At 47.5% G+C, this 57,671-nt stretch carries 52 protein-coding genes, 1 tRNA gene and 1 rRNA gene; 15 read left to right on the top strand and 39 right to left on the bottom strand.

From position 1 onward, the window contains the following. The first annotated feature begins 191 nt into the window (after nucleotides 1-191). Nucleotides 192-398: a hypothetical protein gene (locus D328_RS0104225; protein ID WP_018883712.1), complete on the top strand. Its 207-nt coding sequence runs from the start codon at nucleotides 192-194 to the stop codon at nucleotides 396-398. Here D328_RS0104225 and D328_RS0104220 read toward each other — a convergent pair. The 5 genes from D328_RS0104220 to yycF all read right to left on the bottom strand — a co-directional run bounded on the left by D328_RS0104220 (nucleotide 367) and on the right by yycF (nucleotide 5,889). After that, nucleotides 367-1,173, bottom strand: a complete 807-nt coding sequence (locus tag D328_RS0104220; RefSeq protein WP_018883711.1) for an MBL fold metallo-hydrolase — start codon at nucleotides 1,171-1,173, stop codon at nucleotides 367-369. The two genes, D328_RS0104225 and D328_RS0104220, sit on opposite strands and share 32 nt — an antisense overlap. A 4-nt stretch (nucleotides 1,174-1,177) precedes the next feature. Then, nucleotides 1,178-1,930, bottom strand: a complete 753-nt coding sequence (gene yycI / locus D328_RS0104215) for a two-component system regulatory protein YycI (RefSeq protein WP_018883710.1) — start codon at nucleotides 1,928-1,930, stop codon at nucleotides 1,178-1,180. A gap of 70 nt (nucleotides 1,931-2,000) precedes the next feature. Continuing rightward, nucleotides 2,001-3,338, bottom strand: coding sequence for a YycH family regulatory protein (locus tag D328_RS0104210; protein WP_018883709.1), 1,338 nt, complete (start codon nucleotides 3,336-3,338; stop codon nucleotides 2,001-2,003). After that, nucleotides 3,335-5,161, bottom strand: a complete 1,827-nt coding sequence (gene walK / locus D328_RS0104205) for a cell wall metabolism sensor histidine kinase WalK (RefSeq protein WP_018883708.1) — start codon at nucleotides 5,159-5,161, stop codon at nucleotides 3,335-3,337. The genes D328_RS0104210 and walK overlap by 4 nt, the downstream gene beginning before the upstream one ends. Next, nucleotides 5,158-5,889: a response regulator YycF gene (gene yycF / locus D328_RS0104200; protein ID WP_018883707.1), complete on the bottom strand. Its 732-nt coding sequence runs from the start codon at nucleotides 5,887-5,889 to the stop codon at nucleotides 5,158-5,160. The genes walK and yycF overlap by 4 nt, the downstream gene beginning before the upstream one ends. Before the next feature lie 435 nt (nucleotides 5,890-6,324). Between yycF and D328_RS0104195 the strand changes: the two genes are divergently transcribed. Further along, entirely contained in the window at nucleotides 6,325-6,753 is a 429-nt protein-coding gene (locus tag D328_RS0104195) for an organic hydroperoxide resistance protein (RefSeq protein ID WP_018883706.1), read from the top strand. Between the two features lie 303 nt (nucleotides 6,754-7,056). On the opposite strand, the gene D328_RS0104190 is transcribed toward D328_RS0104195, so the two are convergent. From D328_RS0104190 to rpsF, 19 genes are all read right to left on the bottom strand, one after another. Continuing rightward, nucleotides 7,057-8,607, bottom strand: a complete 1,551-nt coding sequence (locus D328_RS0104190) for a M23 family metallopeptidase (protein ID WP_018883705.1) — start codon at nucleotides 8,605-8,607, stop codon at nucleotides 7,057-7,059. 544 nt (nucleotides 8,608-9,151) lie between these two features. Next, a complete protein-coding gene (locus D328_RS0104180) occupies nucleotides 9,152-9,934 on the bottom strand; it encodes a hypothetical protein (RefSeq protein WP_018883703.1) in 783 nt (260 codons plus the stop codon). A 494-nt stretch (nucleotides 9,935-10,428) separates the two neighbouring features. Continuing rightward, the gene (locus D328_RS0104175) at nucleotides 10,429-11,715 is read right to left on the bottom strand and encodes an adenylosuccinate synthase (protein WP_018883702.1); all 1,287 of its coding nucleotides are present in this window, start codon (nucleotides 11,713-11,715) and stop codon (nucleotides 10,429-10,431) included. 598 nt (nucleotides 11,716-12,313) lie between these two features. Further along, a complete protein-coding gene (gene dnaB / locus D328_RS0104170; RefSeq protein ID WP_018883701.1) occupies nucleotides 12,314-13,672 on the bottom strand; it encodes a replicative DNA helicase in 1,359 nt (452 codons plus the stop codon). After that, the gene (gene rplI, locus D328_RS0104165; RefSeq protein WP_018883700.1) at nucleotides 13,673-14,116 is read right to left on the bottom strand and encodes a 50S ribosomal protein L9; all 444 of its coding nucleotides are present in this window, start codon (nucleotides 14,114-14,116) and stop codon (nucleotides 13,673-13,675) included. Further along, nucleotides 14,113-16,104, bottom strand: a complete 1,992-nt coding sequence (locus D328_RS0104160) for a DHH family phosphoesterase (RefSeq protein WP_018883699.1) — start codon at nucleotides 16,102-16,104, stop codon at nucleotides 14,113-14,115. The genes rplI and D328_RS0104160 overlap by 4 nt, the downstream gene beginning before the upstream one ends. A gap of 11 nt (nucleotides 16,105-16,115) precedes the next feature. Next, nucleotides 16,116-17,030: a DUF2232 domain-containing protein gene (locus D328_RS0104155; RefSeq protein WP_018883698.1), complete on the bottom strand. Its 915-nt coding sequence runs from the start codon at nucleotides 17,028-17,030 to the stop codon at nucleotides 16,116-16,118. A 6-nt stretch (nucleotides 17,031-17,036) separates the two neighbouring features. Continuing rightward, nucleotides 17,037-17,339 carry a MazG-like family protein gene (locus D328_RS0104150; protein ID WP_018883697.1) on the bottom strand — a complete coding sequence of 101 codons (303 nt, stop codon included), beginning with the start codon at nucleotides 17,337-17,339 and terminating at the stop codon, nucleotides 17,037-17,039. A 225-nt stretch (nucleotides 17,340-17,564) separates the two neighbouring features. Continuing rightward, nucleotides 17,565-17,990, bottom strand: coding sequence for a CBS domain-containing protein (locus D328_RS0104145; RefSeq protein ID WP_018883696.1), 426 nt, complete (start codon nucleotides 17,988-17,990; stop codon nucleotides 17,565-17,567). A 118-nt stretch (nucleotides 17,991-18,108) separates the two neighbouring features. Beyond that, the gene (locus D328_RS0104140) at nucleotides 18,109-19,191 is read right to left on the bottom strand and encodes an LCP family protein (RefSeq protein WP_018883695.1); all 1,083 of its coding nucleotides are present in this window, start codon (nucleotides 19,189-19,191) and stop codon (nucleotides 18,109-18,111) included. A 320-nt stretch (nucleotides 19,192-19,511) separates the two neighbouring features. Next, nucleotides 19,512-20,474, bottom strand: a complete 963-nt coding sequence (locus D328_RS0104135; RefSeq protein ID WP_018883694.1) for a D-alanyl-D-alanine carboxypeptidase family protein — start codon at nucleotides 20,472-20,474, stop codon at nucleotides 19,512-19,514. A gap of 259 nt (nucleotides 20,475-20,733) precedes the next feature. Beyond that, complete coding sequence (locus D328_RS0104130; protein ID WP_018883693.1) at nucleotides 20,734-21,702, bottom strand: ABC transporter ATP-binding protein; 969 nt, start codon at nucleotides 21,700-21,702, stop codon at nucleotides 20,734-20,736. Beyond that, nucleotides 21,699-22,682 (bottom strand): ABC transporter ATP-binding protein, encoded by a 984-nt coding sequence (locus D328_RS0104125; RefSeq protein ID WP_018883692.1) that lies wholly within the window; start codon nucleotides 22,680-22,682, stop codon nucleotides 21,699-21,701. Before D328_RS0104125 ends, D328_RS0104130 begins: the two co-directional genes overlap by 4 nt. A 14-nt stretch (nucleotides 22,683-22,696) precedes the next feature. Then, nucleotides 22,697-23,623, bottom strand: a complete 927-nt coding sequence (gene opp4C, locus D328_RS0104120; RefSeq protein WP_018883691.1) for an oligopeptide ABC transporter permease — start codon at nucleotides 23,621-23,623, stop codon at nucleotides 22,697-22,699. A gap of 44 nt (nucleotides 23,624-23,667) precedes the next feature. Next, on the bottom strand, nucleotides 23,668-24,630 hold the full coding sequence (locus D328_RS0104115; protein WP_018883690.1) for an ABC transporter permease: 963 nt from the start codon (nucleotides 24,628-24,630) through the stop codon (nucleotides 23,668-23,670). Between the two features lie 68 nt (nucleotides 24,631-24,698). After that, nucleotides 24,699-26,438, bottom strand: a complete 1,740-nt coding sequence (locus tag D328_RS0104110) for an ABC transporter substrate-binding protein (RefSeq protein WP_018883689.1) — start codon at nucleotides 26,436-26,438, stop codon at nucleotides 24,699-24,701. Between the two features lie 640 nt (nucleotides 26,439-27,078). Continuing rightward, on the bottom strand, nucleotides 27,079-27,348 hold the full coding sequence (gene rpsR, locus D328_RS0104105; RefSeq protein ID WP_018883688.1) for a 30S ribosomal protein S18: 270 nt from the start codon (nucleotides 27,346-27,348) through the stop codon (nucleotides 27,079-27,081). 21 nt (nucleotides 27,349-27,369) lie between these two features. Next, the gene (gene ssb / locus D328_RS0104100; protein WP_018883687.1) at nucleotides 27,370-27,849 is read right to left on the bottom strand and encodes a single-stranded DNA-binding protein; all 480 of its coding nucleotides are present in this window, start codon (nucleotides 27,847-27,849) and stop codon (nucleotides 27,370-27,372) included. Nucleotides 27,850-27,899: 50 nt separating this feature from the next. Beyond that, nucleotides 27,900-28,187 carry a 30S ribosomal protein S6 gene (rpsF, locus tag D328_RS0104095; RefSeq protein ID WP_018883686.1) on the bottom strand — a complete coding sequence of 96 codons (288 nt, stop codon included), beginning with the start codon at nucleotides 28,185-28,187 and terminating at the stop codon, nucleotides 27,900-27,902. A gap of 381 nt (nucleotides 28,188-28,568) precedes the next feature. Here rpsF and D328_RS0104090 point away from each other — a divergent pair, with 381 nt between their 5' ends. Together D328_RS0104090 and D328_RS0104085 are read left to right on the top strand one after the other, a co-directional pair. Next, nucleotides 28,569-28,763 (top strand): YjzC family protein, encoded by a 195-nt coding sequence (locus D328_RS0104090; protein WP_018883685.1) that lies wholly within the window; start codon nucleotides 28,569-28,571, stop codon nucleotides 28,761-28,763. Between the two features lie 381 nt (nucleotides 28,764-29,144). After that, a complete protein-coding gene (locus D328_RS0104085; protein WP_018883684.1) occupies nucleotides 29,145-29,462 on the top strand; it encodes a hypothetical protein in 318 nt (105 codons plus the stop codon). Nucleotides 29,463-29,768: 306 nt separating this feature from the next. Here the strand turns inward: D328_RS0104085 and D328_RS0104080 are convergent. The 3 genes from D328_RS0104080 to D328_RS0104070 form a co-directional block, all read right to left on the bottom strand. Then, nucleotides 29,769-29,859: transfer RNA gene (locus tag D328_RS0104080), tRNA-Ser, on the bottom strand. A 73-nt stretch (nucleotides 29,860-29,932) separates the two neighbouring features. Beyond that, nucleotides 29,933-30,151: a DUF951 domain-containing protein gene (locus D328_RS0104075; RefSeq protein WP_025681302.1), complete on the bottom strand. Its 219-nt coding sequence runs from the start codon at nucleotides 30,149-30,151 to the stop codon at nucleotides 29,933-29,935. Between the two features lie 132 nt (nucleotides 30,152-30,283). Continuing rightward, nucleotides 30,284-31,144 (bottom strand): mechanosensitive ion channel family protein, encoded by an 861-nt coding sequence (locus tag D328_RS0104070; RefSeq protein WP_051091100.1) that lies wholly within the window; start codon nucleotides 31,142-31,144, stop codon nucleotides 30,284-30,286. A gap of 315 nt (nucleotides 31,145-31,459) precedes the next feature. Here D328_RS0104070 and yyaC point away from each other — a divergent pair, with 315 nt between their 5' ends. Next, complete coding sequence (gene yyaC / locus D328_RS0104065; protein WP_018883681.1) at nucleotides 31,460-32,065, top strand: spore protease YyaC; 606 nt, start codon at nucleotides 31,460-31,462, stop codon at nucleotides 32,063-32,065. Here yyaC and D328_RS0104060 read toward each other — a convergent pair. The 11 genes from D328_RS0104060 to rpmH all read right to left on the bottom strand — a co-directional run bounded on the left by D328_RS0104060 (nucleotide 32,016) and on the right by rpmH (nucleotide 43,037). After that, nucleotides 32,016-32,537 (bottom strand): DUF4446 family protein, encoded by a 522-nt coding sequence (locus tag D328_RS0104060; protein ID WP_018883680.1) that lies wholly within the window; start codon nucleotides 32,535-32,537, stop codon nucleotides 32,016-32,018. The genes yyaC and D328_RS0104060 overlap by 50 nt on opposite strands. Before the next feature lie 361 nt (nucleotides 32,538-32,898). After that, nucleotides 32,899-33,741, bottom strand: coding sequence for a ParB/RepB/Spo0J family partition protein (locus tag D328_RS0104055; RefSeq protein WP_018883679.1), 843 nt, complete (start codon nucleotides 33,739-33,741; stop codon nucleotides 32,899-32,901). Next, complete coding sequence (locus D328_RS0104050; RefSeq protein ID WP_018883678.1) at nucleotides 33,734-34,495, bottom strand: ParA family protein; 762 nt, start codon at nucleotides 34,493-34,495, stop codon at nucleotides 33,734-33,736. The genes D328_RS0104055 and D328_RS0104050 overlap by 8 nt, the downstream gene beginning before the upstream one ends. Before the next feature lie 236 nt (nucleotides 34,496-34,731). Next, nucleotides 34,732-35,550 (bottom strand): nucleoid occlusion protein, encoded by an 819-nt coding sequence (noc, locus tag D328_RS0104045; protein WP_018883677.1) that lies wholly within the window; start codon nucleotides 35,548-35,550, stop codon nucleotides 34,732-34,734. 775 nt (nucleotides 35,551-36,325) lie between these two features. Continuing rightward, nucleotides 36,326-37,057, bottom strand: a complete 732-nt coding sequence (gene rsmG / locus D328_RS0104040; RefSeq protein ID WP_018883676.1) for a 16S rRNA (guanine(527)-N(7))-methyltransferase RsmG — start codon at nucleotides 37,055-37,057, stop codon at nucleotides 36,326-36,328. Beyond that, complete coding sequence (mnmG, locus tag D328_RS0104035) at nucleotides 37,057-38,943, bottom strand: tRNA uridine-5-carboxymethylaminomethyl(34) synthesis enzyme MnmG (RefSeq protein ID WP_018883675.1); 1,887 nt, start codon at nucleotides 38,941-38,943, stop codon at nucleotides 37,057-37,059. Before mnmG ends, rsmG begins: the two co-directional genes overlap by 1 nt. A gap of 101 nt (nucleotides 38,944-39,044) precedes the next feature. After that, nucleotides 39,045-40,421 (bottom strand): tRNA uridine-5-carboxymethylaminomethyl(34) synthesis GTPase MnmE, encoded by a 1,377-nt coding sequence (mnmE, locus tag D328_RS0104030; protein ID WP_018883674.1) that lies wholly within the window; start codon nucleotides 40,419-40,421, stop codon nucleotides 39,045-39,047. 102 nt (nucleotides 40,422-40,523) lie between these two features. Further along, entirely contained in the window at nucleotides 40,524-41,264 is a 741-nt protein-coding gene (gene jag / locus D328_RS0104025) for an RNA-binding cell elongation regulator Jag/EloR (RefSeq protein WP_018883673.1), read from the bottom strand. Beyond that, a complete protein-coding gene (locus D328_RS0104020) occupies nucleotides 41,261-42,133 on the bottom strand; it encodes a YidC/Oxa1 family membrane protein insertase (RefSeq protein ID WP_018883672.1) in 873 nt (290 codons plus the stop codon). The genes jag and D328_RS0104020 overlap by 4 nt, the downstream gene beginning before the upstream one ends. A 71-nt stretch (nucleotides 42,134-42,204) precedes the next feature. After that, the gene (gene rnpA, locus D328_RS0104015) at nucleotides 42,205-42,555 is read right to left on the bottom strand and encodes a ribonuclease P protein component (protein WP_018883671.1); all 351 of its coding nucleotides are present in this window, start codon (nucleotides 42,553-42,555) and stop codon (nucleotides 42,205-42,207) included. A 347-nt stretch (nucleotides 42,556-42,902) separates the two neighbouring features. Next, a complete protein-coding gene (rpmH, locus tag D328_RS30570; RefSeq protein WP_081625218.1) occupies nucleotides 42,903-43,037 on the bottom strand; it encodes a 50S ribosomal protein L34 in 135 nt (44 codons plus the stop codon). A 914-nt stretch (nucleotides 43,038-43,951) separates the two neighbouring features. On the opposite strand from rpmH, the gene dnaA reads away from it, so the two are divergent. The 6 genes from dnaA to gyrB all read left to right on the top strand — a co-directional run bounded on the left by dnaA (nucleotide 43,952) and on the right by gyrB (nucleotide 50,524). After that, entirely contained in the window at nucleotides 43,952-45,298 is a 1,347-nt protein-coding gene (gene dnaA, locus D328_RS0104010) for a chromosomal replication initiator protein DnaA (protein ID WP_018883670.1), read from the top strand. A gap of 219 nt (nucleotides 45,299-45,517) precedes the next feature. Then, nucleotides 45,518-46,660: a DNA polymerase III subunit beta gene (gene dnaN / locus D328_RS0104005; RefSeq protein ID WP_018883669.1), complete on the top strand. Its 1,143-nt coding sequence runs from the start codon at nucleotides 45,518-45,520 to the stop codon at nucleotides 46,658-46,660. An 88-nt stretch (nucleotides 46,661-46,748) separates the two neighbouring features. Beyond that, entirely contained in the window at nucleotides 46,749-46,967 is a 219-nt protein-coding gene (gene yaaA / locus D328_RS0104000) for a S4 domain-containing protein YaaA (protein ID WP_018883668.1), read from the top strand. Between the two features lie 59 nt (nucleotides 46,968-47,026). After that, nucleotides 47,027-48,142, top strand: a complete 1,116-nt coding sequence (gene recF / locus D328_RS0103995; RefSeq protein WP_018883667.1) for a DNA replication/repair protein RecF — start codon at nucleotides 47,027-47,029, stop codon at nucleotides 48,140-48,142. A gap of 120 nt (nucleotides 48,143-48,262) precedes the next feature. Then, a complete protein-coding gene (gene remB, locus D328_RS0103990; RefSeq protein ID WP_026281001.1) occupies nucleotides 48,263-48,514 on the top strand; it encodes an extracellular matrix regulator RemB in 252 nt (83 codons plus the stop codon). Between the two features lie 99 nt (nucleotides 48,515-48,613). Continuing rightward, a complete protein-coding gene (gene gyrB, locus D328_RS0103985; RefSeq protein ID WP_033412258.1) occupies nucleotides 48,614-50,524 on the top strand; it encodes a DNA topoisomerase (ATP-hydrolyzing) subunit B in 1,911 nt (636 codons plus the stop codon). 288 nt (nucleotides 50,525-50,812) lie between these two features. Here the strand turns inward: gyrB and D328_RS0103980 are convergent, their stop codons facing one another. Continuing rightward, complete coding sequence (locus D328_RS0103980) at nucleotides 50,813-51,688, bottom strand: YheC/YheD family protein (protein WP_018883664.1); 876 nt, start codon at nucleotides 51,686-51,688, stop codon at nucleotides 50,813-50,815. Between the two features lie 454 nt (nucleotides 51,689-52,142). On the opposite strand from D328_RS0103980, the gene gyrA reads away from it, so the two are divergent. The 4 genes from gyrA to D328_RS0103955 all read left to right on the top strand — a co-directional run. After that, nucleotides 52,143-54,674: a DNA gyrase subunit A gene (gene gyrA / locus D328_RS0103975; protein WP_018883663.1), complete on the top strand. Its 2,532-nt coding sequence runs from the start codon at nucleotides 52,143-52,145 to the stop codon at nucleotides 54,672-54,674. A 288-nt stretch (nucleotides 54,675-54,962) separates the two neighbouring features. Beyond that, nucleotides 54,963-56,087 carry an HD-GYP domain-containing protein gene (locus D328_RS0103970; protein ID WP_018883662.1) on the top strand — a complete coding sequence of 375 codons (1,125 nt, stop codon included), beginning with the start codon at nucleotides 54,963-54,965 and terminating at the stop codon, nucleotides 56,085-56,087. A 225-nt stretch (nucleotides 56,088-56,312) separates the two neighbouring features. Then, entirely contained in the window at nucleotides 56,313-57,062 is a 750-nt protein-coding gene (locus D328_RS0103965; protein ID WP_018883661.1) for an SDR family NAD(P)-dependent oxidoreductase, read from the top strand. Nucleotides 57,063-57,522: 460 nt separating this feature from the next. Then, nucleotides 57,523-57,671, top strand: a 16S ribosomal RNA gene (locus D328_RS0103955); the annotation flags it as partial.

Raw genomic sequence — 57,671 nt, 5'->3', positions numbered from 1 at the left:
CCTTGTATCCATGAATCTCGAACTGTTGAATACTCCGTAGCTCGCGTATCATTTCGTGTATCTATGTGAAGTACCTGTATTGTAACATACGATAGGTCAAAAGAGCAGAGCTCTTCGAGCAGGACAGACCTTGTTTTTTTCCTGGACAAGCCCTGCCGTTGGAAGAGGATTTTTCAAAAAGGAGGAAGCTGATGAAATCCCATTATTCAGCCATACAAGAGGTGGACATGATCGCCAAGCTAGCCGATCTAAAGGACGATCATTACCGCAATACCCTTGCGCTCAGCACCTTGATCGAGCTGCTTGCCGACAAGGGATTGATTACCCGCGAGGAGCTAGAGCAAAAAGCTGCCGAGCTCGACAGCTTCATGACTCACTCACCTTATCCCACGGTGTAGGTCGGTCATAATACGTATCACGTAGCTGGAATTCCGTGTCCTTATAAAAGCATCCACGGTCCTCCATGGCACTACGGACCGACATTTTTGCCAGATCCATCATATTGTGATCCAGGCTCAAGTGAGCCAGGTATGTGCGCTTGGTAACTCCGGTTAACAGCTCACTCAGGATTGCTCCGGCCATCTCATTGGACAAATGCCCGATATCACTAAGAATTCGACGCTTGATATTCCATGGATAGCGGCCCATCCGCAGCATATTCACATCATGATTCGCTTCCAGCACCATCACATCTGCGTCTGAGATGGCCTCCTTCACCTTATCGCTCACATAGCCGAGATCGGTCGCCACGCTCAGCTTTGACTCCCCGTCATAGAAGTTATATCCGACGGGTTCGGCCGCATCATGCGAGATCGCGAAGGATTCGACACGCAAGGAGCCGAACTCACGCGTAGCTCCAGTCTCCAGCATGACACGCTGAATATCCTCAAGTGTGCCTACATGCTTGCTCATCGCCGCCCAAGTCTTCTCATTAGCATAGATGGGAAGCTTGTACTTGCGGGCAATCGCCCCCAAACCCTTAATATGATCTGAATGCTCATGGGTCACCAGAATGCCGTTCAGATCTTCACCGGTTAGCTCCCGCTCCTTCAGCAGCTCCTCAATACGCTTCGCACTGAGTCCTGCATCAATCATTAGCGCAGTATCCTCATTCTTAATGACGGTGGCATTGCCTGTCGATCCACTCGACAGGACCGTAAATGACATGCCCATGTAACTATAACCCCTCCGTTTGTTCTGTCTTCGGACTAATGACATCCCCGTTCATCTGAACGTAATAGACCTTGCCGTCTTCCAGCGTGAAGCGCCATACGGGTGCCGCCACCTGGTTGTCCGAATTAAATACACTACCATAATAGCCAAGCTTAATATCCTTGACTGTTGCACCAGCTGGCAGAAAATTATCAATTAACCTTCCCAAGGCCTTTGAGGCCGGAAGCACCTTCTCTGCTTCTCCCGAGGACTGCATCTCTACGGGAGTCTGACGATAGGCTCGTATCTTCTGATTGCTATAATACAGCTCCAGATTCACATTGAACAGAGGATAGCGGTTCTCCACGAGTGGATGAAGCACGAATACGCCGTACTGCACATCCAATTCCAGCTCTGCCAATGGATCATATTCGTAATCGCGAATATCCTGAATCTCATCCTCTAGCTCCTGAATCAGCTCTGGGCGGTTGAACATGAGTCGGCTATCGACAGGCGTTGCCAGCTCTGTACGTTTGCCCGCCTCTCCATTCAGATACGTATAGGACAGCTTGGACAGCTCGGGGGTATCACCAGGAATGGGCGCCAGTACCTGGATGCTCTTCTGCTCCATCAGCTGCTGTGTGCCTATATCCAGTGAAGTGAAATCCAGATTCGGACCGACCGTCTCCCGCGCATCATTCCATAGCTGATTGGCTAATACCAGATTCAGCAGGAAAAAGGTGAAGATCAATACATTCTTGGCGCGGCTCCAATCCATTCCCGTTACCTCCCTTTCCAGTCCTTCGTGTGTACTTCATTTACGAGCCTTCACTACACCAATCTCTCGCTTAAGGGATCGTACCACTCACCGGCGGCTGTGGTGCAGGCATAGCCTGGATCGTCTGTATTCCACCGTTCAGCAGCTGAATACGCCATACAGGAACCAGCTTCAGACTGCCGTCCTCTGTCAGCTCAGGTGAATACGAAGGTGTGACATCCAGAATAGTCTTGTTGCCAGCGAGCTGCTTCAGCTTGACACGTAGCTCCTCTCCACCCGGCAGCAGCATGGATGCACTCGATTGTTCTCCGCCCTTCAGATAGAGCAGAGACCTCTCATAGACTGATGCTGTCTCTTGCTGCACCTCTAGCCGGATCGTACCGAACCTGAATGAAGGCCTGTCCAACACAGGATAGGACCCGTAATACTGCTGAAAAGAGACATTCGTTCGATACTCTTCACCCGAGACATCACTTGCGTTATTCATGATGAGCCGATAGGCGCCATCCCAGCCCCCATGCTGATTGACGAAGTCTACAGCAGCCAGAATATCCCTCACCGGGTTACCAGGTTCTGAAGAAGGTGCCGCCGGATCGGTATAGCCCATCCACCGCTGGCTCTGCTTCACCTGTAGACTACGCTTGCTGTCCGTATAGATCTCGGAGCCGTCTTTTTCCTGAATATTACGAGTAATTCCCGGATCGAAGAAGAGATTCCGCTGCATTTGCTCTGTCGTGAACAACCCCGAATTCACGATCGGCTCCTGCATCTCTATATTGTCCATTGGAATATAATATTGTCCCGATATCAGCTCATACGGAGTCGCATTCTGTCCGAAGCTCACATGCTGCTGTACATCCTGTACGGTCAGATCAACCTCATTAGCCTCGTACACTACGTCTCCCCTCGCACTGAAGAAAAGCGCATGCGTCCTTGTGGCCTTCTCATCGGTGTACACCCAGATTCGGTTAATCGTCTCGGCCTGGAATACGGGGTCTGCCGTCAGACGCATCATTCGCTCCAACAGGGTGACGGGTACGCCTCCGCTGAACACCATCTCAATCCCTTCATATTTGCGACGAACCTCACTCCAGTTAGCCGACTGAATACTTCGGCGCTCGAAGCTTTGGAAGCTCCGGCTTTCTAGACGGGTGAAGATTAGCTTGTAGAAGGTCGTCTCAGGATAGAAGACCGTGTGCTTATCCTCGCCCATATGAACGATAATTTTGTTGGGGAAGATCAACTGCTCAATACGCTGCTCCTGCCCCATACTGTCTGTCTTGACATAATTGGTCTCTGAGCTGATGATCGAATCTCCGCCAGGGAGGCGATAGATCAAGAAGTAGCTCTGAATCAGACTGCTGAGGACCAGCAGGAACAGAACCATAGACTTAAGCTGCTCCTTCATGAGGACTCCCTCCCTTCGCCAGGCATCGGCAGAGTAAAGGTCGCACGGGTACCTTGATCGAGTTCAGACTCCAGGTAGATATCGCCACCATGGGCTTTTACAATTTCCCGGGCAATGGATAGGCCTAGTCCAGTCCCTCCCATATTACGTGATCTGGCCTTGTCTACACGATAGAACCGCTCAAAAATACGATCCAAATCTTTCTTCGGAATCCCCATGCCCGTATCTTGTACCGAGATCGAGAGCAGCCCCTCTCTCTTGACGCCCTCCATACGGATGCTTCCACCCTCTGGTGTATACTTGAGTGCATTGGATACCAGATTATCAAGCACCTGATCCATCTGATCCCGGTCCACCACGACCTGAGTAATTCCGTCTTCGACCTGTACCTGATACTCAATATTCTTCTGCTGCATCTGGAAGGAGAAGCGATCTGCTACGTCCTCCAGCATCTCTACGACGTCAACTGTCTGCATACGGAGTGGCGCCTCATTGGAATCAAGCCGAGACAGATGCAGCAGGTCTGTCACCAGTCGAATCATGCGCTCTGTCTCGTTACGAATGACCCCAATGAACCGCTCGCCTAGCTGAGGTTCGGTCATGGCTCCATCATCCAGTGCTTCGGCATAGCTCTTGATGGTCGTCAGTGGTGTGCGCAATTCATGCGATACGTTCGCCACGAACTCCCGCCGTGATGCCTCCATCTCCTCTTGCTCCGTCACATCCTGCAGTACCGCAATCGTCCCCGTAATCCCAATCTCTCGACGATGAATAGGTGAGAATGTCACTCGAATGACCAATGGATCGCCCTGACCTGCAGGCTCCAATTGAAGCAGCGTAGAGGCCGGCATGCCTGTAATCAGCGCTTCTGTCTCCTCCGGGTCCAGCCCCAGTAGTAAGGCAATATGCCTGCCGCTAATCTCGCGATCACTGATACCCAGCATCGTGCTGGCACGGCGGTTCACCAGGATGACCCGGCCATTCTCGTCGGTTGCCACGACACCATCGCTCATATTGGTGAGAATCGAGGCAAGCTTCTCCTTCTCTTCCTCATTTTGCGACAGAGCGTCCCTCAGACGACTGGTCATATAATTGAAGGCGTGACTCAACTGCCCGATCTCATCGCTCCCGAATACAGGCATCTTCCGATCAAAGCTACCCTCGGCAACAGCAGTAGCATGACGTGTCATGACCTTGATCGGATAAGTAATGGTATGCGCCAGCACCACGCCCAGTACAGCTGTCAGTCCCAGCGCAATCAGCATCCCCGAGATGAACACGCTGTTAATTCGCTTCATCGTATCGTACAGATCCGCCATGGAGGCAGCGATATATACTGCACCAACAATCTTGCCACTGCTGATTACTGGCTTGGCCACGACCTTTTTCCGTACATTATCCTCGTCAATCATATATTCTTCATTATTACGTATACCCTGTAGAGCTCTGCTAACTACGGTCTGCGTGTTCTTGCGCCCGACATAATCTGCATGCGAGTTCTGTGACGTGATCAAGACTCTGCCACTGGAATCCAGCACCTGAATCTCGGCTCCGCTAAAATCAAAGAGATTATCGACCCGTGCACGCAAGCTCTCCACACTGTCTTCCTCCGTCTGGCCATCTCCACCAGCCAAATCCTGCTCCGCCAATACAGCCAGCATCTCCGCACGTGCCTGCAGATCCTGTGTGAAGTTACTCGTTAACGAATTCTTCATGGAGCTGACAAAATACACGCCAATCAACTGCATAGCGACCAGAATCAGCAGTACGTAGATGATAATGAGACGAGCCTGAATCGTCCGAAAGAAGGACAGCCAGCTCATCCGTAGCCTCCACCCTTGCCGCTATGGATGACATATCCGAGCCCACGCCTTGTGTAGATTGTCTCTGGCTTGCTGGGATTCTCCTCAATCTTCTCACGCAGCCGCCGAATCGTCACATCGACCGTGCGTACATCTCCGTAATACTCGAATCCCCATACAGCCTGCAGCAGATGCTCACGAGTCATGACCTTGTCGGCATTTTTGGCCATATAGTAGAGCAGTTCATACTCCCGATGGGTCAGATCCAGTTGCACTCCGTTCTTGTAAGCCGTATACATATCCGTGTCGAAGAACAGATTGGCTATCCGCAAGCCCTGTCGCTCTTCAGGCGGCTTGTTATCCTGTGATATCGCACTGCCACGCTGTCGCCGCATGTGCGCCTTCACTCTGGCAAGCAATTCCCTCGTGCTGAAGGGCTTGGTCACGTAGTCATCCGCCCCGAGCTCCAGCCCGAGCACCTTGTCGATCTCATCATCCTTGGCTGTCAGCATAATGATCGGCATCTGAAGCTGTTGGCTGCGCACCTCACGGCATACATCCATCCCATCCATGCCTGGTAGCATCAAGTCCAGCAAAATCAAATCAGGATGCTGGCTTAAGGCCACATCCACAGCTGTATTGCCGTCAAAGGCGCAGAGAACCGTGTAGCCCTCCTTCTCCAGATTGAACTTCAGTATATCGGCAATTGGTTGTTCGTCATCCACTACGAGAATGGTTCCCTGCTTCACCTGTGTTCACCTCATTCTTATAATCCACTTTATATGGCTGCCCCAGTACGAGATATAGCTATCCCTGTGCGAGACTCTTATCCGATTCGAAGAGCGGTAAGCCGCTCAGTATATCTCATCCCATTTTAACATAGTGCATCCGCGGATACATCCAGTACAGACCCTAGCTAAACGCTGGTGATTTCTGCTATAGGCTAATTCATCTAGATTCATCTAGATTCATCTAGATTCATTGAGGTTCCTCGAGGTCCATGGAGGCCCATCGAGGTTCATTGATGTTCCTTGGTGCTCAATAATGTTCAACATGCTCACGGAGATCAATCCATGCCAACGGATGAACTGAATTCTTCCCTATAAAAAAAGACTTTCTTTTTAAATTGAGTTGTGATAAATTAAATTGTATAAAATATAAATTAGAAAGGTGATGTTTTCACCATGATGAAAATTCAACAAAAACTTTATGATACCACTGTAAAAGCTGTAGGAGGCCGTGATGGCTTCGTAGAATCCGAATCTCCAGCATTGCGTCTTGATATCGATACACCTAAGCAACTGGGCGGCGCTGGCGGTGAAGGTACGAACCCAGAGCAACTCTTCGCAGCAGGATACTCTGCTTGCTTCGATAGCGCACTGAACATGGTAGCACGTATGCAACGCATCAAGCATGAAGGTACTGAGATTACTGCAACTGTCAGCATCGGCAAAGTGGAAGACGGTGGCTTTGGTATCGCTGCACATCTGGATGTACTCGTCAAAGGTGTAGATCGCGAGACTGCCATTAAGCTGGCTGAAGGAGCACATGAGCAATGTCCATACTCCCGTGCTACACGTGGCAACATCGAAGTAACTATTAATGTATTGTAAGGCCTAATCCCGGACACAGCCTGTATTGCCTAGAGACGAGATCAGGTCTACGCAGACCGAATGGGAATCGAATTGGCAACGTAAATATAGACGAGAAACAAGCCTCCGAACTGAATCGTTCAGAGGCTTGTCTTATTGTGTACGCTATAATGTATAATTTCGTAACTGATCATGAGTAGGAGGGCTGGATACGTATCGTTCGAATACAACACATGGTCCAACTAAGTAGGGTCATTTATGTGATTTGTGTGATTTGTGTGATTCATGTCAATTCCTCATATCGTGAAATGGACCCGTTGCGGCCTATCGAAGATAGGTCATCGGATTTTGAGGAACGTTGTTCTTACGGACTTCAAAGTGAAGATGCGTGCCAGTAGAACGTCCTGTGTTACCCATGACGCCTATCGACTCTCCTTGTCGAACGACTTGACCTGAGCGAACCCCAATACTGTTCAAATGCCCGTACAAGGTCTGATAGCCATTGCCATGATCAATGATAATTACATTACCATAGCCATTCTGCTGACCTGCAAAAGTCACGACACCTTCATCCGAGGCTTTAATATCACGGCCTCCTCCCATGTCGATCCCCTCATGCATTCGACCCCAGCGGCTGCCATAGCTGCTCGTCAGGATTGCACCGGATACAGGCCATACGAATTGTCCTGTTCCTTCACCTACAACCTTGGTTCCTTTGAGTACGACCTCAGGGACCGATTCCTTGATCACCTTTTGACCGAGCCATTCTTCCTTAATAACCTGGCCATTTTCCTTCGTAATCTGGAAGTCCATCTGCTTCAGCCCACTTTGGCCTGGGCGCACGACCTTGGAGGTACCGGCCTTGAGCTCATCACTCTCACGAGTGACGATCGTCGGCTCAATCGTGACCTGCTCCACAATCTTCTCCACAGTAGTTACAGTTAAGGGAGCCTTAGGTGCGGTCACCTGCAGAGTATCCCCAATTTGCAAATATTTCTCCCGGGTCCCCGGATTGTTCTGCTTGATCTCCCAAGCTGTCATTCCGAATTGGCTTGCAATGGAAGACAACGTATCCCCCTCACGAACCGTGTACGTAATGGGCTGTTCCTTGCTTTCCTTCAAAGCCTGCAAGGCTCCCTCCTCGGACAACAGCTTGTTCGGGTCAGCCTTTACTTCCTCATAGGTAATGTCCTCGTTCACTCCGACCGACATCAACCACGCTTTGGAGGTATTACTAGCTGATGAAGCTGAAGTCTTCTTCACAGAGGAGGTCCATCCGGCAGGCTGTCCTTGTCCTTCCGGTATGTACTCTTTCTGCAACGCCTTGATCGCAGCCTTAGCTGTATCCTCGTCCTTGACTACACCGACCTCTTCACCGTCCACCATCACCTTGACGCCCTTAGCATATGCTGTCAGCATTCCGTCCAGCTTCGTCAAGGTAGCCTTGCTATCCACGTCGGCCTTATAGGCCTTCTCAATCTTCGTAGTGATGGCTTCGGTATTCAGTACCATTTCCGCGTCGGGGTACTTCTCCGTATAAGCCTTGCTCTTGTTCTCATACAGCGCAGCTAGCTGATCCTCGCTTTGGATGGCTCCAACCTCCTGCCCCTTTACATATACCTTGTAATAAGGAACGGTGTTGGCTGCAACATACTGATTACTAACGAACCCCAATCCTCCGGCCAAAATAATTCCACTCGCGGCCAATGTCAGCCAACGTCGCTGTCCCGTCCAAATGTGCTGACGACTCCAATCCAGCATTCTGGCAGAGAGCTCATTCACACGCTCGACAGGGAGTTTACTGCTCTGTGGCGCCTTGGACGTCTTCGTCTTTAGCTGCTTCCCGTTCGGGCGCTTCCCTTTGAAACCTTTCATACTTCTCTTCCTTTCATCTGTACTCCTTTGTACTCCTTAAGTATGGACATACCTTCGTCACCAGGGCTTCATATCGCCTGGACGCATCCATGGCTGTGTAGTGCGTTGAATAGTACATTTGTTAGTAGAGTGGGCATGGGCATTTTCAGTGTTCAAAATGATAGCCTCAAGATGCTCGATGATCATGCCTTAGGCCTTCTTTTATGTGACGTTCCATAGAATACAAAATCCATTCTGCTGGCATAAGCTTCCTATCCGCAGGAAAGTCATAGCCACTACTTTACACGATAATCCTTAAGACAAGCTGAAGAACCAATAATTATACTAGTTTTATTTAAAATTGCTATAAAAGGTGTCAAAAATTTAACCTTTTATAAACACTTGTTTACTTTATCATAGCTGCTGGATGAATTTCAACTTCATCGCTCCACAGCAAAAAGCCGCACTGGACGCGGCTTCGGGGTGGATTATACAGTTAGTGGATATCTATTCCACTAATATTGTATAACATATATTTATTGGTAATTTTACATAGAGAGAATACTTATCTACTTACCATTAGCATGTCCATTAGCTTCGTATACTCCTCATTCGTAAGTCGCTTGGCAATGACCTGTTGTATATCCTGCAGCTCCTTCTCCGTCAATCCGCCTTCCATAGCTGTTGAGATCATCTGCATGTCCTCGGCTGGAAGCTTGTTCATCAGCATGCTGAGAATCTCTTGTTTCTGCTGTGTATTCAGCTCATCCTTCCGGTCTACCAGGTCTCCTGGGGTCATTACCAGTTCCTCTTCCTCCAGAGATCGCTCCTCTACTACTGGTGGTGTAGCAGATCCAGGGGATGCTGCTGTCGGGGTGTCCTCATCGTCTGCTGTCCCCATCACAGGTAATGCTCCCTCGGGTGTAGACTCCTCCTCCTCAGACGTCGGGTTGCCAGTCACGCTTCCCGGGGTGCCTCCCTCTGATTCCTGTCCATGTGCTGGGGAATTGCTTGTGCTTGAGGAAGCCGCACTCCCGTTAGGCAATCCTTCACGCGAGCTATCTGTTGCCTTGCGTTCGCCTTGTGTGCCATCCACAGTGCCGTTCAGTGTGCCGTTCGATGTGCCATTCGTCCCCACTCCACCTTCACCCGTAGAGGGCTGCTTGGAGCCAAAGAGGCCCTGCCCAATGTTCAGGCCGAGCACAGAGGTTCCCTCCAGCTTAATATTGAACATGCCTAACAGAGACTGCACATAAGCATTCACGACATATCCAGTCGTCAGTAGTGTCAGTGCTACAATCATCACGATAGATAAGGTCTTGCGTACCATCCAGCTAATCCACTTCATCGGTGTGCCTCCTTCTTCCGCTTCAGCCATCCAGGAATAACGCTATCTGAATGGGGGACCTCGTTATGAAGGCTTCGAATTTGACAAGAACCATCCAAAGCTCCTCACTGACATTCATCCTCGAATGACGCCAAGTTAACGGTAAGTCCGTCTGTTCCCATTATTGACCAAAGAAAGTAGAGTTAACCTTGCCAGCACCGAAATTAGCCCACAGCCACTATGAGTCTCCTCCTCTTCACAAGCCTGCATCTAAATCATCTCGACAAGATATACCTAGTGAACTCTCCCACCCCAACAAAAAAAGCGTACCCTCCGACAGCCAATAGCATCGGATGGGTACGCTTATTTCGTAGCGCTTATATACTGCTTATATATTGCTTACTTATGCTTCCTTATAACACTTACGGCACTTATAGCCCTTATTTATCTCCGCAGCAGCCCTACCTCCGTTACACGAACGTCGGGTGGTGGCTTGCTCTCATTTCCTAAAGGGATTAAACGTAGATCGGAAGTACCTGATTCGTCTGCTCACGATTGCGTCCTACAGAGAAGATCGCGATCGGAATACCTGTCAGCTCAGATACACGCTGTACATAACGGCGAGTATTCTCTGGCAGCTCCTCCAGCGTCTTCACGCCAGTGATGTCCTCATGCCAGCCTGGCAGCTCTTCGTAGACCGCTTCACACTCAGCCAGCATTTTCAGGCTTGCCGGGTAATGGGTAATAATCTCACCACGGTATTTGTAGCCTGTGCAGATCTTGACCGTATCCAGACCTGTCATAACGTCCAGGGAGTTCAGAGACAGCCCTGTAATTCCACTCACACGACGTGCATGACGAACGACTACGCTATCGAACCAGCCTACACGACGTGGGCGACCAGTTACAGTACCGTACTCATGGCCTTTCTCACGGATGAAATCACCGACCTCATTGTTCAGCTCCGTAGGGAACGGACCATCACCGACGCGCGTAGTGTATGCCTTCGCTACACCGATGACCTCTTTGATCTTGGAAGGTCCTACGCCAGAACCGATACATACTCCCCCCGCTGACGGGTTAGAAGACGTTACAAATGGATAAGTACCCTGATCGATATCCAGCATGACTCCTTGAGCGCCCTCGAACAGCACCTTGCGCTCCGTATCAATAGCGTCATTCAATACAACAGAGGTATCGGTAACATACGGACGCAGGATTTCTGCATACTCCAGATACTGCTTCAGAATTTCTTCCACATCTAGCGGCTCTGCCCCATACATCTGCGTAATGATCTGATTCTTCTCCTTCATCAGGTGACGCAGCTTCAGCTCGAACTCCTCCGCGTCCATCAGGTCCGCGATACGGATACCGTTCCGTGCAGCCTTATCCATATATGCCGGACCAATTCCCTTACGGGTCGTGCCGATTTTGTTCGGACCCTTACGATCTTCTTCCAACGCATCTAACGTCATATGATAAGGCATAATCACGTGTGCACGATCGCTAATGACCAGATTATCGGTCTTAAATCCATTATCATGAATGTAATTAATTTCTTCAATCAATGCGGTCGGGTTCACTACCATACCATTCCCGATGACGCATGTCTTATCTTCATAAAAGATACCGGATGGAATCAAGCTAAGCTTATATTTCTTTCCTTCAATCAGAATGGTATGGCCTGCATTGTTGCCGCCTTGGTACCGGGCTACGACATCTGCCTTCTCGGCCAGAAAATCCGTAATTTTACCCTTACCCTCGTCTCCCCATTGTGTTCCCACAACGACTACAGTTGACATGTTTCATTCCTCCGTGGAGTGCTCGCAGACACTCTGATTTTGAGCTGAGCTTCCGTTCACTGCATCCCGTCCAATAACACCAGTGACAGGACAACGGAATGACAAGCAGCAGGAAAAAACGTCCGGAGATGCTCTTCCGCGGGCGCGGAAATCCCCGGGCGCATAAGCAGCCCACTGCTTTAACGCAGCACTTTAAGTGTACCAGCCTCAAATTTTAAAGTCAAATTAAAAGCGAACAATTAGTTGTACAAAATTATAAATGTTCGTGAATTAACCAAGCCTGCAAATGACAAGCTTACCCATAAGCGATACAGCCTAGAACCTTATAGTTCCGATGACACGGAAATTCTGTATGCCCAGCATTCCTTCTAGGATGATGGTTTATCGCTAAAATATGTATGACCGTACGCGAATGTAAATTACAGTTATATTATAGCATTCCCAAGTAACGTAACAAAATGGCACGGTTCGAACCTGATATCTATTCACATTATGAGCATTTTACGAAAAAAAGCCGTCCTCGCTTGATACCTCAAGCGAAGACGACCATTACATAGTTTAACATGAGTACACTTGAATGAAATGCGCCATCCAGTCGCTATCCGGCAAATGCATCGGTATGAGCACGTTCGTAATTGGCGAACTTATTATAATTCTTGAGAAATACAAGCTCTACCGTGCCTACCGGACCATTACGCTGCTTGGCAATAATGATCTCAATGATGTTCTTCTTCTCCGTCTCCTGGTTGTAATAATCATCCCGGTACAGGAACGCGACGATGTCAGCGTCCTGCTCGATGGAGCCGGATTCCCGAAGGTCACTCATCATTGGACGCTTGTCCTGCCGCTGCTCAACCCCACGGCTAAGTTGAGACAGAGCAATGACGGGCACTTCCAGCTCACGGGCAATCTGCTTGAGCGTACGTGAGATTTCCGATACCTCCTGCTGCCGGTTCTCGCCTGCTTTGCCGCGACCATGAATGAGCTGGAGGTAATCGATAACGATCATTCCTAGCCCCTTCTCGGTCTTCAAGCGACGACACTTGGCACGAATATCCGCTACCGTCACACCAGGGGTATCATCAATGTAGATCTCTGCTTCAGCCAGAGCTGCGATCCCCATCGTCAGCTTGGCCCAATCGTCATCACCCTTGAATTCACCTGTACGCATAACGTTCGCATCCAGATTGGCCTCGGCACAGATCATACGTTGTACGAGCTGCGCCGCGGACATCTCCAGACTGAAGATGGCTACAGTCTCTTTGGCCCGTACCGCTACATTCTGGGCGATATTCAGTGCAAAGGCTGTCTTACCCACGGAAGGACGCGCTGCTACGATAATCAGATCGTTACGCTGGAAGCCCGCGGTCATCTTATCCAGATCGACGAAGCCGGATGGGATTCCCGTCGTATTGCCCCGATTCTGGTACAGCCCCTCCATACGGTCGAAGACCTCCATGACGACATCACGGATCGCTATAAATCCGCTACCGGAGCGGCTGTTGGATATCTCCAGAATCCGCCGCTCAGCATCACTGAGCATGGCAGGTACATCTTCCCCGCCCGTATAGCCCTCGCTTACAATCTGGGTGGCTGCCCGAATCAGACGACGAAGCATCGACTTCTCTTCGATAATCTGGGCATAGTAGTCTACGTTGGCTGCTGTAGGTACACCGTGAGCCAGCTTCGATAGATAGCTGACACCACCGATCTCCTCCAGTTGGCCTTTATCCTGCAGCTTCGCAGTCAATGTTACGAGATCGATAGGCTGGCCTTGCTCCCCAAGCTCAATCATAGATTCGTAGATCATCTGGTGCGCTTTATCATAGAAATCCTCACTCTGAACCCGCTCCATTGCGGTAATCAGAGCTTCTGCCTGAAGCAGAATTGAGCCAATTACAGCCTGCTCCGCTTCGAGATTCTGCGGAGGAATCCGGTCAAAGAATTCGCCGCCCATTTACTCTTCGGTCACCTGAACCTTCAGGGTCGCCTTCACTTCCGGATGCAGCTTAACTGTCATTTGAGTCACGCCCAGGTGACGAATCGGCTCATCCAGCTCAATTTTACGCTTATCAATCTTCAGTCCTTGCTTGGACAGCGCCTCTGCGATCTGCTTGGAGGTGATGGCTCCAAACAGTCGACCACCTTCGCCAGCTTTGGCTTTCAGTTCGATGGCAGTCGCCTCAAGCTTCTTAGCGAGAGCTTGGGCTTCTTCCTTCTCCTCTTGCTTGCGTCTATCTTCTGCAGCCTCCTGATTTTGCAGCACCTTCATATTGCCATCGGTTGCTGGGCGAACCAGGCCTTTCGGCAGCAAAAAGTTCGAAGCATAGCCATCGGATACTTCCTTCACTTGCCCCTTCTTACCTTGCCCTTTTACGTCTTGCAAAAAAATGACCTTCATTCAAACAACCCCTCTTCCTCTTCTATTTCAGCCAGCACGGCAAGCAAGCGTTGCTCTGCCTCGGCCAGCGTACATTCCAGCTGCACGGCCGCATTCGTTAGATGTCCCCCGCCGCCCAGCCGCTCCATCACGACTTGTACATTCATGCGTCCGAATGAACGGGCGCTAATGCCCAGCAGACCATCCGGGCGTTCACTTATGACGAATGACGCAATCACGTCCGTCATATTCAAGAGTGTATCGGCCGCTTGCGCGATCAATAGCTGAGGAATTTTATTCCCTGGCTCAGTGACCGCAAGCGCGATATGCCCATACATCATTTTAGCATGCTTAATGATTTCTGCCTTAGCAATATATTCATCAAGATCTTCTTTCAGCAGACGCTGGATCATGACCGTGTCCGCTCCGCTGCGTCTCAGGAACCCTGCGGCTTCGAAAGTTCGCGAGCCCGTATGCAGAGAAAAGTGCTTCGTATCTACAATGATTCCTGATAGGAGCGCCGTTGCTTCCAGTGGCGTGAATTGTACTCGGTCATGAATGTATTGCAGTAGCTCCGTAACCAGCTCGCAGGTAGAGGAGGCATAAGGCTCCAAATAAATCAGCACGGCATCGTTAATGAACTCCTCACCCCGACGGTGATGATCTACTACAACCACGCGCCGGGCCGCCTGTACCAGCTTGGGCTCCATCGTCATGGAAGCCTTGTGCGTATCTACCACGACGAGCAGTGTATGCTCCGTCATCATCTGCATGGCTTGCTCTGGTGTAACGAACGCTGATGTCAGCTGATCATCCTTGGCTACCTGCTCAAGCAGTCGATCAATCGACGGGTTCGGCTTATCCAGGACAATGCTCGATTCGACCTTGAAGAGCGACGCCGCCTTCCGCACGCCGATGGCTGCTCCAATCGCATCCATATCCGGCGCCCGATGGCCGAGGATGATCACACGGTCGCTCTCCTGCATCAGATCGCGAAGCGCATGGGCGATGACTCTCGCACGCACTCGTGTCCGCTTCTCGACGGCATTCGTCTTGCCGCCATAGAAGGACAAGCGCTGCCCTGCCTTGACTGCAGCCTGATCTCCACCACGACCAAGCGCCATATCCAGACTGGATTGTGCCAGCTCGCCCAGCTCACTAATCGTGCCTGCGCCGAAGGACAGGCCAATGCTCAGCGTGAGTGGCACCTTCAGATCAGCTGTCATTTCCCGTACGGTATCCAGAATAACGAATCGGCTCTGCTCTAGCTCCTGTAGAGACTTTTGGTTAAGCATCATCAGGTAGCGCTCGGAGGAGAGTCTCCGCAGGTATACATTGAACTGCTTCGCCCAAGCGGTAATCTCGCTGGACACCTTGGCAATCAAGGCTGTGCGCTGCTGATCATCCATGCCCTGTGAAGCTTCATCCAGATTGTCGAGCAGCACGATTCCGATCGCTAGACGCTCATTCTCATATTGCTCACGCAACACGGCAAGCTCAGTAACCTCATGTAAATAGATGAGACGTTCGTCCAGAATGACTGTCATTCGGTAGTAGCGACTGTCATGTTGAATCTCCAACTGATGAATCTTAGCCGTCTCTTTAAGTTCTTTCTTGTTCTGCAGCAACGCCGTTAGCTGCGGGAATACCTGTTGAAGCGAAGCGCCAATCAGGTTATGCTCATCCTCGAACATTCCCGCTACATAACGGTTGTTCCACTCCACCGTGCGATCCTCGCTGTAGAGAATAATTCCAAAAGGAAGCTTATTCACCGTCTCCGCTTCAACACGCTTGATGCGGAAGGACAGTCCACTTATATACTCGGACAACCCTTCCCGAAAATTCATTTCAGCGCGCAAAAGCATTCCGCTTAGAGCAAAGGAGATGACCAGACCAATAACACCAAGCGCCCAGTTGTACCAGCTAATAGCAATGACCAGCAATAGCAACAGTAGAAACGCCCAGACGGTGTAATAGCCGTGCCAGCGTTTCTGTAGGAATTTAGGCATGACTGTTCTCCCTATCGTTTGGATTTCGTAATAGCTTCACGAAGCGGGAAGGCCAGATCAATAATTCCTATAATCCGAAGTGGATGAATGAGCAGCACCAAGGCGGATAACAGGAATGAGATCGCCGGATTCCAACGTCGGACATGTGTCAGGAAAAAGAAGAACCCGATCGTTTGAATCACAAAACAAATGTTAATCAGTGGAATCAGATTCGCAGCGATAATCGTAGCCCAGCCCCCGCTGGAGCCGTACGCAATCCATTCAATGAGTACAGCCAGCAGATAATACCAGATCAATGCTCGTGGCATACGCCACTCCCGAGCAGGCTTCATTTTGGGAACATCCATACCAGCAGCTGTCAGGAGCGGTCTTGTAACCACGTGCGTAATTAACGCCATCAAGAAAGAAGTCAGGATTAGCGCATACGGTACCATCGCAACTGTAGCATCTGCCACTTCCTTCGTATCCTGATCCGTCCAGTTAATGCTGGTTAACGGATTGTTATTCGTCATATCCTGAAGCGGAGCAACCATTTGATTGACAATCTCCCGGATATACCCGGACAGATCGAACTGGAAGAGTGTCGTGCTAATTAACAAGAGCAACAGTAGCATCGCTACCATGACACCCGTTCCGGTCATCAAGGCCTGCAGTGCTGGTGCCTTCTTCTTGTAGACCATCCCCATCAACAATCCTGGAATCAGGAAATATAACATCGACAGCAACAGCACTGGTGAAGCGATCAAAGCTACAACTGCCACACCCACAATATACAGCAGAAATTGTCTAATAGGCAGCAATGCGTATAGAACCGCAGCTGGTACAATCAAGAAAAAGGAGGTTATCAATCTCAACGGTGTAAGCAAGGACAACAGCAGCAGTACGTATATAACGACCCACACCGCTGAAGTCATACGGGATTTCAAATGTATTCACCTCTTACGCATATGTTCTTCCAGAGCGGAAATATCCTGATACCAATCTTCCAGTTGATGGCCTTCCTGTCTGTGCTTCTTTAGCTTGTCAAGCAATTGGTCATCCAACTCACGATACGATATTCCCAGGCGTCGTCCCAAGATGTATCCGCTCATAATGAGACTTGCCAGGCAATCTCCTATTCGCGCTGTACTTCCTTCCCATATGGCCTTGAACAGGCGAGACACCTGATCCAGTACCTCTGTTTTTAGCCATTCAATGACCTTGGCCCGCTTGGCCACATCCAGTTCCTTAGCCATAATTCTGAAGAGCCACCCCTTCTGAAAAAGCTTTATTCTCCATTATAGCATAACCCTGCATGAATACGAAGATGACTTACCACCTTATACATAGCCACTCTGCCAAGGCATAATGACACTGCTTTCACTCCCAGCCTAATCTAGAGGTGCAACAACAAGCAGATATAGAATGTCCTAAGATTATTCTTGAAAAAAGCCTGCACTCATGCAGGCCAGACAGCTGGATTATCCGGAATTCAGCGATTCCTTCGACACCAGCTGCATACAATACTCAATAATCTGACTACGCCGCACAATACCAATGAAGCGGTCCATATCATCCACGACAGGTACGAAATTCTGCACCTTAGCCAGATTGATAAGGTCTTCCATCTTGGCCTCAATAGACACGGGCTTGTTGTGCACTCGCAGAGGAACATCCTTCAGTAGAAATTTTGAAGAATTCTCGAAGGTTATCTTCCCACCCGAGTCCTTCATATGCCACAGTAGATCTCCCTCGGTAACGGTTCCAATATACTTGCCATCCTTATCGAGAATTGGAACAGCGGTGAAGCGATGATATTCCATCCGCTCCAGGGTCTGTCTTAAGGTTGAATCAGACGTTACACAAGCAACCTCCTGCTTAGGCAACAAGAAAAATGCAATATTCATGAGAACTGTGTATCCTCCTATATTGTAGGTTTGTACCCTGTTCTATACAGGGAACAAAATCAGCAGACGGAACCTTCCGACTGCTGATGCTAATAATCTGACTGTGTCTTTCACTCCATCAATCCAGATCCTGTCGATCTGGCAGCTTCAATGTAGCTGGTGTTGTACTGGGGTCCATCCAGTTCTGGATCAGTGACTTGGCATACTCTAGATCCTCTTCATTAGCCTGATCATAATAGATGCCATTCACCTTCTGTCCTGTACCCATAATGGTGAAGCTGGAGATCTGTGGACTTGTATCCTGCATCAATACCTGCTTGCCCAGATCTGTGATCGAACCGGGTGGCATATCTGTCTGGAAGTTATCTCCCATGATATCCAACAGCTCCGGAACCTTGGTAATTCCGCTCAGATTCAGAACCTTATCAGACAAGGCTTTCAGGAAAATTTGCTGCCGCTTGGTGCGATTGAAGTCGCTGTCCTCCCGATAGCGTACATAATACATAGCCTCTTCCCCATTATACACGGGTTTGTCAGCTTCAATTTTGAATTTTACGTGATTGGGATTCTTATTCTCTATATCCTCTGTAATGGGCAATGACACGCCGCCCACTGCATTCACGACATCCTGTATTCCTTGAAAATTAATCGTGGCGTAATAGTCAATCGTATGACTCAACAGCTGCTCTACGGTGTCTATCGACATCTGCTCTCCACCAAAAGCATATGCATGTGCCAGCTTGTCAAAATCATACTGACCATCCTTATTGGCATCCCGACCTACAATCTGCACATAGGTATCACGTGGTACCGACACCAGCAGAACTCGGGACTCCTTGGGCCTTACCGCTGCGAACATAACCGTGTCTGAACGTCCACGCGTCTTCTCATACGATCTGCGGTCTGACCCCAGCAGCAGGACCGAGAATGGCTCATTCTGGACCCTTGTAGGCTTCATGTTATCCTCGCCGCCACCTCGAGGCTGATAGGACTCCTGCAGCTTATTCTCGAGCGTCGGAGCAACGAACAAATCAAAGGCCAGTGCCGTCAACGGCTTCCGGAAGAGGAAGCCGGCGCCAGCCATCAGCAGCACCACAATGAGCACGATTCCGAATGTTCGCCTCGCGCTTTTCTTTCCCTTCTTTTTCTTAGCAGTTGTCTTCACCTTTGTCTTGCCGGATTCGGCAGGCTTTTTATCCATATCATGATTCCTTCTTTACCGTTAGTTTTCAATAACAATAATTGCCTAATAGCGCATGACTACGGCTACTATCTTCATTTAACCGCACTAACCACAGGATGAAGCGCCACTTGTCTACCTCAGCATAAGAGTTGAAATGGTCACTTGTCAAAACTCGCAAACAACCTCCTGTATTATAGCTTATTCACCGTTGTCTTCTCCATTCAGATGAATCGTTCAAAAATAAAAGACTCTGTCGATGACAGAGCCTTCTTGGCTACTTTTATTCATTTGCCATATTGGCCCACTGACGATCTATACTCAGCTCAGATCATTGCTCTTCACGATCTTTGCAGGTCAACCAGCCAGTTCGGGGCTAGGTGAGCCCAATTCTGGAATCGATCCTTCAATGAGACCTTCTCTCCAAACCCATAATTGAACAGCTTGCGCGTCTCCTCGAATCGCTCCTCCCGGGTTGCAGCACCCAGAATGACGACTACAAGACGTTTGCCATGCTTCTCCGCCGTCCCCGTAATACAATACCCGGCATCTGCCGTGTAGCCTGCTTTGAGTCCATCTGCACCTTGGTAGGAATAGGGCCCCCCAAGTGCAGCGAGCAGCCAATTCGTGTTGCTAAGATACAAGCCTTTGCCTTTCAACTCCAGCTGTGTGCGACTTGAGGTCGTCAGAATTTCGGGATGTGTCTGAATCAGATAGGAGGCCAATCTCGCCGTATCTGCGGCTGTCATCAGCGTCTCGCCATGAATATCTACCGGATGATTCACTCCGAGCTCCTGTGCGCTTGCTCCTGAAGAATTCACAAATAATGTGTGTGAACTGAGTCCGATCTCCTTAGCACGCTCGTTCATACGTTGTACGAATGATGCCTCCGAACCAGCAATATGCTCAGCGATCGCAACAGCAGCATCATTGGCAGAGTAGACTACCATGCTCTGGAAGAGCTCGCTTACCGTCATATATTCACCATAACGCAATGACAGGTTAACGCCCCCAACTGTACTTGCATATCGGCTGATTCGAACCTCATCATTCCAATTCAATTTGCCTGCAGCGATGTCATCCAGCACCAATAGCTCCGTCATAAGCTTGGACATACTGGCAGAAGGCAGGGCTTGTCCTCCATTCACATCCACCAGAATATTGCCGGATTCCATATCCATGACTACAGCTGCATTTGCGTTTACATCAGGCTTGCCAACCAGCATGACTGGTGAAGCGATTATACACACACATATAATAAGCGTGGGCACCAGAGCCCAGCGGAACCATCGTTTATTCATCATCGCACAACCCCCATATATATATTAGACGAACTAAAGAGGGTTTTGGTCTGCAATTTTGTAAAAAAAATTTAATTTTTTTTTCGGACAAGGGAATTTTTCCTTGAAAATCGGTCATAATCTGGTGACAATAACGAAATATTTATAGAAACTCGCTTGAGCCGTGTCCTTCCAAAAGCAAAAACATCCGCCGTTCTGGCGGATGTCGAGAATGCTATAAATTACTGTAGATGCTGTAGAGCGGCATCTACCCGGCACATGATTATGCGAAATGGCAGGCTACGTAATGCTGGCCACCCATATCCCTGTAATCGGGCACAACCTGCCTGCACTTGTCGGCCGCCAACGGACAGCGGGTGTGAAATTTGCAGCCGGTTGGAGGATTCGCCGGGCTTGGGATGTCTCCCTGCAGCACGATCCGTTCCCTTTTAATTGTAGGATCAGGGATCGGAACCGCTGACAGTAGTGCTTTCGTATACGGATGTAACGGATTGCTGAACAACTCATCTGTCGTAGCCATCTCCACCATGGAGCCGAGATACATGACCCCTATTCTTGAGCACAGATGCTCTACCACACTCAGATCATGAGAAATAAATAGATACGTCAGCTGGCGCTTCTCCTGTAAATCACTAAGCAAGTTAATGATTTGGGCCTGAATCGACACATCCAGAGCCGATACTGGCTCGTCGGCTACGATGAAGTCGGGATTCAGGATCAGAGCGCGAGCAATACCAATCCGCTGACGCTGACCACCTGAGAATTCATGCGGGTAACGGTCGTAATGATACTCGGCCAGGCCGCATATTTTGAGCGTCTCGATAACTCTGTCCTTCAGCTCCTTGCGGTCAATTAATCCATGATCCAACAGCGCTTCTCCGATAGCTTCACCAATCTTGATTCGTGGATTTAGCGAGCTGAACGGGTCCTGAAATACAATCTGCATACGTGGGCGCAGCTTGCGAATCTGATCACTGGGCAAGGTATGAATATCTGTCCCATTGAAGCGCACCTCACCCCCTGTCTTGTCGAGCAGACGTAATATCGTTCGTCCGATGGTGCTCTTGCCACAGCCCGACTCACCAACAAGTCCGAAGGATTCACCTTTGTATATCTGAAAGGACACATCATCTACAGCCTTCACATCCCCGACCTTGCGTTGGAACACACCACCTGTAATCGGGAAATACTTTTTGAGGCGATTCACTTCAACCAAGACTTCTGCACTCATGGTCTGCTTCCCCCTTCCTCCTCGTACAGCCAGCAGGCTACCTTATGTCCCTGTTCCTTCGTACGCAGCGGCGGGGTCTTTTCCCTGCATATTTGCATGCAAGCCTCACATCGTTCATGAAAATGGCAATTATCCAGCAGATCAATCGGATTCGGTACCTGTCCGGGAATAGAATACAGCCGTTCCTTCCTCTGATTGATGACAGGCTTGGCTTTTAGTAGCCCTTGGGTATACGGGTGCTTGGGGTTTTTGAACAGCTCATACACGGAGGCCTCCTCAATAACTCTTCCTGCATACATGACCACTACATAATCTGCCATTTCAGCGACTACGCCCAGATCATGCGTGATCAGCATAATGGAGGTCTTAATCTCCTGCTTCAGATTACGCATCAGGTCAAGAATCTGCGCTTGTATCGTAACATCAAGCGCCGTGGTAGGCTCATCCGCAATGAGCAGCTTAGGATTACAGCAGAGTGCAATCGCAATCATGATGCGCTGACGCATACCACCACTCAGTTCGTGTGGGTAGGAACGGAAAATTTCGTCAGGCCTTGAGATACCAACCAGCTTGATCAGCTCAATCGCGCGTACCTTCGCCTCCTTATTGCTCATTAGTGTATGCATGAGCAATGGCTCCATAATCTGCTCGCCGATCGTCAGCACTGGATTCAGAGAAGACATCGGCTCCTGGAAGATCATTGAGATATCATTCCCGCGAATCCGTTGCATGTCCCGCTTATGAAGAGAAAGGAGCTCACGTCCCTCGAACCAGATCTCGCCCTCCGATACATGGGGGGAATCAATAAGTCTCATCATGGTCATCGCGGTTACGCTTTTACCACAACCGGACTCCCCGACCACACACAGTGTCTCCCCCTCTCTGATCTTGAAGCTAACATCATTCACAGCTTTGACCGTACCGCTCGAGGTATGAAAGTGGGTTTTGAGATTTCGAAATTCGACTAGTGTATTTTCCATAATGGCCTCCCGGTCTATCTCTTCATTTTGGGGTCAAGGGCATCCCGAAGTCCGTCCCCCATCAGATTAATAGCAACTACCGTGATGAGAATGCACATGCCCGGAGGAATCCAGAGCCACGGTCGTTTGCGGAAATCAATCAGATTATTGGCGGCTGAGATCATGTTGCCCCACGAGGGTGTCGGCTGAACAACGCCAAGCCCCAAGAAGCTTAGGGCTGATTCGGTAATAATTGCTCCTGCTACGCCTAGTGTCGCCGTAACGATAATGGTAGGAATCGTGTTCGGTAGCAGATGACGGAAAATTTTACGCCGATCTCGAAGACCAAGCGCCTCTGTTGCTTGCATGAATTCCTGCTCTCGAAGGGTAAGTATTTGCCCTCTTACTAATCTAGAAAGCGTAGTCCAACTTAGAACGCCTATAATTAACATTAAGAAATAAATGCGTTTGGATGGGTCGATTTTGAGGTCAGAAAGCACGGCTCCCAGGATAATGAGGAGTGGTAGTGTCGGTAAGGACATGAAAATATCGGCAATCCGCATGATGATCGTATCAACGTTCTTGCGATAAAAACCTGCCAAAGCGCCCAAGGTTGAGCCAATGACCACCGAAATGACGGTGGCTACAAGCCCGACCATTAACGAGATTCGGCCTGCAAGCATTGTTCGCAGTAGAATATCACGACCTAGCTTATCGGTTCCCAGCCAATATTTTGAGTTAGGAGACAGATTTTTCTGTGATAGATCATAGTCATTCACCGTATAGGGGGAGATCATGGGTCCAAAGATGCTTATTCCAGCCATCAGCATAATAACAATAGCGCCGATGACAGCCAGTTTATTACGAGCAAATCGACTCCATGCGATGCGCCAGGGCGAGAGCTCTGAACGACGCACAGGGACCTGCTGATTCATTTCTGAGGTAACCGTCTCAACTGACAAAATGAATCCCTCCTGCTAATTCATGATTAGGTATACGTCGTCCTCTATTTCAGACGAATGCGTGGATCTGCAACCCCATATAATACGTCCGACAACAGATTCCCCAGCAGTGTTAGCACAGCCAAGAAGACGGTGAATCCGAGCATAAAGGGGTAGTCCCTCATATTGATGGATTCGAGGTAGACCTGACCAATCCCGGGCCATACGAATACCTTTTCCAATATAATCGCACCGCTGAATAGAGCCGGCAGCTCGAAGCCGAGCAAGGTGATTGCCGGGATCAGTGCATTACGAAGCGCATGCTTGAAGATGACCGTCCGTTCCTTCAGTCCCTTCGCACGAGCAGTTCGGATATAGTCCTGGCGAATGACCTCTAGCATTCCTGTACGGAAGTAGCGGGTAAGGCTTCCTGTGCTAAGCATCGTCAGAATGAGTACAGGCAGGAACATATGATTAATAATATCGACGATATGCTCCCATGTATTGTTGGTGATTCCCGCCGTCGTCATCCCACCTACCGGGAACATTCCTAGATCCAGCGCGAATATTTTGATAAATAATAGTCCAATAAAGAAGGAGGGAAGAGACATACATAAGAAGATAAAGAGTGTGGCCAGTTTATCAAATAAGGAGTACTGGAACTTGGCTGAGAACACACCTATGAAGACCGCAATAATCCAGCTAAAGATCAGACTGAAGAAGGCGATCAGGAAGGAGTTCCAGACATAATTGTTAATGACTTTGGTGACCGGCTGCTTATGCTGCATGGATTCTCCAAAATTTCCCTTCAGCATATTGCCAGCCCAGATGAAATAGCGCTGATAGTCAGGCTTATCCAGCCCGTAAATATGACGAAGCTGCGCTTCTTTCTCAGCGGTCATGTTCGGGTTGCCTTTTCCTGTGATGTAGTCACCAGGTACCAGGGCTGAGATAGCAAAAATGATAATGGATATGCCAAGGAGCGTGGGGATCATTTGCAGCAGCCTTCGAGCGATATACTGCTTCATGCGGATTCCTCCTGGAAGATAAATGATATGCCCAGCCCTGAATAGAGCTGAGCATATATGAACGTCACTTATTGTGCAGTCGATACGCTATACATGCTGTACATAAAATCCTTGAACGGCGACAGTTCGAAACCAGACAATCTGCCGTTGATTGGCCACATATCCCGGCGCTGGTACATGAAGATTACTGGTACATCCTTGTTAATCTCTTGGTACAGCTCAGCATACAGAGCCTTGCGCTTCTCATGATCCAGTTCCTTCTTCGCTGCCAGCGTCAGCTCGTCAACCTTGGCATTGGAGTATCCAATATCATTTTGCGCCCCATTCGTAATATAGACCGTTGTATCTGGATCAGGCGTCAGGCTCCATGCAGCGAAGAACATTTCGAAGTTCCCTGTATCTTTTTTATCCATAATGGCATTGAAGTCTAACGTCTCTGCAGCCAGATCAATGCCCAGCTCCTTGTAATTGTTCGTCATGATCGGTAGCAGCGAATCTACTACTGGATTATCCGCTGTTGCAGAGAAGTTGATCTTGAACTTCTTGCCATCCTTCTCACGGATACCGTCAGCTCCGACCGTCCAGCCAGCCTCATCCAGTAGTTGCTTAGCCTTCTCCATGTCGAACTCATACTTTTCAACACCCTCAGTTGTATAAGCCCAAGATTCGGTGGATTGAGGAATATTAATGACATTTGCATAAGGCCCGTATACGCCTTGCACGATCTCCTCCCGATTCAGGCCAATTGTCAGTGCTTGGCGCACCTTCAAATCCTGGAATTTCTCATCCTTGTGGTTAAAAGCTATATATCCATAGCCGTTCGTCGGCATGATATGCACATTCAAGAAACCAAAACTCTTCAGTTCTTCTACATTGTCCTCGGTCACCGTGACATTATCCATATCTGTCTCACCCGTCTGAAGCATGGACAGATTTGTTCCGTCAGTAGTTGTCTTATAGATGACATTCTTTGTCTTTGGAGCTCCCCTGAAGTAATCCGGATTCGCTTCCAACACAACCTGTTGTCCAGGCACATATTGCTTAAGAATATATTGACCAGAGCCAATTGGCTTGTCACTTAGTGCTTTGATGCTATCAAGACTTCCTTTCTTGTAGTCTTTGCCGTAGTAGGATTCAGGTATGAGTACTACATCACCCAATACATCGCGTGTAGCCGCATTTGGCTCGGTTACAGTCACCTCAGCCGTCAGCTCATCAATAATCTTGATGCCTGAGATATCCTGTGCATTCCCCTCGAAGTATTCTTTACCACCTGCAATATTAATCGACAGCATGTCATGCTCTCCATCATATGCAGGGTCATGCAAAACCTTCATGACGAAAAGATAGTCATTCATCGTCACGGGCGTACCATCACTATACTTCACACCTGGCTTGAGGTGGAATGTATACTTGAGCCCATCCTCAGATACATCTACCTTCTCAGCCAGACTTTCCTTGAACGTACCATCTACATCTACTTCCAGAAGCGTATCGAAGATGAGACGGTTCACATAGTTATCATAGGAGGTCTGATAGAATAACCAGTTGAACACTCCCTTAGGAGCCGTCATTCCAACAATAATTGTATCTGTACGCTGTTGTGCGGCAGCTGGGTTCAATGACATATCTTCAGCTTCAAATATCCCTTCACTAGCTTCCTCTGTAGACGTCTGCGTCTCGGCAGGCGGTGATTCCGCAGCTGGATCAGTCGTATCTGTTCCGCTTCCTCCACCACAAGCACCTAATACCAGACCTAACACCAGAATCAATATGCATGTTCCATACCAGCTCTTTACTTTTACCACAGATTCATCCCCCTCTTTACCTAGCTTTGGACTTGATAGTAATCCCTTAAAAATAAACCATTGGTCAATAAATTGTTATTCTCGCTCACAAATTATCCCAATGAATTATCAACCATATTACAATGTCACTTAACATTACGTCAATATATTTTATTTCTCTCATTAATTAACTTTAATTCTTTATAATGAAATATTAATGTTATGTTTTCATTTGTTTATCAAGAGTTAGTAACAAAAAATCATACTCAGTAACAAATAAATGCCACAATATAGCTATGTAAAGTTAACTATTATAACATGATATTGACGTATTATTGTGATCTGGTAAATGGAGCTATACTTGATCAGGTATATGGTCTGATAATATTGGATCTGCTACTGTAGGAATTGCATCATGTTGTGGGGAATCACAATTGAAGGCTTTGAATTTCATCAGCAAAAAAATTGAATAACAAAGCTATTTCTGGATGATACAGAGAAGTTGGATAGTAATGGAATAAAAATGTGTTAGTAACACGTTACATCGCAATGCTAGAGTTGTCAAGCTTTTCCTTAAGACTGTTATTTTTTCCAAAGTACTTACCTAACAAAAAAAGGACACTCTCCGAAGAGAATGTCCCTTTTCTGTAGCCCCTAATTACTACTCAGTAGTGTAAGGAAGCAGAGCGATTTGACGGGAACGCTTAACAGCGATTGTCAGCATACGCTGATATTTCGCGCTAGTTCCAGTCACACGACGTGGCAAAATTTTGCCGCGCTCGCTGATGAATTTTTTGAGCAGATCTGTATCTTTATAGTCAATGTGAGTAATTTTGTTCACAGTGAAGAAACATACTTTACGACGTTTGTTGCGACCGCGACGAGCTGGTCTTTTGTTGTCGTCTCCGCCTTCTCTTTGTCTGAAGCCCATTCTTTGTCAGTCCTTTCCGTTCTAAAATGGCAAATCATCGTCCGATATATCAATCGGCTTTCCGTCATCGGAAAAAGGATCCTGATTGCTGCGAGCGTTGTTATAGTTCCCACGTTGGTTGCCGCCGCCCCCATATGAAGATGAGGACTCTTGACGACCGCCTTCACCATTTCCACCGTCACGGTTCGACTCCAGGAAGCGAACATTATCAGCAATAATTTCAGTCACGTATACACGCTTACCTTCATTATTCTCATAATTTCTTACCTGAATTCGGCCTTCAACAGCCGTTAGTCGACCTTTACGAAGATAGTTAGCGCAGGTCTCCGCAAGCTGGCGCCAGGTGACAACCGGAATAAAATCCGCTTCCCGTTCCCCGCCTTGACTTGTAAACGGACGGTCTACAGCCAAAGTGAATTGAGTAACAGCGACACCTGCCGGTGTATATCTCAGCTCTGGATCTTTGGTTAACCGACCGATCAGAATAACACGATTCAACAATCCAATCCCCTCCTTTGTACGTTGTGCATAATTACATCACAGAATGTGAATTAAGCTACGTCGTTCGTAATGAGATAACGAATTACATCGTCAGAAATTTTCATTTGACGCTCCATCTCAGTAACTACAGCTGGTTCAGCTGTGAAGTTAACAAGAACAAAGGAACCATCACGAAACTTCTTGATCTCATACGCAAGACGGCGCTTACCGATCACATCATGCTTGGTAATTTCGCCACCGCCGTTGGAGATGATGCCTTGGAATTTTTCGACTGCCGCTTGAACAGCTTCTTGTTCAATGTCAGGGCGAATAATGTACATCACTTCGTATTTGCGCATTCTTTACACCTCCTTATGGACTTAAGGCCCTCAATCTCAGTTGAGAGCAAGGAACGAGCACAAACTCGCACTGAAATATTATATCAAAAGGATACTACTATTGCAAGGAAAACTCCTAATTTCCTTGTCTCTGCTTTATTTCCTTTTGCTCGCCTTCTAATTTCTTATCCTTACTTTCTAATTTCTTTTACTTACTTTCTAATTTGATACTTTCATCTTTAGATGAATGCTGCACTTGCTTACGTCGGCTCCCCCTCTTTTCCCCATACTGACTCTCCTGTAGACGCAGGCACATGTTTCCCGGGACAGTAGCACACAATATATTCGCTCGGACATTATCTGTCCAGCAAGAAGCCTATTTGACGAAGGAGGATTGCAACTATGGGTGAAAAAACCGAGTTTGAGCCTGGCGACAAAGCACCAAATGACGGATATTATATGGAGGTCGGTGAGAAGAGCTTCCATACCGAGATTCAGAACCCACAACATGTGCATCTTCTCAAGGGAGATACCTTCCCTGAGACCACTAACCATAATCGAAAATGGAAAAAGAAGACCAAGGCACGTGTTCACTAAGTCCACTCAAAACATTTTTTTAGAGTAATGTATAAAACATCGCAAGCGCGTGCATATTATTATCAGGCAGTGCAGCAGAGAGGTGTGGTTCCGTTGGATGACGTAGCCGGACAGACTGTTGGGAGATCAGCCCCGGACATTAGAGAGCAACAGATTGTGCCGAGGACATTAGTTCTGTAAGCGCAAGTATTGCCTAGCAATACACTGGGTTCGTGATGATAAGGAAAGATCAATCCATTAATGCACTGCCGAAGAGGAGAAGCCTTAGGGTTTCTCCTTTTTCTATTTTTTTCCTCACACCAGTTATCTGGATTGTTCTGGTTAGTTCTGATAGACTATACCTGTTGAACTAATGATCCTATTCCATTGGAGGTAAATGCTATGAGCGTGTCCCGAGTATTAAAATGGATCTCAGGCGTTCTGGAGCTAATTCTTGCCATCCCCATCATTGGCGGGTCCATTGTAATTGGTACTTCTTACTCGGCTCTCGGCTTCATGTTCGTCCTTCATCTGATTACAGTCATTCTCTCACTTCGCAACCAGGAGCCCATCTATGGCTCTGTATTCGGTATAATTACCTCTGCAATCGCATGGATTCCTGTTCTCGGCTGGCTATTGCACCTTATTACAGCCATTCTGTGCATGATTACCGGAGCCAAGCGAACTGAGCGCTACTCTTACCCACCTAACCCATTCTAATAGGTGGAGCGGTCTTTTACGTAGCTTAGAGAGCCTTATCTCACCTGAAGAGATCCTTTCATTATGTATTCATAGATAAATACCAATAACCCCTTGTTCAGCAGCAAGCCGAGCAAGGGGTTTCTCATTGCCTGAGAACCGAGTATCTAGTTTTGAATTGTATACACGGCCACTCATTAATATTTGCTTCTATATCCATATACTACGCGTAAGGCTAACGTAATCATATATATATATGCAAAAAATCCTCCTGAACTCTGTCGAGTGCAAGAGGATTATATCCGATCAAGCATGTATAAGCAGAAATGGCGGAAAGAGTGGGATTCGAACCCACGCACGCCTTGCGACGCCTAACTGATTTCGAGTCAGCCCCCTTGGACCTCTTGGGTACCTTTCCGCAGCAAGGTTTATTGTATCACATATATGGGTTCGGTTCAAGATGTCCCTCTAAAGAATTCCTACAACACGCATTAGGAGGGGGTTGGCCCCTCTTCGGCCCCAGCTGAGCGCAGCACCTTCCGCATATTTTTTTCAAATTTCAGACGTGGAATGAGTACACTATGCTTGCAGCCTACACATTTAATGCGTATATCCATACCCATTCGGATGATCTCCATCTCATTGCTCCCACAAGGGTGCTGCTTCTTCATTTGTACGATATCTCCCAATTGGAAGGTCTTGCGCTCCATCTCCATGACTCCCCCTTTAATCACCTGCTTCAGCCTTGCTCTAATACTTGCTTATATCTTTATCATATCTGCCAAAGCAAAGCTCAGTCTATTCATTTCTCGAAATAGCATGCTTTACTGCAATTGGCTTTCTCACTGTTCTCTGGAGGCTGCCTGCTCCAGCAATGCCTGTCTCGTCGCTTCCTCCTGCTCCACTGACTTTTTCACCTCAGTGATGATGTCACGCTCCACCTCAGATCTCGTATTTGGCTGGCATTCTGCTACGATACGAATAATATATTCGGAGGTGCTCATCGACTGTACCCCCAGCACTTCAGGTTCTGAGATAACCAGTGGATTCCGATCCTCTATACCTTCCAGAGCCTGATTGACCATATTTACCGTCTCCTGCAGAGTACGCTCTGCCTTCACGGGTAGATCAACGACAGCAAGAGAGTTGGACATAGAGTAGTTCGTGACAGCTGTAATCATACCATTCGGTATAATATACACCTCACCCCGCCAGCCAATCAATCGGGTCGTCCGCAATCCAATGAGTTCTACAGTCCCTTTATAGGCTCCAGTCTCAACTACATCACCTACAGCAAATTGATCCTCGAAAATAATAAAGAAGCCCGTAATAATATCCTTCACCAAGCTCTGTGCACCAAAACCGACCGCGAGTCCAATAACGCCTGCACCGGCAATAAGTGGAGCCAGATTAATGCCCAGTTGGGATAGCACAAGCATGATCAGTAGGAAATTGAACACGACAGTAATGACATTTTTGAGGAGCTCGCCTATAGTCGTCATTCTTCTGGAGTTGACCATAATTTTGCGCGTCTTTCGCTGCTCCATCGTGCGGTCAATCAACCTATACATCAAGCGTATACCAATGCGGGTAATCAAGATAATAATAACAATCTTCAGTATGGTATAGGCCGTTCCGGTCCACATTCCAGTATCGGTCAGCCATGCCCAGATTTGCTGCTTCCATAAGGCCGCATCTTTCATAATATCCTCTGCCCCACTATTCTCATTTAACAGCCTTACCACACATGATCTCCTCCTCTAGCCGTGACCTCTTCTACAGTAATGTACATTATTATCTATATCATTTACCCCTTTTCATTCCTTTCACTCTTCTCACGTCCCAAGCATGATTATAAGTTCCCTGGAATGCGGCTCTTTCCCAGGATAATCCCTTCGGGAGCCGATCTATGAATTCTCTTGATTCATAAAGTATAAAAAGAAGATTACTTCCATATACTAGTTACTACTATATCGTCTGCATTATGCTGACACACTAAGCTACGAAAGGAAGATCTCATGAATCGTCCTCCCCAATCTACAGGTAACTATGAAGCGGCCAACCTGAAGGTCTTGTACTCAGACCCTGATATCCAGTCCATCCTTGTGCATCGTCTGCTCTTCTATTTGCATCAGGCCCGCAATATGAATCTGGTCGTTGTCTGTGTAGGTACAGACCGCTCTACTGGCGATTCGTTAGGTCCTCTTGTCGGAACGAGCCTAAGCAAGCTCCATTCGCCTCTATTTCACTTGTACGGTACACTTGATGAGCCTGTACACGCGATTAATTTACAAAGCACACTCGACCAGATCAGCCAACAGCATCATAACCCCTACGTGATCGGGATTGATGCTTGTCTAGGCCAGAGCTCCAGTGTAGGATGCATACAGGTCACAGAAGGGCCTCTTCGTCCGGGAGCAGGGGTAAATAAAGAATTACCGCCGGTTGGCGATATCCATCTTACGGGCATCGTGAACGTCGGCGGTTTTATGGAATACTTTGTACTTCAGAACACTCGCTTGAATCTGGTAATGAAGCTTGCTGATGTTATTTCAAATAGCCTATATACAGCGATCAAGGAGTGGAACTATCACTATGCACTGTTGACTGCGCAAGAGCAATAGCTTCATTTTCTTCGGGGGAGAGCATATGGGAGGAGCTTCCCCCTTTTACAGCCTTGGCATATACGTAAGAGCCATCTCGGTTGTAAATCCCGGTCAACACCATACCATCCCGATGCTCATCCAGAATGGCCAGGGAGAAGCTCAGGTCTCCACCGTGCTCTCCAAGAGCGTTGTATCTTTTGACTCCAATATTCCCTTTCAGGCCTTTCATTCTACCTTGGATGGTGTGCATCAGAGCCCGATTTTTCTCCTGCTCATCCTCAATCCCATCCATCTGAACCTTCAGATCAATCAGCAATGATTCCAGATTGTCGACTCCGCTACCTGCCATCATTTGCTGATATCTGCGTCGCATTCCTTTGAGCTTGGCCCCTTGGACGATGACTACAATGATGAGGATCAGTAAAACGAGAAATATCCCCGCCATCAAAGCAGCCAGCTGCTCCGCAATTAGTCCGTTTAATTCGACCATGTATTGCTCCTACTCCCCTGTACATTTTGATTGTAATGGCAAAGCATGGATTATGAATCATTTATGCAATCCCTTTATGCTCCTGCTCATTCTTTATGGTCTGTTTTTCATTTTCACTTTTACTTCTCGGGTATGGTGTGAGTCTCTGCTTGCTCTGATTCTGTCATTGGTCGAATTGATGATGATTTCTTCTAAGCTTACTCCATCATTTTGAGTATTTGCTATTTCAGGTTATTTCACGCCTTACCTCGCCAACCATTTATTACGTATTGCATAGAATTAACTTACAATGGTTTTCAAGAATCACCGGACATAAAGAGGTGTATACAGAAAAGTATATCCTCTCCTGACCTACTAACATTTATTGAAGTAACTCAAGCAGTCGTTCAAGATCCTGTTGGCTATAATAGTTCAATTCAATCTTACCCTTGTCCTTGTTATGCTTAATACGAACAGTCGTCTTGAATCGATCTCGTAATGATTCTTCAACATTTTCAATGAATGGGTCCTTCTTCTTTTGCTTCGGTTTGCTCTTCGTATCATCAGCTTTCCGATCCAGTTGCTGAACAGCCTCTTCTAGCTCGCGTACACTCCATTGCAAATCAATCGATTGCTGAGCAAGTGCTTTGAGCGTCTCCTCATTCTTGACCGATACTAATGCCCGTGCATGTCCCATTGACAATGTTCCACGTGAAACATAATCTTTCACTTCTTCTGGTAACGACAACAACCTCAGGAAGTTAGCAATATGAGATCTTGATTTCCCCACCTTTAATGAAAGCTCTTCTTGAGTCAAGGAAAATTGCTCCATCAATCCTTGGTAGGCAACGGCGATCTCCATCGCGTTGAGGTTCTCACGTTGCAGGTTCTCAATAAGAGCAATCTCCATTACCTGTTGGTCAGAAAAACTCCGCACCACTGCAGGTATCGTCGTATTACCGCAATATTGAGAAGCACGGAATCGTCTCTCACCTGCTATAATCTCATAGCCTTTGAGCACACTGCGGACAATAATAGGTTGGATGACCCCATGCTGACGGATGGACTCCGCCAGTTCCTTAATTGCCTCTTCTTCAAATACCTTCCGTGGCTGATACGGATTCGCTCGTAACTGATTCAGCGGAATGTCTACAACTTTATCGTCATCATTGACAGCAAGTGAAGGTATCAGTGCATCCAGACCTTTACCCAGTCTCTTACTCATTTGCATCCACTTCCTTTGCCAACTCAATGTATACTTCTGCCCCACGTGAGCGAGGATCATACGTAATAATCGATTGTCCATGTGAAGGTGCTTCACTGAGTCTTACGTTACGAGGAATGATGGTCTGATACACCTTGCTTTGGAAATACTTCTTGACCTCTTCAATGACCTGTATGCCAAGATTCGTCCGCGCATCAAACATCGTCAACAGCACACCCTCAATCTGGAGGCCAGTATTCAAGTGTTTTTGTACCAAGCGAACCGTATTAAGCAGCTGACTCAGCCCCTCCAAAGCATAATACTCACATTGGATAGGAATAATGACAGAATTGGATGCCGTCAGCGAATTCAGCGTAAGAATCCCAAGGGATGGCGGACAGTCAATTAATATATAATCGTAGTTGTCTTTAACGAGCTGCAGAGACTTTTTCAGCCGAAGCTCACGGGAAATGGTTGGTACCAACTCGATCTCAGCACCAGCCAATTGAATGGTAGCCGGAATAATATGCAATCCTTCCACCTGCGTAGGCGCTATGGCCTCACTAGGATGGACTTCATTAATGAGCACATCATATATACAGTTAGGCACATCCGCTTTATTGATTCCAACCCCGCTTGTGGTGTTCCCTTGCGGATCAATATCCACAAGCAGTACCCGCTTGCCGAGGGAAGCAAGTCCAGCGCCCAAATTCACGGAAGTAGTCGTCTTACCTACCCCGCCCTTTTGATTCGCTATGGCTATAATTTTGGCCAATTCGTTCACCTCATAATTTATTAAAGGGGTCTTATTCTGATAGATTCTGAGATTGCTATACATAGTTACATTTTAATGAATGCAGCTACAATACAGCTAACCTCTTCTACTATATTAACTGAACCTGATCAACAACTTCCACTGTACCTTATTCCCGGAGTTCATCGTTACTACGGAGAATACAGTCTCACGAGACAGAAAAAGCGGCAACGCTGCCGCTTGACGCTTCAACTACATTATTTACGCTTTGGAATATGGATAACGATCTCGTAGTGATCTTCATTATCTGATTCTTTTGTCTTGATGTCCATTCCCGAGCCAGTAATCATATCGATGGACTGTCTGATTGTGTTCAGGGCCAGCCGCACGTCCTTCGTAAAGGATACGCGCTTGGCTTTTTTAATCTTGGATGCTTCTTTATAAAAGGCCACTCTGGCTTCTGTCTGCTTCACATTCAGTTCTTTGCTGATTACCTCTGCCAGTACCTTAAGTTGTAATTCTTCTGTTTCTAATGACAGCAGAGCTCTGGCATGACGCTCAGTAATACTACGCTCCATCAGAGCCGTCTTAACCCCATCTGGAAGCTGGAGCAGACGTATTTTATTGGCAATCGTCGATTGGCTTTTACCCAGACGCTGAGCAAGGCTCTCCTGAGTCAATTGATGCAGATCAATCAGCTTCTGATAAGCAACAGCCTCTTCGATCGAAGTAAGCCCTTCTCTTTGCAAATTCTCAATGAGAGCAATGGAAGCGGCCTGTGAATCATTAAAATCACGCACGATTGCTGGAATGCTCTCCATTCCCAGCTTGGTCACCGCACGCCAACGACGTTCACCTGCTATAATCTCATAATGTTGATCTCGGGCACGGACCACAATGGGCTGAATAATTCCATGTGTCTTAATCGTCTGGCACAGCTCGTCAATCTTGTCATCGTCAAAAATCGTCCTAGGCTGAAATGGACTGCTGACAATGTCATGGATCGGAATGTTCTTCACTTCATCTCCGCTTACACGCTCCGAGAAACCAAATAGCTTAGAAAATTGTTCTTTCATTCCGTATAATACCACCTAATTTCATAATGGACATTCACAGAACCTGCACACACTCATTTGCGTTACTTCCTAATACACTCACCTGATACATTGACCTGCTATCTCCTCTTATCTTGAAGATCAATCAGGCTAAAGATCCCTCATGCACATTAATTGATATATCCGTCAGCCGTAAAATGGCTATCCACATGTGGACAAGTAACCTTGGCCACATGCGCAGATATCTATTCATGTGTACTACAGAGACTATGTACATACAGATACGTGAAGTAACATCAAATTCATCGGACCTTCAGGAACAAGATTCCAACTATGAGTAAAATGTGATGCGGGCATAAAGTTACTTATATATCATGTATCTGGTTACATCCGTTATTTCTATTCTATCACTTTTTCGAGTATAATCCTATCTATTCCCAATCCCTAAAATATATGATTTGGTCTCTTATTTACTATAGGTTAATGATATAATTCACCCATTTCCGATACTAGCTAACAAGCCCCTTCTCTGGTCCATGAGACTGTTACTTCTCTACATCGTCTACATCATCAATTGAAGATATGTATCAGCAGCGGATTCTTTGTCCCCTTTCCAACAATATAATATCTTACTAGGCTACTCTATTATAATATGGAAAATTGTTGAATCACAAATAAAGGGAATGTTTCACGTGAAACACTCCCTTGTCTCTATATTTGTATCTTTATAAAGATCTCTATCTTTATTCAGCTCTATATCTGGAATTTCTATACGACAGTCAATAAATCAAATGACTTAAGGCTGCAGCAAAGGCATCTTTAAAGGGGTGCCTGCTTTACGCGGATACTTCTTAGGTGTCTCGGCAAGCTTTCGAATCAGCACCATGTGTCGCGCAGACTCTTCAACAGGGAGCTGAAAGGCTTCAACCGAGCTCAGCTGTCCTCGTAGCTCCTTAAGGCTATAAGCCGCCTCTTGAATCTCCTCTTGCGGATCACTGCCCTTCATCGCTGCGAAGCATCCTCCTTTTCGTACAAAAGGAAGACAGAACTCGTTGAGAACCGCTAGCCTTGCTACAGCTCGTGCTGTAACCAGATCATAGCTATCCCGATAGCCAGCCTTGCGACCTAGCTCCTCTGCTCGGCCATGAATCAGCTCAGTCTCTGTAAGCTGCAAAGACTCCTTGATGTGTGACAGGAAGTTGATCCGTTTGTTCAACGAATCAATGATCGTCAGCTTAATGGACGGAAAGCAAATTTTCAGAGGAATGCCAGGAAAACCCGCACCCGATCCAATATCTGCGAGTGTCCAAATCTCATCCATATTCACATAGAAGGCCAGGGAGACGGAATCGTAGAAATGCTTCGTGTAGACAGCCTCACGTTCAGTAATCCCTGTCAGATTCATCTTCTCATTCCACTCTACAAGGAGACGATAATAGCTTTCGAACTGGTCTAGCTGCTGTTCATTAATCTGAATGCCATGCTCGGCTAATCTTGCTTGGAATTCTAACTGTATCGCATCTGCCATTATGCTCTTGCCGCCTTCACACGATTATAATGCTCCAGATACACTAGCAAAATTGAAATGTCAGCAGGTGTCACACCTGAGATCCGGGAAGCCTGCCCGATAGAGATTGGGCGGATGCTGTTGAGCTTTTGCTTCGCTTCCATGGCAAGCCCCTGTACCTCATCATATCGAAGGTCTTCAGGCAGCTTTTTTTGCTCCATCTTTTGCAGACGCTCTACGTGCTGCAATTGCTTTTCGATATAGCCAGCGTACTTAATCTGAATCTCGACCTGCTCCTTCATGTCTGCATCCAGCTCCACTGGTGAAGCCGAGATCTGTTCAACCTGCGCATAGCTGATCTCTGGACGACGAAGGATCGTCAGCAGATTGCTACCATCCTGGATTGGGGCAGAGCCTGCCGCCTCCAGCATGGTGTTAACATCTACAGGCTTGATTTTATGCGTACGTAGACGTTCAATTTCCTGTTCGACCTTAGCTTTCTTATCCACAAATGCCGCATATCGCTCTTCTGGAATCAGACCAATCTCATGACCGATCGGTGTCAGACGCAAATCTGCATTATCATGACGCAGCAACAATCTATATTCAGCACGGGAAGTCAGCAAGCGATAAGGCTCATTCGTGCCCTTGGTCACCAGATCATCAATCAGTACACCAATATAGCCCTGTGAACGATCAAGGATTACTGGCTCCTTGCCTTGTACCTTGCGAGCTGCATTAATCCCAGCCATAATACCTTGACCAGCTGCTTCCTCATATCCTGAGGTTCCGTTAATTTGCCCAGCAGTGAAGAGTCCTGGTAGCTGCTTCGTCTCAAGTGTTGGCCAGAGCTGTGTCGGTACCATTGCATCATATTCTATAGCATATCCATTACGCATCATTTCTACGTTCTCCATACCTGGAATGGAACGGAGCACAGCAAGCTGCACATCCTCCGGAAGACTTGTAGACAAGCCCTGTACATAATACTCAGAGGTATTCTTGCCTTCAGGCTCCAGGAAGATCTGATGCTTCGGCTTATCACTGAAGCGTACAATCTTATCCTCGATCGAAGGACAATAACGAGGCCCTGTTCCTTCAATAACACCTGAGAACATGGGAGCACGGTGCAAGTTGTCATTAATAATCTGATGTGTGTCCACTGAAGTATATGTCAGCCAGCATGGAAGCTGCTCGTTGTCAGACGATTTCGTCTCATACGAGAAGAATTTGGGCTGATCATCACCTGGTTGAATCTCTGTCTTGCTGAAATCAATGCTATCCTTATGCACTCGTGGAGGAGTTCCGGTCTTGAAGCGCACCAGGTTGAAGCCCAATTCACGCAAATGCTCAGACAGTCGTACAGATGGCTGCTGATTGTTCGGGCCACTCTCGTACATCAGCTCACCCATAATAATTTTCCCACGCAGATAGGTTCCAGTAGTCAATACCACTGCACCTCCCCGATAGGAGGTTCCGGTCTTTGTTAGTACCCCTACACATTTACCATCCTCAACGATCAGTTCCTCGACCATACCTTGACGAAGTGTCAGATTGGGTTCTTTCTCCATCGTCTCCTTCATGGCATGCTGGTAAGAGAACTTATCTGCTTGCGCACGCAGCGCATGAACGGCTGGTCCCTTGCCTGTATTCAACATCCGCATCTGAATGAAGGTCTTATCTATATTGCGCCCCATCTCTCCCCCGAGCGCATCAATTTCACGTACAACATGACCCTTGGCCGGACCACCAATCGAAGGATTACATGGCATAAAAGCCACCATATCCAGATTGATGGTAATCATCAATGTCTTACAGCCCATACGGGCCGCAGCAAGTGCTGACTCTACGCCAGCGTGTCCAGCGCCTACAACAATAACGTCATAGTTGCCGCCATCGTATCCCATTGGTAGTACCTCCTTAAAATAAGAGCATAGCCGATGCTATTCACTCTCTTCTATTATATAATGTATGATTTTCTAACCATGAATTTCAGAAGCTGTAATTCCTACTTCCCAAGACAGAATTGGGAGAAGATCTGATCAATCAACGCATCATGAGCTGTATCGCCCACAATCTCTCCAAGCTGCTCCCATGCAAGCCGGACATCAATCTGAATCATATCAATCGGAATGAACTGATCGGCAGCCTCGTAAGCTTCCAGGAGTGACTGCTTCGCCCGTTTCAACAGCGCAATATGCCGCACGTTACTTACATAGGTAAGATCAGCAGACTCCAGCTTACCACTAAAGAACAGCTTGGAGATAGCTTCTTCCAATCCATCCAAGCCTTCATCCGTCTTCACGGACATCGGAACAATCAGCTCCTCAGCTATATAACGTGTCAGAAGCTCGCGATCTAGTTGGGAAGGTAAGTCCATTTTATTCATAATAACAATCACTTGTCTACCGCGGATTTGTTCCAACAATTCCAGCTCATCTTGATGCAGTGGCTCACTGGAGTTCAGAACCAGTAAGATCAGGTCAGCTTCACTGACAGCGGTCCGTGAACGCTCTACACCAATTTGCTCGACCACATCCATCGTCTCTCGAATGCCGGCAGTATCCAGCAGCCTTAGCGGAACATTGCGAATCGTGACATATTCTTCAATGACATCACGGGTCGTGCCAGGGATATCTGTGACAATTGCCTTATCCCCTTGAGCCAAAGCATTCAGTAATGAAGATTTCCCCACGTTCGGTCGCCCGATGATGGCGGTAGTAATCCCTTCGCGCAGAATCTTCCCCTGCTCAGCTGTATGCAGAAGTCCATCAATTTCCTTCATAACCTCACTACTCTTGTCCTTGATAAACTGCGAGGTTAGCGATTCTACATCATGCTCTGGATAATCAATATTCACTTCAATATGTGCAAGCGTCTCGACCAGAATGTGACGAAGATTGCGAATCTTCGAGGACAGCATCCCCTCTGACTGCTTCATCGCAATAGAGAATGCCTTGTCTGACTTGGAGCGGATTAGATCCATGACGGCCTCTGCCTGGCTAAGATCAATTCGTCCGTTCAAGAATGCCCTCTTCGTGAACTCGCCTGGCTCAGCCAGTCGAATATTCTGGAGCAGCAACAGGTCCATGACTCGCTTGACAGCTACCACACCCCCATGAGAGCTAATCTCTACGACATCCTCTGTGGTGAAGGATCGCGGCCCTCTCATGACCGTTAGCAACACCTCTTCGACTCGTTCTCCGCTCTGGGGTTCGATAATGTGTCCATAATGCACAGTATGTGATTCAGCCTCCGTAAGAGGAGTTTTACTCTTGAACATACGCTGAACCTCTGGTAATGCCTCTGGCCCGCTGACGCGGATGATCGCAATTCCTCCCTCACCAACTGCTGTGGAGATCGCTGCTATCGTATCGCTTAACATCATTCTCACCTCGTTCTATTTTCTGGGGCACACATGCTTCTTCTTCGCTCTTATGAAAAAAAGCAATGGCCTCCGCACCAGGCAGAGAGCCATTGCATTTCTTTATTTCTTGGCAATGATGACGCGCCGATTCGGATCGTCCCCTTTGCTGTACGTTCTAACCTGATGATTACGTTGTAGCTTGGCGTGAATCACTTTACGCTCCGCCGAAGACATAGGCTCTAACATGACCTCTTTGCCTGAAGAGACAACTTGTCCAGCCAGACGCTCAGCCAGATTCTCCAGCGTCTTACGTCGTCGATCCCGGAAATTCTCGGCATCAAGAATGATGCGAACATATCCATCAGAGTAGCGATTAGCTACAATATTGGTTAAATACTGTAGAGCGTCTAACGTCTGCCCTCTTCTTCCTATCAGCATTCCAAGCTCAGGGCCGGAAATATCCAGTGTGCTCTCATCCTTACGATGATGGACATCCACACTTACCTCAAGTCCCATACCTGCTGCAGTCTCCCTGATGAAGCGAATAGCCTCCTCATATGGATCAGCACCGATGGAAGAAGAATCTGTAGACGCCAGTTGTGTAGAAGCAGATTGTACCTCTGCTTCAGGAGCTGTTATCGGATGATGTTCTATGGTTGCTTTAGTTGCCGGTATAGGGTCAGGTTCAGGAATTATAGTTAGTTCTACCTTCGCCTTCCTGGTCCCGAACCAGCCCAGGAATCCTTTTGACGGCTGCTCTAACACGGTCACGTTTACTCGTTCCCGGCTTGTCCGAAGCTCGGCAAGCCCTTGTTCTACAGCATCTTCAACGGTTTTTCCTGTCGCAACGACTTTGGTCATCTCGATTTTTTAGCTCCTTTCCGTTTTCCGCTCTGATTTTTTCTCTTATTGCTATTGCCTTGTCCACCTTGAGATACCTTGGCAGCATTCACAGCAAGAGCTGCAGCCGTCTTGTCGTTATTGCGATACAAGAAATAGTTCTGTACGATCGTGTAAATGTTACTGTACACCCAGTACAGCGGCAGCGCCGATGGGAATTGGTAGGACATAATGAAGATCAATACCGGATATACCCACAGAAGGAATTGCATAGGCCCTTGCTGCGGCGTTGGATTCATCTTCATCATCATCCAGGTCTGCACGAATGTTGTAATTGCTGCGATAACTGGCAGTATCCAATATTGGTCAGGCATACCTAGTTGTAACCACAGGAATGTGTGATCACGCAGCTCCGAGTTATAGTAGATCGCGTTATACAGCGCGATGAAGATTGGCATTTGCACAACTAGTGGAAGACAGCCAGCCATAGGATTGACCTTGTTCTCTTGGAACAGCTTCATCGTCTCCTGCTGTACCTTCTCTGGTGTATCCTTGTACTTATTCTGGATTTCTTTCAGCTGCGGCTGAATCGCCTGCATTGCCTTTGAGCTCTTCACCTGTTTGAGGGTAAGCGGTAAAATCAGTGTTCTTACAATAATCACGAGCAGTAGTACTGCTAAGCCATACTCTCCACTGAACCATTCAGCAAAGGTGTCCAGTGCATAAGAGAACCAGTATACGACATTCCTTTGCCAGAAGCTTCCGTTAGCCAAGTCAGCTGTCGTATAGGAATTGTTCGCTGATGGAGCACAACCGGCTAATACAGCAACAAGACCAAGCATGGCGCTCAGGAGAAACCATTTTCCCTGTTTTGTCTTGAATCGCGACACTTCATAACCCCTCTCTTAACCAATCCATTCCAACGTAAATCATACCATATTGAGCAGGACAAAGAAACCGACTATCTCCCTGAAGATTTCAACAGTGAGGCTTTGCGTAATACATGTAATACGCTCTTCTCCAGATTTTGATAGGACATGGATACGGCCCCCTTGCGAACAATAAAGATCAGATCGATATGGTCCATGATCTCATGCTCGTGGTGACGCATAATTTCTTTAATTAATCTGCGCATCCGGTTACGGACGACAGCATTACCAATCTTCTTGCTTACCGAGATCCCCACACGGAACTGATCTACCTCTTTTTTGCGAAACCAGTACACAACCAACTGATGATTCGCAAAGGATTTGCCATGTCGGTATACTCGTCCGAAGTCTGCACGGTTACGAAGACGCAATTTTCTCTGCACGGCGCTTCTCCTTGCTTCAATTCAATTCTATTCATTCGTCCGCTCCCGGAATGCGTTTCTACTATAAATAATTATAGCCCAAACTTCCGGGTGATAATCTAGATGCAACCGGAGTTATGCCTACATCTATATTGGGCCTAATTCATACACCATCATCCATATATAGATGTAGGGACTTTTTCTCCCACTGTCTGATAAGAAAACGTCTATTGTCGTACTTGCACAGGAGATGACCGTGCTTATGGATGTTTTTCTGGCGATAATAGAATAATTCAGCTCCGCTGAAAACTTAAAAATTCTATTATCTTCAAAAAAAAAGACCACCGCAGGTGGTCTCCATGCACGTATTATGCACTCAATACTTTTCTGCCTTTTTGGCGACGGGCAGCCAACACTCTGCGTCCGTTCTTCGTGCTCATTCTTTTACGGAAGCCGTGAACCTTTTTACGCTTGCTGACATTTGGTTTGAAAGTCGGTCTCAATGTATTGCACCTCCTTACAAGAAATACGTTTTATATGGAATATACTCGATAGCGATCTCCACAAAAAACACCTTTATACATTTAACCATAAGTATTCTACGAAGTCAACCAGCTTGAAGCTCTTCCTCTTTTTTCTTTTTTCTATATTTCTTCTTTCTGTACCTTGCCCACATAATCATCCTCTAAAAATGGAACGATACCCTCATAGCGTCTACTCCACTATTAAGTACATTTCGAGCCAATCCTGAATAAGCTGCTGGTCAGTTGCTGTCAGTTATAGTTTTCCACAGGCTCTTTTGAGCAATGCTCTGGATTTGAGTTATACACAAGCTCACAAAAACAGCTTATAACTGATTTGATCCGTCATAACCTGTGAATAATTTTTATCCCGTGAATTAAGTTATTGTCGAAAACTAAACAAATTATTAACAATATCTTGTGTTGTGCATAAGATTTATACACAACAGATTGAATTTGTGGATAAAATCCGATGACTCATTGAAATACAAGGCTTCTTTTGCTATGATTATATTACTTTTGATTGTGAATATGTTGTTTTACCCTATATATTATCAACAGTCTGTGGATAAAGTTGTGAACAAGTTCAATTTATCCATATTTTTTATTTGTGCGGATACTGGATTCTGGGGATATATTCTACATTATTCATTTCATTTCGACATTTTGATTTCCTCTCCGGCCTATGGAACACAGAGTACAACTACACTGGCCAAGCCCACCTGAATTGACTGCCACGATTCTGCCGATTACGGCAGCTGACTTTCCGTCTATGTCTCGTTCGGGGCTGGTTTGTGCTGCGTTTCTCTGCAACTGTGCGCCGCTAGTCAGCAACGCGGATGTGTCTTAACGAGGCGGTTGTAGCCACATTGGAGGATGTAAAAGGAGTGACGTCTGTGGAGAGCCATACTTCCGAAATATGGCAGCAAATACTATCCATCATACAAACCAAACTTAGCAAGCCCAGTTTTGATACCTGGTTCAAGGCAACCAAGGTGACAAAGCTTACGGATCACTCCATTGTGATTTCTGCGCCGACGACATTCGCTGTTGAGTGGCTGGAGAGCCGCTATACGAAGCTGGTCGCTTCCACCGTGTATGAGCTGTTGGACAAGCAGGTTGAGGTCAAATTCATCATCGAAGAGAACAAGCCTGCAGAGCCTGACCCGCAGCAGCTTCCGCCCCAGCAGCCTGCTGCCCAGGAAGAAGTCATCTCTCATATGCTGAATCCGAAATATACGTTCGATACCTTCGTGATCGGCTCGGGCAATCGTTTTGCCCATGCTGCATCGCTCGCCGTCGCTGAGGCGCCGGCAAAAGCTTATAACCCATTGTTCTTGTATGGTGGCGTAGGACTAGGCAAGACACACCTTATGCACGCTATCGGTCATTATATTCTGGAGCACAATCCCAGCAGCAAGGTCGTTTATTTGTCATCCGAGAAATTCACCAATGAATTCATTAATGCGATCCGCGACAACCGCGGCGAGAGCTTCCGGAACAAATACCGCAATATCGATATCCTGCTGATTGACGATATTCAGTTTTTGGCGGGCAAGGAGTCGACACAGGAGGAGTTTTTCCATACCTTCAATGCACTTCATGAGGAACGTAAGCAGATTATCATCTCCAGTGACCGACCGCCCAAGGAGATTCCCACGCTCGAAGAACGGCTTCGCTCCCGCTTTGAATGGGGGCTAATCACGGATATTCAACCGCCGGATCTGGAGACGCGGATTGCCATTTTGCGTAAGAAGGCCAAGGCGGAGAATCTGGATATTCCGAATGAAGCGATGATGTATATCGCCAATCAGATTGATACGAACATCCGGGAGCTGGAAGGTGCCTTGATCCGCGTTGTGGCTTACTCTTCCTTAACCAATCAGGATGTAACGACGCATCTGGCTGCCGAGGCGCTGAAGGATATCATTCCATCCAGCCGTCCGAAGATGATTACTATTCAGGACATTCAGCAGCAGGTCGGAGAATACTACAATCTTAAACTAGAGGATTTCAAGGCACGCAAGCGTACTAAGGCCGTTGCCTTCCCGCGTCAGATTGCCATGTATTTGTCACGAGAGCTGACTGATTATTCCTTGCCCAAGATTGGAGAAGCCTTCGGTGGACGAGACCATACAACGGTCATTCATGCCCATGAGAAGATCTCGAAGTCCATTCAAGCTGACCAGGATCTGTTCAAAGTTATCAACAACATTACTGAGAAAATCAAAAACCCAACCTGAACAAGTACAAAGCCTATGCACAATATATACACATGTGGATAGGCTTGATTTATTCACGTTTATGTCACTTATCCACATATTCAGTGCACCTACTGCTATTACTACTATTTTTTATAAATAAATCACCATCATGTCATCGGCTTTGCCTCAACATGAATTACGAAAAGCTGAACCAACAACAGCAGCAAGATAAAGTCCATTCGCTTGTAGGAGGAAATTATGAAAATCAGTATTTTAAAGCAAGCTCTTAATGAATCCATCCAGCATGTATCCAAAGCGATCTCCAGCCGTACAACGATCCCCATCCTGAGCGGCATCAAGCTGGATGTTAATCATCAGGGCGTCACACTGACCGCCAGCGACACGGATATCTCCATCCAATCGTTTATTCCGATTGAGAGTGGCGATCAGACGATCGTGAAGGTTGATCAGCCAGGAAGCGTCGTGCTGCCTGCCAAATTTTTTGTTGAAATTATCAAGAAGCTTCCTTCCCAGGAAGTTCATATGGAGGTTAAGGATCAATTCCAGACCTTCATTGCTGCGGGAGCAACCGAGATCCAGATGGTAGGTCTCGATCCTGAGGAATTCCCTGTACTACCAAGCATTGAAGAGAACCAAATGTTCTCTATTCCAGGAGATCTGCTTAAGAATATGATCAAGCAGACTGTATTCTCTATCTCCTCGCACGAGACAACACCCATTCTGACGGGTGTACTTTGGAGTCTGGCCGACAATGAACTGAAGTTCGTTGCTACCGACCGCCACCGCCTTGCTACTCGCTCCGCCATGTTGGATTCTGCAGAAGGTATTCGTTTCAACAATGTGGTTATCTCTGGTAAAACATTGAACGAGCTGAGCAAGATCGTTCCAGATCAAAATACAATGGTCGATATCGTCGTAGCGGATAGTCAGGTGCTGTTCAAGATTGATCGGGTGCTATTTTATTCGCGTATTCTTGACGGAACATATCCCGATACTTCTAGGATTATTCCGACATCGTACAAAACAGAACTGATGCTGGACACAAAAAGTCTGAGCGAGTCAATCGACCGTGCTTATTTGCTATCTCGGGAAGAAAAGACCAATATTGTGCGTATGCAATCTATTGAGCAAGGCGGGCTTGAAATCTCATCCAGCTCATCGGAGCTTGGCAAGGTGCGCGAAGAGGTTAGCGTATCTAGCTTTGAAGGCGAACCGCTGAAAATCTCCTTCAACTCGAAATATATGCTTGATGTGCTCAAGGTTATTGATAGCGAACAGCTGGTCATTGCCTTTACGGGTATCATGAGCCCGATTATTCTGAAGCCGACTGATGAGAGCAAGGCGCTCTACATTATTTTGCCTTACCGGACGACAAATTAAGGATGAAGACATGGTGCATAACTTGGAGCAGGTTTTCCAACCAAAAAAGTTATGCACATGTGGACAAGCAGGAAGGTGGTTGTGATACATGAAGCAGATTTCTATCCACAGTGAATATATTAAGCTGGATCAATTTTTGAAGCTGGCGGATTGTGTGCCGACTGGAGGAATGGCCAAGGCTCTGTTGCAGGAGGGTGCCGTTCATGTCAATGGTGAGCCGGAGGAGCGGAGAGGACGCAAGCTGTACCCAGGCGATCGTGTAGAGGTAGAGGGCGAAGGAAGCTTTGAGGTTATCTCGGCGACTTAAGCCCGCCAAAGGACAGCATACCTGTCGTGTGCCGGTCATCTGAATGAGGGGGACCAAGCGTGTATGTGAACAACATCCATTTGCAGCATTATCGCAATTACACTCAGCTTGAGCTGAATGCGTTCGGACCGGTGAATTTGCTGATCGGACAAAATGCGCAGGGGAAGACGAATCTGGTAGAGGCGATATTCGTGCTGGCTCTCACGAAGAGCCATCGCACCTCCAAGGATCGAGAGCTAATCGCATTTGATAGCTCCGCTGCCTATCTTTCCTCCGAGGTGGATAAGCGGTATGGGAAGGTCAAGCTTGAGCTGGCCTTGTCCGTACAGGGGAAGAAAGCGAAGATTAACGGACTTGAACAACGCAAGCTAAGTGATTTCATCGGAGCGCTGAATGTCGTCATGTTCGCTCCGGAGGATCTGGAGATTGTGAAGGGGACACCGGGGGGCCGCCGCCGGTTTCTTGACATGGAGATTGGTCAGGTGGCTCCAGGGTATCTATACCACTTGCAGCAATATCAGAAGGTGCTAGCCCAGCGCAACAATCTCTTGAAGCAGGCCTGGGGCAAGGATCTGTCATCGGTACAGGTCATGCTGGAGGTCTGGAATGAACAGCTTGTAGAGCATGGTGTTAAGATTGTTAAAAAACGGAAACAATTCATAAAGAAGCTCCAAAAGTGGGCGCAGGAGATTCACGAGGGCATTGCTGGAGGCAAAGAGACGCTGGAATTAGGCTATGTTCCGTCCTTCAGCGAGGCAGAGGAAGAAGATGAAGCTGTCTTATTGGAGCAATTTATGTTAAAGTTATCACAAATGAGGGATCAGGAAATCAGGCGCGGAATGACGCTCGCGGGGCCACATCGCGATGATCTGACCTTTGCCATCAACGGTAAAGAGGTACAGACCTATGGCTCACAGGGACAGCAGCGCACGACTGCGCTCTCGCTGAAGCTGGCAGAGATCGAGCTGATTCATGAGGAGATTGGGGAATACCCGATTCTATTACTGGATGATGTATTGTCCGAGCTGGACTCCTACCGCCAGACCCAACTGATCGAGACGTTTCAAAGCAAGGTGCAGACCTTCATCACAGCAACAGGCATTGAGAGCCTGAACACCGGACGGCTGAAGGATGCCAGTATTTATCATGTGCATGCAGGACATGTGGAGCATTAGAGACGCTTGCCAGGATTATGCCCGTCTTTGCTGACAGGCTCTCCATGGCGTAAGGAGCTAGGTACGTAGTATTGCGTTACTTAACTTCAGCAAGCTGCCTAGAAGGAGTGAATGACGGTCATGTATATCCATCTGGGAGGGGAGAAGATTATCCGATCCTCCGAGCTCGTCGCCATTTTCGATATTTCGATTGAGAAATCCTCTAAAATCTCCAAGCAATATGTAAGCTATGCACAGCAGCATAAGCATATCGAGGTCATTGGCGAGGAAGAGGCCAAGTCTATTGTGGTGACCAAAAGGAAGGTCTATTACTCTCCGATCTCATCCGCAACCTTGAAGAAAAGGGCAAACATATTTATCGACCATCCTTAGCGGCTGGCTAACGCCCATTTTGACTTATGGAAAATGAACGGATCTTAAGAATTAGAGCCCAAGCTATGGCTATTGAATCTATAGAAGTAGGTGAAAGGCATGTCTATGAATCAACCAACTTATGATGCGGGCGAGATCCAGGTCCTTGAGGGACTGGAGGCTGTGCGCAAGCGGCCGGGTATGTACATCGGCTCAACCAGCGTCAAGGGACTCCATCATCTGGTGTGGGAAGTAGTGGACAACAGTATTGACGAGGCGCTTGCCGGATACTGCGATACCATACAGGTCATCGTCCATCAGGATAACAGCATTACCGTGATTGATAATGGCCGCGGCATTCCAGTCAGCGAGCACGCCAAGATGAAAAAATCAGCACTTGAGGTCGTTATGACCGTACTTCATGCTGGTGGTAAATTCGGCGGCGGCGGATACAAGGTATCTGGCGGTCTGCATGGTGTCGGGGTCTCTGTAGTGAATGCCTTGTCCAGCAAGGTATTGGTCACCGTCAAGCGGGATGGCCATGTCTATCAACAGGAATACCATCGGGGTGCTCCGCAGTATGATGTGAAGGTCATTGGTGATACGGAGGAGACGGGAACACAGACCACCTTCTATCCCGATCCTGAAATCTTCACAGAGACGACAGTCTATATCTATGAGACGCTACTGACACGGATTCGTGAACTGGCCTTCCTGAATAAAGGCATTAAGCTATCCCTGCTCGATGAGAGAACGGGTGAGAATGCTACGTTCCACTATGAAGGCGGAATTGGTGAATACGTGCAGTTCCTTAATGAGCAAAGAGAGGTGCTCCACGAGCAGCCAATCTACGTTGAAGGCGCCCGGGATATGATCCAGGTAGAGGTAGCACTTCAGTATAACGACAGCTATACTGAGAACATTTATTCCTTCGCTAATAACATCAATACACATGAAGGCGGTACGCATGAATCAGGCTTCAAGAGTGCGCTGACCCGGATCATTAACGACTATTCCCGTAAGACGGGTATCATCAAGGACAGCAATAACAATCTGTCTGGTGATGACGTGCGTGAAGGACTGACAGCGATCATCTCCGTGAAGATTCCTGAGCCGCAATTCGAAGGACAGACCAAGACCAAGCTAGGGAACAGTGAGGTCAGAGGAATTGTCGAATCGTTGTTCGCCGAGAAGCTGCAGGAGTTCATGGATGAGAATCCTTCCGTCTCCCGTCGGATTGTCGAGAAGGCGCTACAGGCTGCCCGTGCTCGTGAAGCAGCACGTAAAGCTCGTGAGCTGACACGCCGTAAGAGTGCTCTGGAGATCAGCTCCTTGCCAGGTAAGCTGGCAGACTGCTCCTCCAAGGATGCATCCATCTCCGAGCTGTATATCGTAGAGGGTGATTCCGCTGGTGGTTCTGCGAAGCAAGGACGTGACCGTCATTTCCAGGCGATTCTGCCGATTCGTGGTAAGATCCTCAATGTCGAGAAGGCACGTCTAGACCGAATTCTGTCCAGTGATGAGATCCGGTCGATGGTGACTGCATTCGGTACAGGGATTGGCGATGACTTTGACCTCGCTAAAGCACGTTATCACAAGGTTATCATCATGACGGATGCCGATGTCGATGGTGCGCATATTCGTACGCTACTTCTGACGTTCTTTTATCGCTACATGCGCAAGATTATTGAGGCAGGGTATGTGTATATCGCACAGCCGCCATTGTTCAAGATTGAGCGCAACAAGGTTGTTCGTTATGCGAATAGCGAGAAGGAACGAGATGAGATTATTCAGGAGTTCGGTGAAGGGGCCAAGCTGAACGTACAGCGTTATAAAGGTCTCGGCGAGATGAATGCTGCACAGCTATGGGAGACGACCATGGACCCTGAGAGCCGCACTATGCTTCAGGTATCTATCGGTGATGCCATGCTGGCAGATTCCCTGTTCGATACGCTGATGGGAGATAACGTAGAGCCACGCCGTAATTTTATCCAGGAGCACGCGAAATACGTGAAGAACCTGGACGTATAGACCAAGTGTAAAAAAGGCGAGTTAGCAATTCTGGCATAAGAGCTTGCTGGTATGTGCAACTGTCTTGTAATAAAACACACACTGTATTCATGTGTGAAGGCGCCCAGATGGGCGCCTTTTTGCTTAATAAGATGCAACCAGATAAGCGTGATGCGTAGCCAGAAAATTAACTGTAGCTCGCTGTAGGAGTAATACCTCCTGTACTTACCTTCTCCCTAAGTAGCACCTCTACTGATCATCTCTACATATTGGTCACACGACTCTCTGTTCCAGAAGCTTTAGCTTGGGCTACGCTTGTTGTCTCTTCCAGGTGACAGGGGCCGTCTTGCGGCTGCTGCGGTTGGTAGAGCCTTTCTTGCGTCCAGAACCAGAGCTGGTTATGCGCCCATAAGCGATGGCATATTTGCGGATACGGCGATAGGGCTCCTTGTCAGATAGCTTGCCGAAGACATACAGACAGGGCAAGGTGTTCACTTCAAGAATCCAGGGGTGAAGCTGCTGATCCAAAGCGACGTCCAGCCCAATTTCCTTGATACGTGGATACGCTTGCTCCAGCTGCTCTGCTATCTTCTCACCAAGCACTCCTAACTTGCGCTTTAGACGAGCCTGCGTCATGACATCTGTATGGGCTGAGAGAAGCGTATGGAATTCTCCGATCGCACCTCCACTATGGTAGTTGGTGATTACTTTACCATGCGCAGCCACACGGCCGATGAACCCGGTGCTCTCCCACTCATTGCGTAGATTCTTCTGTGTGAGCACACGCAGATCGAAGGAGCGATCCTGATAACGCAGCAGTTGGATTCCCTGTTGAACGAGGTATACTTTGGATTTGATATGGGTGGATATAGCCTGATGGAGCTCCTCCAGGGTCGAGTATTCCTCCTTCTGAACTCCATAACGAAGGCTGTAGCTATAGTTGGGTGGTATGCTGACCGGTGGCGATACATGCAAAAGGGGCTTTCGCTCCTTCTCAGCTCGCATGACGCCATGTCCGAAGGTGCCACAGTCCGGCTTGATGTAGACAGTGTCATACATCTCTATCATCTCTTTGAGATGGTCAGGACTGTACAATCTGGTATCGGGAATATAAGGGGCTAATTTGGGATGATTCAAGATTACTTTCGTTTTGTCCCATTTGCTGGATACCCGCTGAATGGACAAGGAAGATCACCCTTTCTGTAATTTTCATACCCTTGCAGATAAAAAGTCATTACTTTAACAATCAATTTCCAAATTAAGTCAAACAAAAGGACATTTTCAATAAACAGTGGTATAATAGGTGAATACGGCGTTTTTCGGATGTTTGTATAAGGACATACTTCTTTACGTCATGATAGACAAAAAACCGTATACGTAATTGTATGTCGAAAACCTATAGTGGGTAGGGCGAATCCCCAGTTCTTAAGGATTTCGTTGCAAACCCTGAATAAGCCACGTTTAATTGTGATCTATTTGTGAAAATAATATAATTAGAAGAGGTATGACCTTGTTTGGCATGCCTGTGCGGCGTTTTGGGCTGCATGCCGAAGGATCGGATTCAGTAGGCATTTGTAAGGCTTTTCACATATAGTGAAATCAGAATTACGAAGAGTGGTAAAGAAAGAGGAGGTCCAGCATGGCGGATCAAAATAACCCGCAAATCATTAACAGAGATATCGGCCTAGAGATGCGCGAATCCTTCATGGATTATGCGATGAGTATTATTGTCAGCCGTGCTCTGCCTGATGTACGGGACGGATTAAAGCCGGTTCACCGTCGTATTTTATACGCGATGTCTGAGCTTGGGATGTCTCCGGACAAACCCTATAAGAAATCAGCCAGAATCGTGGGCGAAGTCATCGGTAAGTACCATCCCCATGGTGACTCTGCAGTCTATGAGACAATGGTACGGATGGCTCAGGATTTCTCGTTGCGCTACATGCTGGTAGACGGTCATGGGAACTTCGGTTCCGTAGACGGCGATATGGCTGCGGCGATGCGTTATACGGAGGCCAAGCTGTCCAAGATCGCTATGGAAATGCTGCGCGATATCAACAAAGAGACGATCGATTTCATTCCTAACTATGACGGAGAAGAGCGTGAGCCGGCCGTGCTACCTGCTCGCTTCCCGAACCTGCTGGTCAACGGGGTAGGCGGGATTGCTGTAGGTATGGCTACGAACATTCCGCCTCATAACCTGGGTGAGGTCATTGATGGCGTACAGGCCATGATTGAGAACCCAGACATTACGCCTATGGAATTGATGGATCATATCCAAGGCCCTGATTTCCCTACAGCAGGCTACATCCTGGGACGCTCCGGCATCCGTCAGGCGTATCAGACCGGGCGTGGCTCCGTGACTATGCGTGCGAGAACGATGATCGAAGAGAACGGTAACAAAGCCCGAATCATCGTCAGTGAACTGCCTTATCAGGTCAATAAAGCCAGATTGGTAGAGAAGATCGCTGAACTCGTTCGTGATAAGCGTATTGAAGGTATTACCGACCTGCGGGATGAATCGGATCGTAACGGGATGCGGATCGTTATCGAGCTGCGCCGGGATGTCAATCCGAATGTCGTGCTTAACAATCTGTTCAAGCATACAGCGATGCAATCTACCTTCGGTATCAACATGCTCGCTATCGTTAATAAAGAACCTAAGATTCTCAATATTCGTGATGTGCTGTATCATTATTTGCAGCATCAGATCGAAGTTATTCGTCGCCGGACCGAGTACGATCTGAAGAAGGCTGAGGCTCGTGCTCATATTCTGGAGGGCTTGAGAGTAGCGCTGGATCATCTGGATGAGGTCATTGCCTTGATCCGTTCCTCCGCGACAGCAGATGCTGCGCGTGACGGACTGATGAACCGTTTCTCCCTTAGTCATGAGCAGGCTCAGGCGATTCTGGATATGCGTCTGCAACGTCTGACAGGACTGGAACGCGAGAAGATTGAGAATGAATATAACGAGCTGCTGCAGAAGATTGCGGAGTATCGCGAAATTCTGGCCAATGAGCATCTTGTATTGAATATTATCAGTGAGGAATTGCAAGAGCTGAAATCCCGTTTTGCCGATGAGCGCAGAACAGAGATTACAGTAGGGGAAGAGAGCATTCTTGATGAGGATTTGATCCCGCGTGAGGATGTTATCGTAACCGTTACCCATACAGGCTACATCAAGCGATTGCCGGTTACCACGTATCGTAACCAGAAGCGTGGTGGACGTGGTGTTGTGGGGATGGATACGAAGACAGAGGATTTCGTGGAGCATCTGTTCGTAACGAACTCTCACCATCATCTGCTCTTCTTCACAGATAAGGGTAAGGTGTATCGAATCAAGGCATATGAGATTCCAGAGCTGAGTCGTACAGCCCGCGGGACACCGATCATTAACCTGATTCAGATTGAGCAGGGTGAGTCCATCAATGCGGTCATTCCGGTGGAAGAGTTCGAGAATGACAAATTCCTGTTCTTTGCCACACGGCAGGGGATTGTGAAGAAGACGCCGCTGGAGGACTATGTGAACATCCGTAAGGGTGGACTGATTGCCATCAATCTCCGTGAGGACGATGCCTTGATCGAGGTGAAACTGACGGATGGGGCACAGGAAATGATCATTGGTACAGCGTGTGGTATGTCCATCCGCTTCCCAGAGGATGATGTTCGTTCGATGGGACGGAGTGCTACAGGGGTCAAAGGAATTACCCTGGATCCAACCGATGAGGTCATTGGTATGGACATTGTAGATCAGGAGCTCGAAGTGCTCATCGTTACTGCCAAAGGCTATGGTAAGCGTACGCCAGTTACTGACTATCGTGTACAGAGCCGTGGTGGTAAAGGGATCAAGACGATCAATGTCACAGACAAGAATGGTGCAGTGGTTGGCCTGAAGATCGTGAAGAACGAAGAGGATCTGATGATCATTACCGCTAGCGGAACCCTGATTCGGACGAGCATGGAAGGAATCTCGACGATGGGACGGAATACACAGGGGGTCAAGCTGATCAATATCCGTGAGGATGATGCAGTCGCTACCGTGTGCCGTGCTGATAAGAATGAGGAGCAAGAAGACGAGGAACTGAATGAGGAGGGCTTCTCCTCTGATGTAGAAGCTGTAGAGAGCTCTGAGGAGACGACTGACAACGAATCAGGCGGCGACGCTGAGTAAGCTGTAGCCTATCAGACTGTCACACCAAGTGATTCAGACTGATGTCTAAATGAAGACATTAGAAGTACACCTATAGCATAGCTAACAGACAAGCCTCTTGCAGAGAGAGCACCTTATTTGGTGACTCTTTGCAGGAGGTTTTTTTGTAATATAGGTCTTATGACCTGTGAACAAGGTTGGGAATAGCATGTACAGTGTTCTGCGGCAGTAATATAATGGAGTGTAGATTAGGAAAAAAGAGCAGCGCAAGGCGCATGACATAATTTCAGGACATAAGCGAGGTTCGATATGATCATATCCGTTAAAGAGTTGTCGGCAGGTAGTAAATTGGCCAAGGATGTATTCACCGAGTATGGAAGTGTGCTGCTTTCGAAGGAGCATGTGCTGCTTCCGCGAGATATTGAAATTCTGCAAGCATTTCTGATTGATGAGGTTGAGATCGTAACGGAAGGCCAGGGCAGCTCAAATAAAGGGCGAGTGAATGAGCCTATAGCCAAAACATCAACGGATTCGAATTCCTCCAGTTCCGCTACCCAGGGTTCATTAAGTGATAAGGGTGGCGTTGCCGTGGCCAAGACTCTTTCATTCGAGCAGCAGTATGACAAAATGATCAATCATATTAAGAACGCATTCCAAACTGTGCTAGTATCTGATCTCTCCATCTATGAGCTTCGGGCCCAACTGGAGTCTATGTTGGAGCAGATCGATCGCTACAACGTGATAACTTTTACACCTAGTTCCATGAAGGAAAGTGAATATGTCTACCACAACGCAGTGCTTACGGCTCTTACCTCCTATTGTCTTGCCCAGTGGATTGGACTGCCGCAGAAGGATTGGATTCAGGTCGCCTTTGCCGGATTGTTCCATGACATTGGTAATTCAAAAGTAGATCCTGCTGTCATCCACAAGCCCTCTCCACTTAACGAAGAAGAGCTACATGAAATGCGACAGCACACCACGTATGGCTATCAGCTGCTCAAAAATGTGAAGGGCATTAATGAAGGAGTGCGGCTTGCAGCGCTTCAACATCATGAGAAGGTGGATGGTAGTGGCTATCCGCTACATCTCAAAGAGTCACAGACGCATATCTATGCACGTATTGTGAGCGTGGCGGATATTTTTCATGCGATGACGCTGCATAAGACATATCGAAAGGCACAGTCTCCTTATTTGGTACTGGAGCAGATTCAAAGTGAGGCCTTCGGCAAGCTGGACCCGTCTATTGTACGTATCTTTATTAGCAAGGTTACTCAACTGTCCAATGGAACCAAGGTGCGTCTAAATGATCAGCGAGTTGGGGAAATTATTTTTGCAGATCGTGATCATCCTACGCGACCGATGGTGAATCTCGGCGATGAGATTATCAATCTGGTGCAGCGCCTTGATTTGCACATTGAAGATATCATTGCTTAACGTAGGGCTATTAATGTAGTCAAGAGATTAGTCATTATCTAAATATGCTATGACGCAAGCTCAAGCAAGGATAACATGTGACTTCAGAGCTCCAACCTCGGATACGATTCTGCTGCAGATTCGATCTACGGATGTTGGGGCTTTTTTTATGGAATAGCATGTTTTATAATTTTGTTGTAAACGCTTTATAGAAGCTGAAGCAGATGAAAAGGAGAGTGAAGCACGATGCTGCTGGAAGGACGAATCGCGATTGTAACGGGGGCAAGCCGTGGTATCGGCAAGGCGATTGCCCTTACACTGGCTATGCACGGTGCGTCGCTTGTCGTTAATGGTACCCGTGAAGATTTGCTAAAGGAGCTAGCAGCTGAGGTACAGGCCCTTGGATCAGGCTGTGCTATATACGTAGGAGATGTGTCGGTTCAAGAGATTGCACAGGGGATGGCTCAGATGGCCATGGAGCAATTTGGGCGTATTGATATTCTAGTTAATAATGCAGGCATTAACAGGCGAACTCCAACTCTTGATATGGATCTTGAGGAGGATTGGAGAAAGGTATTGGATATTAATCTGAACGGTACACTTTATACGTGTATGGCGGCAATACCGCATATGATTGACCAGAAGTATGGTAAGATTGTCAACGTGACCTCTACGACAGCTAAGACGCCGCACAGGAACGCTGCACCTTCATATGGAACGTCCAAAGCGGGGGTTAATTACCTTACCCAGCACTTAGCATTGGAGATGGCCAAGCATAATATCTATGTCAATGCCATATGTCCGGGGCCTATTGATACGGATATGAGTCAGCAGTGGACGTTGGAATATCGGGAGAGTGTTCTAAGTAAAATTCCGCTTGGTAAGTTAGGTACGCCACAAAACGTTGCTGACGCTGTACTGTTCCTGGCGTCCTCCATGTCTGACTTTATTACTGGAGAAGCCATTAATCTGAATGGTGGGACATATATGAACTAAGGGCAGCTTCAACTATGCTTGTTACAGAGATGTGAGCCCACTGTTGTACTTCATATGAAGAGTTTCAAGGTTGCCACGGGACTAATCCTGCAATATGTGAAGCATACATCTTATCTCGTGTACGCGATTAAGGGGAACTATGAATTTTGTTTTGAAAAAAGGGTTGCAATCGAGTTGTTCTGTGTGGTATATTATTTCTTGCCGCTGAAAACGGCGATGTATCATCAACTAGTGCAAAGCAAAATTAAAAATAAAAAAAGCTTGCACTCTTCAAAAGAAGATGATATAATATAAAAGTTGCTGATTGTTCGAGAGAATGAGGCGACGAGATATGAAAAGTGTTACGGTTGATCTTTGAAAACTGAACAACGAGTGAGCGAATTTCACGCAAGTGAGATTCAAACAATGAGATATTAAATCTCGTCAGATTCAAAATGAGCTATCGCTCTTTTCAATAACTTTATTGGAGAGTTTGATCCTGGCTCAGGACGAACGCTGGCGGCGTGCCTAATACATGCAAGTCGAGCGGACTTGATGGAGAGCTTGCTCTCCTGATGGTTAGCGGCGGACGGGTGAGTAACACGTAGGCAACCTGCCCTCTGGACTGGG

It is taken from the genome of Paenibacillus massiliensis 2301065 = DSM 16942 (genome assembly GCF_000377505.1).
GTDB lineage: Bacteria > Bacillota > Bacilli > Paenibacillales > Paenibacillaceae > Paenibacillus > Paenibacillus massiliensis.
Note: the sequence above shows the minus strand (reverse complement) of the source record. Positions and strands in the feature narration are given on the sequence as shown.

Coding starts and splice junctions, on each gene's coding strand:
- D328_RS0104150 (WP_018883697.1), bottom strand. CDS start 17,339: ATGGCTAAGGAACTGGATGTGGCCAAGCGGGCCAAGGTCATTGAATGG.
- D328_RS0104220 (WP_018883711.1), bottom strand. CDS start 1,173: ATGGGCATGTCATTTACGGTCCTGTCGAGTGGATCGACAGGCAATGCC.
- D328_RS0104225 (WP_018883712.1), top strand. CDS start 192: ATGAAATCCCATTATTCAGCCATACAAGAGGTGGACATGATCGCCAAG.
- noc (WP_018883677.1), bottom strand. CDS start 35,550: ATGAAAGAACAATTTTCTAAGCTATTTGGTTTCTCGGAGCGTGTAAGC.
- D328_RS0104210 (WP_018883709.1), bottom strand. CDS start 3,338: ATGAAGGAGCAGCTTAAGTCTATGGTTCTGTTCCTGCTGGTCCTCAGC.
- yycI (WP_018883710.1), bottom strand. CDS start 1,930: ATGGATTGGAGCCGCGCCAAGAATGTATTGATCTTCACCTTTTTCCTG.
- D328_RS0104140 (WP_018883695.1), bottom strand. CDS start 19,191: ATGGATAAAAAGCCTGCCGAATCCGGCAAGACAAAGGTGAAGACAACT.
- mnmG (WP_018883675.1), bottom strand. CDS start 38,943: ATGGGATACGATGGCGGCAACTATGACGTTATTGTTGTAGGCGCTGGA.
- D328_RS0104195 (WP_018883706.1), top strand. CDS start 6,325: ATGATGAAAATTCAACAAAAACTTTATGATACCACTGTAAAAGCTGTA.
- rplI (WP_018883700.1), bottom strand. CDS start 14,116: ATGAAGGTCATTTTTTTGCAAGACGTAAAAGGGCAAGGTAAGAAGGGG.
- rpsR (WP_018883688.1), bottom strand. CDS start 27,348: ATGGGCTTCAGACAAAGAGAAGGCGGAGACGACAACAAAAGACCAGCT.
- D328_RS0104135 (WP_018883694.1), bottom strand. CDS start 20,474: ATGATGAATAAACGATGGTTCCGCTGGGCTCTGGTGCCCACGCTTATT.
- jag (WP_018883673.1), bottom strand. CDS start 41,264: ATGACCAAAGTCGTTGCGACAGGAAAAACCGTTGAAGATGCTGTAGAA.
- yyaC (WP_018883681.1), top strand. CDS start 31,460: ATGAATCGTCCTCCCCAATCTACAGGTAACTATGAAGCGGCCAACCTG.
- rpsF (WP_018883686.1), bottom strand. CDS start 28,187: ATGCGCAAATACGAAGTGATGTACATTATTCGCCCTGACATTGAACAA.
- mnmE (WP_018883674.1), bottom strand. CDS start 40,421: ATGTTAAGCGATACGATAGCAGCGATCTCCACAGCAGTTGGTGAGGGA.
- D328_RS0104125 (WP_018883692.1), bottom strand. CDS start 22,682: ATGGAAAATACACTAGTCGAATTTCGAAATCTCAAAACCCACTTTCAT.
- D328_RS0104190 (WP_018883705.1), bottom strand. CDS start 8,607: ATGAAAGGTTTCAAAGGGAAGCGCCCGAACGGGAAGCAGCTAAAGACG.
- dnaB (WP_018883701.1), bottom strand. CDS start 13,672: ATGGGCGGCGAATTCTTTGACCGGATTCCTCCGCAGAATCTCGAAGCG.
- D328_RS0104175 (WP_018883702.1), bottom strand. CDS start 11,715: ATGTCAACTGTAGTCGTTGTGGGAACACAATGGGGAGACGAGGGTAAG.
- D328_RS0104180 (WP_018883703.1), bottom strand. CDS start 9,934: ATGAAGTGGATTAGCTGGATGGTACGCAAGACCTTATCTATCGTGATG.
- D328_RS0104060 (WP_018883680.1), bottom strand. CDS start 32,537: ATGGTCGAATTAAACGGACTAATTGCGGAGCAGCTGGCTGCTTTGATG.
- D328_RS0104130 (WP_018883693.1), bottom strand. CDS start 21,702: ATGAGTGCAGAAGTCTTGGTTGAAGTGAATCGCCTCAAAAAGTATTTC.
- D328_RS0104070 (WP_051091100.1), bottom strand. CDS start 31,144: ATGAAAGATGCGGCCTTATGGAAGCAGCAAATCTGGGCATGGCTGACC.
- D328_RS0104075 (WP_025681302.1), bottom strand. CDS start 30,151: ATGGAGCGCAAGACCTTCCAATTGGGAGATATCGTACAAATGAAGAAG.
- dnaN (WP_018883669.1), top strand. CDS start 45,518: ATGAAAATCAGTATTTTAAAGCAAGCTCTTAATGAATCCATCCAGCAT.
- D328_RS0103965 (WP_018883661.1), top strand. CDS start 56,313: ATGCTGCTGGAAGGACGAATCGCGATTGTAACGGGGGCAAGCCGTGGT.
- D328_RS0104160 (WP_018883699.1), bottom strand. CDS start 16,104: ATGCCTAAATTCCTACAGAAACGCTGGCACGGCTATTACACCGTCTGG.
- rsmG (WP_018883676.1), bottom strand. CDS start 37,057: ATGGCAGATGCGATACAGTTAGAATTCCAAGCAAGATTAGCCGAGCAT.
- yaaA (WP_018883668.1), top strand. CDS start 46,749: ATGAAGCAGATTTCTATCCACAGTGAATATATTAAGCTGGATCAATTT.
- D328_RS0103970 (WP_018883662.1), top strand. CDS start 54,963: ATGATCATATCCGTTAAAGAGTTGTCGGCAGGTAGTAAATTGGCCAAG.
- remB (WP_026281001.1), top strand. CDS start 48,263: ATGTATATCCATCTGGGAGGGGAGAAGATTATCCGATCCTCCGAGCTC.
- D328_RS0104090 (WP_018883685.1), top strand. CDS start 28,569: ATGGGTGAAAAAACCGAGTTTGAGCCTGGCGACAAAGCACCAAATGAC.
- gyrA (WP_018883663.1), top strand. CDS start 52,143: ATGGCGGATCAAAATAACCCGCAAATCATTAACAGAGATATCGGCCTA.
- D328_RS0104115 (WP_018883690.1), bottom strand. CDS start 24,630: ATGAAGCAGTATATCGCTCGAAGGCTGCTGCAAATGATCCCCACGCTC.
- gyrB (WP_033412258.1), top strand. CDS start 48,614: ATGTCTATGAATCAACCAACTTATGATGCGGGCGAGATCCAGGTCCTT.
- D328_RS0104055 (WP_018883679.1), bottom strand. CDS start 33,741: ATGAGTAAGAGACTGGGTAAAGGTCTGGATGCACTGATACCTTCACTT.
- walK (WP_018883708.1), bottom strand. CDS start 5,161: ATGAGCTGGCTGTCCTTCTTTCGGACGATTCAGGCTCGTCTCATTATC.
- D328_RS0104085 (WP_018883684.1), top strand. CDS start 29,145: ATGAGCGTGTCCCGAGTATTAAAATGGATCTCAGGCGTTCTGGAGCTA.
- D328_RS0104145 (WP_018883696.1), bottom strand. CDS start 17,990: ATGAATATTGCATTTTTCTTGTTGCCTAAGCAGGAGGTTGCTTGTGTA.